Genomic DNA, 42714 nt, shown 5'->3' with positions numbered 1-42714 from the left:
CCGGAATTCCAGGTGGATGGCCGTCTGACCTGTGGTGTTCCTGATCGCTTCCTTATCGAAGGAGACCCCTCCGTCCGGTTTGCTGGTGTTTGCGAAGCATCAGCGAACCGGTCGGAGAGGTCCTGTGACGAAGTCTGACAGAGAGATCATGGAAATCCTTGAGGCGTACGACCTGACCGGGACGGTCTGGTCGGCGGCGAGCTTGGCGGGGCACGACCCGAAGACGGTCAAGCGGTATGTCGAGGCCCGCGACGGCGGGCGCAATCCTTATGAGCGAGAGCCGCGGCCGAAGATGATCGACGCGTTCCTGGAGAAGGTCGAGGAGTGGGTCGAGCAGTCGAAGGCGACGATCCGCGCCGATGTGGTCCACGAGAAGCTCGTGAAGATGGGCTACCGGGGAAGTGCGCGCTCGACGAGGCGGGCGGTGAACGCGGCGAAGACCGCGTGGAAGACGGGCAAGCGCCGGACGTACCGACCCTGGATTCCCGAGCCGGGCCGGTGGCTGCAGTTCGACTGGGGCGAGGGGCCGCGGATCGGCGGCCGGCGGACCTGGCTGTTCTGCGCGTGGCTGTCCTGGTCGCGGTTCCGGGTCGTGATCCCGGTCTGGGACTGCACGTTGGGCACGCTGGTGGCCTGCCTGGACACCGCGTTGCGGCGGATTGGCGGGGCGCCGACGTATGTACTGACGGACAACGCGAAGACGGTCACCGTCGAGCACATCGCCGGGATCCCGGTACGTCATCCACAGATGGTCGCCGCGGGTCGGCATTACGGCTGCCAGGTGGTCAGTTGCGTGCCCTACGACCCCGAGTCGAAGGGCGGCGCGGAGGCCACGGTCCGTATCGCGAAGGCCGACCTGGTGCCCACGGATGCGAACCTGTTGCCCGCCTACGACTCCTTCGCCGAGCTCACCGATGCCTGCCGCACCTGGTGCGAGCAGGTGAACTCCCGTCGTCACCGGGCGACCGGGCAGATACCCGCGAGCCGCCTGGACGTGGAGCGCACCACCCTGCACGTCCTGCCCATCGAGCCGCTCGCGCTCGCGCTGGGCGAGGAGAGGCTGGTCGGCTCGGACCGCACGATCAGCTTCAACTCGGTGCGCTACTCGACCCCGCCGGGCTATACCGGCGCGAGGGTGTGGTGCCGGGTCGTCGGCGAGGAACTCTCCATCACCGCCCGCACCGAATCCGGGGACCTGTCGGAGATCTGGCGCCACCAGCTGTCCACCCCGGGTGTTCCGCAGATCATCGACGCGCACTATCCCGACCACCCGGACGGCCGCAGCGTTCACCAGCCGCGGCTGCGGCCGCGCTCGGAGGCGGAGATCGCGTTCGTGGGCATCGGGCCCGGGGCCGGGCGCTGGCTCAAGGAGGCCGGACCCGCCGGCGCGATCCGCATCCGCGCCAAGATGGCCCGCGCGGTCGAGCTGGCCACTGTCCTGGGCAACGACAAAGTCGACCAGGCCCTCGGTCTGGCGGCCACGGCCGGGCGCTTCGCCGACGACGACCTGCTCTCGATCCTGGGACACATCGCGGACAGCAAGCCCGCCGGCGAGGTCGTGCGCGCGGACGAGGCCCACTCCGTCCAGAACGGAACCATCGGCTGGCAGGCCCTGGGCCGCTGAGCCAACACGCCGCCCACCACAGCATTCTGACTGCACGTCACCCAAGAGAACGGCACCCCCATGAGCTTTCCCAGCCCGCCCGCCATCCCCGAGGAACTCGACAAACTCATGCGCCGCATGCGCCTGCCCTACATGCGCAAAGCGGCCCCGGACGTCCTGGCCACCGCCCGAGCCCAGCGTTGGGACCCCGCCGAGGTCCTGCGGCTGCTGATAGCCGAGGAGGTCACCGGCCGCGACGCGGCCACCCGGCGCCTTCGCCGCCACTCGGCGAACTTCCCCACCGGCAAAACCCTGGGCTCCTGGCGGGCCGAGGACTCCACCATCCCCGAACCCACCCAGAACTCCCTGATCACCCTGGAGTGGATCGGCCGCGCCGAGAATTTGGTGATCGCCGGCCCGTCGGGGACGGGCAAGAGCCACTTCACCGAGGGCCTGGCCCAGGCCGCGATCGAGAAGGACCTGCGGGTGTCCTGGTTCACCCTGGAGACGCTGAGCGCCGCGATCGGGAAGTCGAAGGTCGACGGGTCCACCGCCCGGACCGTCGCCCGGATCTGCCGCGCGGACCTCATCGTCATCGACGACATCGGCCTGCTGCCGGTCGGCGAGGACGCCGCCGAGGCGTTCTACCGGATCATCGACGCTGCCTACGAACGCCGGTCCATCGCGGTGACCAGCAACATTCACCCCTCAGGCTTCGACACGATCATGCCCAAGACTCTCGCCGGCGCCAGCACCGACCGCCTCATGCACCACGCTCACCTCGTGACCACCACTGGCGACTCACACCGCCTCGCCGAGGCCCTCGCCGGGAAGGGAGTGGTCCCCTTGAACTGACCCCCACCCCAGGAACACCACTGGCCACCCACCTGGGCATCTGATGGCCACCAGCCTGGACACCCAACGGCCACCCACCTGGGCATCTCAATGGCCGTTGACACCCATGGACGCTGATGTACAAGCCGAGCGTGTTCGTTGTCTTGTGCCGTACCTTTTCAACGAAGCTGCCGAGGTAGTGGACCTCAACCGGCTCCTTCAGCCACTTCGCCTCCACGATGTAGACGTCGGAGTCGTAGGTGATGGACCCGTCGATCTGCTCGTACGGCAGGCTGTAGGACAGCCGTGGATCCAGATCGAACAGGCGGAAGAGCTGGTTGAGGAACGGCTCGAACTCCCGCCCGGCCTTCTGGCGATTGGGCTCTGCCTCCAGACGCAGAAACTCGTCCTTCAACTCGGCTAGGCGCTGAGCAAAGCTACGGCGGAGCTCGGTAGCTGCGCGGTGGGTAGCCAAGTCGTTCGTGAAGCGGGCCTCACCCGCGATGAGCCCCCGGTGCCGGTCGACGCAGCTCTTCAGTGCTGCTACTGCCTCCCTGGCTTCCGCGATCAGCGTGTCGGCATCCTCATGTCGCTTCAGCTTAGGGAAGCTCGTCATCTCCGCGACCTCGACCATTAGGTTGATCGCCAACTGGCCGTACAGTCGCTCGTCGGCGTGCAGCCGGTCTACGAACTCCTCGGCGGTCTGCCACTTGTAGCCAGAGAAGTCGAGTCCAGAGAGTAGTGCCGGATGCCCCTTTGACCATCGGCGGATGAAGCTCTCAAGATCATTCTTGTACCAGAAGATGTGTTTGAGGGCGGACTCGAGCGCACCGTATGCGGCCGGACTGATCGGCTTCGTGGACGTTGGCTCGCCTGCCATGTTCCCCCACCTTCTCGCCGCGGGCCGGCTGAGGGCCCGTCACGTCGGCCCGATTATGTTACTTGCCACACAGGTCATCGGTGGGCCTGAGGGACAAACCGCCTCGTGCCTGAAGGTGGATCTACAAGGGCGGGGGAATGTTCGCTCAGGGATTCGCTGGATCCCGGTCCGGGTGTGCGTCTCGGAGCGGCGGAGCGACCCGGTCTCGGCTGGACCAGGTCCGACGACTGACCCAGACGTTGCGTCCGAGGATCGACCGGCAGTGGTTGGTGGCGAGTGGGGCGATCGACCCTATGGCAGCGTCGCTCCGGCGGTCATCGTGGCAACTGCAACCAAAACTGCAACCACGGAACGACGAAGGCCCCGACCGCAGTGCGGTCGGGGCCTTCGTTTGCCCTGGCGGGCAGGTGCGGAGGATACGAGATTCGAACTCGTGAGGGGTTGCCCCCAACACGCTTTCCAAGCGTGCGCCCTAGGCCTCTAGGCGAATCCTCCGTGGGAGAGCTTAGCCCATGTTCAGGGGTGCTCGCGAACCGCTATGTCGCAGGTGGGGGTGGCGGGTGGCCTGCGGATCGGAAGAGGGGGCGGGGTGGGGGTGTGATCGGGGGCGGGGTTCGGAGGTGGGGCCGGGATCCGCTACTCTGGTGCCAGCCCCTCGTGTGGCGTTATCTCTCTGAATCCCCCCAGGGCCGGAAGGCAGCAAGGGTAGGAGGGCTCTGGCGGGTGCACGAGGGGTCCTTGCGTTTTCTGGGGCGGCGGGGGGCCGGATCCGGGCAGGGCGACGCGTTTGTCGGTCTGTCCCGATATCGTCGGTGGCGTGTCCCTAGCCCTGTACCGCCGCTATCGCCCCGAGACTTTCGCCGAGGTCATCGGGCAGGAGCACGTGACCGCTCCGCTCCAGCAGGCCCTGCGCAACAACAGGGTCAACCATGCGTACCTGTTCAGTGGCCCGCGTGGCTGCGGGAAGACGACGAGCGCGCGGATCCTGGCCCGTTGTCTCAACTGTGAGCAGGGGCCGACGCCGACGCCGTGCGGGGAGTGCCAGTCCTGCCGGGACCTGGCGACCGGCGGGCCGGGGTCGATCGACGTGATCGAGATCGACGCCGCTTCGCACGGTGGTGTGGACGACGCGCGAGAGCTGCGCGAGCGGGCGTTCTTCGCGCCGGTGCACAGCCGGTACAAGATCTTCATTCTGGACGAGGCGCACATGGTGACCTCGGCCGGCTTCAACGCGCTGCTCAAGGTGGTGGAGGAGCCGCCGGAGCATCTCAAGTTCATCTTCGCGACCACCGAGCCGGAGAAGGTGATCGGGACGATCCGGTCCCGGACCCACCACTACCCGTTCCGGCTGGTGCCGCCGGGGACGCTGCGGGACTACCTCGCCGAGGTGTGCGGGCGCGAGGGGATCCAGGTCGAGGACTCGGTCTTCCCGCTGGTGGTCCGGGCCGGCGCCGGGTCGGTGCGTGACTCGATGTCGGTGATGGACCAGCTGCTGGCCGGTGCCGCCGAGGGCGGTGTGACGTACCAGATGGCCACCGCGCTGCTCGGGTACACGGACTCGGCGCTGCTGGACGAGGTGGTGGACGCGTTCGCGGTGCGCGACGGGGCGACGGTCTTCCAGGTGGTCGACCGGGTGGTCGAGGGCGGGCACGATCCGCGGCGGTTCGTGACGGACCTGCTGGAGCGGCTGCGCGACCTGGTGATCCTGGGGACCGTGCCGGAGGCCGGGGAGAAGGGCCTGATCGACGCGCCGGCCGACCGGATCGCCATCATGCAGGCGCAGGCCGACCGGTTCGGGCCGGGTGAGCTCAGCCGGGCCGCCGACATCGCGAACACCGGGCTGACCGAGATGCGCGGGAACGCGGCGCCGCGCCTCCAGCTGGAGCTGATCTGCGCCCGGGTGATGCTGCCCGGCGCTTATTCGGACGAGCTGTCGCTGATGGCGCGGATGGAGAAGCTGGAGCGCCAGGCGGCGGCCGGCGGAATGGTGGCAGGGGCAGGAGGGGCAGGAGGGGCAGGAGGGGCGCTGGGAGGAGCGGTAGGCGGCTCGGCGGCCGGGCAGGTGTCGGGCGCTCAGCTGACGGCTCAGCAGGTGCAGCAGGTCCAGGTGCAGCAGGTCCAGCAGGCGATGCCGCCGGTTCAGGAGCAGGCTCCGGCGGCTCCCGCCCCGGTGGCTCCGGCTCCCGCGCCCGGTGCGCCTGCGCCTGGGGCCTGGCCGATCGCCCGGAGCTTCTCGCCTCAGGGGGAGGCGCCCGCGCCGGTGCCCGCAGCGCAGCCCGTTCAGCCTGCCCAGCCCGTTCAGCCGGCGGCTGCCGCACCGGTTGCCGCGCCCGTGCAGCAGCCCGCCGCCCGACCGGCGGCCGGGCAGCCGTCGGCGGCGGCGCAGCAGGGGGCGGCGCAGGTCCGCCAGCTGTGGCCGCAGATTCTGGAGGCGGTGAAGAACCGCCGCCGCTTCACCTGGATCCTGCTCAGCCAGAACGGGCAGGTCGCCGGGTTCGACGGCAGCACCCTGCAGGTCTCGTTCATCAACGCCGGCGCCCGCGACAGCTTCGTCAGCAGCAACAGCGACGACGTGCTGCGCCAGGCGCTCACTGACGCGCTGAACGTGGACTGGCGGGTCGAGTGCATCGTCGATCCGTCCGGCGGCACGCAGCCGCCGCAGGCGGGCGGGGGCGGCGGAGGTGGCTGGAGCAACGGGCCGCAGGCCCCGCGCCCGGCAGCGGGGCCTGCGGCACCGGCGGCAACGGCCACGGCGGTCGGCGGGTTCGGTGGCGGCAACGCGGCTCCGCAGGCGCCGGCGGCCCAGGCGGCCCCCATGGCTCAGGCGGTGCCCCCGGTGCAGAGCGCGCCCCCGGCCCAGCCGGCAGCCGCACCGGTGACGACACCGGCGCCCGCGCCCGCACAGACCTCCGCGCCCGCGTCCGCGCCCGCCGGGCAGGCGGGCGCCGGGGCCAGGCCGGCGGCGCCGTCGTCGTCGTCGCAGGACGAGTACCCGGACGATTTCCCGCCCGAGTTCTCGCCCGACGAGGACCCGGGGATCGGCGCACCCGCCGTGCCGGCCTTCTCCGGCGAGGAGCTGATCATGCGCGAGCTCGGCGCGACCGTACTGGAGGAGATCCAGCACGGCCGCTGACGCGACCCACGCCGCCGACCGGGAGCGGGAAGCAGAAGCAGAAGCAGAAGCAGAACAGGCCGGCAGCAGGCAGGCGCGCCCACCGGCCGCCGGAAGACGTAGGCTCGGCTCGACGTAGTCGAAGGTCCCTGACCGACGACGACCGACGACGCAGCGTGATGTGAATCACGCACCATGACGTGCCGACGTACTCAGGCAGGAGTGAACCGTGTTCCCTGGTGGTGGCCAGCCCAACATGCAGCAGCTGCTCAAGCAGGCGCAGAAGATGCAGCAGGACCTCGCCCAGGCTCAGGAGGAGCTGGCTGCCGCCCGGGTGACCGGTACGGCGGGCGGCGGCCTGGTCGAGGCGACGGTGACCGGCAGTGGCGAACTCACCGCGCTGACCATCTCCCCGGCGGCCGTGGACCCGGAGGACACCGAGACGCTGGCCGACCTGGTGCTGGCAGCCGTCCGCGACGCCAACGCCGCCGCGCAGAAGCTCCAGGCCGAGCGGATGGGCCCGCTGACGCAGGGCCTCGGCGGCATGGGCGGCGGCGGCATCCCGGGCCTGCCGTTCTGAGAACGTCCTTCTGAGAACGTCCTGAGGAAGTCCCCAGGACATCCTGGGATATGTCGAAGATCTGACATATGAGCCAGATTGGGCGCCGGACGGTGTGTCCGGCGCCCGAATCGTTGGATGATGGCACCGGCGGTACCTCCGGAAAGAAGGCAGAGCGTTGTACGAGGGCGTAGTCCAGGACCTGATCGACGAGCTGGGCAGGCTGCCCGGCGTCGGGCCCAAGAGCGCGCAGCGGATCGCCTTCCACATCCTGCAGTCCGACCCGGTGGACGTCCGCCGGCTGGCGCACGCGCTGCTGGAGGTCAAGGAGAAGGTCCGCTTCTGCGCCGTCTGCGGCAACGTGGCCGAGTCGGAGCGGTGCCGGGTCTGCCTGGACCCGCGGCGCGACCTGACGGTGATCTGCGTGGTCGAGGAGCCCAAGGACGTGGTGGCGATCGAGCGGACCCGCGAGTTCCGCGGCCGCTACCACGTGCTCGGCGGCGCGATCAGCCCGATCGAGGGGGTCGGCCCGGACGACCTGCGGATCCGCGAGCTGCTGGGGCGGCTGGCCGACGGCACTGTCGGCGAGCTGATCCTTGCCACAGACCCCAATCTGGAGGGGGAGGCGACCGCGACCTACCTGGCCCGGCTCTGCAAGCCGATGGGCCTGAAGGTGACTCGACTGGCGAGCGGACTGCCCGTCGGCGGGGACTTGGAGTACGCCGACGAGGTCACCCTCGGCCGGGCCTTCGAAGGGAGACGACTGCTCGATGTCTGACCACCACACCTCAGAACCTGACGATTTCGCGGTGCAGATCGCGGACTCGGTGAAGAGCTTCGTGCTCGCGGTGACCGAGATCGCCAAGGGGGACGAGCCGGGCAGCGCCGTCTCACTGCTCCTGCTGGAGGTCTCCCAGCTCCTGCTGGCCGGCGGCCGGCTCGGTGCGATCGAGGACGTGCTGCCGGAGGACCGGTTCGAGCCGGACACCGGGCCGGAGCCGGACGGCGTGGATCTGCGCGAGCGGCTCGCCGAGCTGCTCGCGCCGATCGACGTCTACCACGAGGTCTTCGACCCGTACGGTCCGCCGGCGATGCCGAACGCGTTCCGGATCTCGGACGACCTGGCCGGTGTCGTGAGCGAACTGCGGCACGGACTGACCCACTACGACGAGGGCCGGATCAGCGAGGCGCTCTGGTGGTTCCAGTTCTCCTACCTCTCGTCCTGGGGATCGACCTGCACGGCGGTACTGCGCGCGCTGCAGTCGCTGATCGCGCACGTGCGCCTGGACAGCCCGCTCGGCGCGGTGCCGGACACCGACACCGACGACGACGGGCTGACGGACGAGCAGTTGGAGCAGCAGGCCGGCGACCTGATGGCCGCCGAGCTCGGGATCTGAACCGAATCACCGCCCGCGGCGAACAGCCGCCGCAGCAGCTCACCGAGCCGCTGCGGCGGCTGTTCGCCGTTCCGCGCGAAAAATCTCCAAAAAATCTTCCCCGGCAAATCCGCAGTTCACCCACCCGCCCCCGCGAAATTCTTTCGACCCCCACCCAGGCCCCCCGAAGAGTCGCCGGTCGAGCCCCTTCCAAGCTGCTCACCCAATGAAACGCGAGTCTCATCATATGGATTATGGCTGTCGTCAGGCCCCCGCTCGGTAGACTGGCCGGCGATCGCAGTACCCCGTCAAAAAACATCTGGGGGACCGGACCGCGCCACCCCGCGCCGGCCCACAACCCCCGAGAACGACTTAGTCGAGGAGCGCACGTGGGCCTTGTCGTGCAGAAGTACGGCGGCTCATCCGTTGCGGATGCCGAGGGCATCAAGCGCGTGGCCCGTCGAATCGTTGACACCAAGAAGGCCGGCCATGAGGTCGTCGTCGTGGTGTCCGCGATGGGCGACACGACGGACGAGCTGATCGAACTCGCCGAGCAGGTATCCCCGATTCCGGCCGGCCGCGAGTTCGACATGCTGCTGACCGCTGGAGAGCGGATCTCCATGGCCCTGCTGGCGATGGCGATCAAATCGCTGGGCCACGAGGCCCAGTCCTTCACCGGCAGCCAGGCCGGTGTGATCACCGACCAGGTCCACAACAAGGCCCGGATCATCGATGTCACGCCGGGCCGGATCCGCTCCGCGCTCGACCAGGGCAACATCGCGATCGTGGCCGGCTTCCAGGGCGTCTCGCAGGTGTCCAAGGACATCACCACGCTCGGTCGCGGCGGCTCCGACACCACCGCGGTGGCGCTGGCGGCCGCGCTGAAGGCCGAGGTCTGCGAGATCTACACCGACGTGGACGGCGTCTTCACCGCCGACCCGCGGGTGGTGAAGAAGGCCCGCAAGATCGACTGGATCGCCTACGAGGACATGCTGGAGCTCGCGTCCTCCGGTTCCAAGGTGCTGCTGGACCGCTGTGTGGAGTATGCGCGGCGCTACAACATCCCGATCCACGTACGATCGTCCTTCTCCGGACTGCCGGGGACCATCGTCAGCAACAGCAACCCGACCAAGCCCGAAGGGGGCGAGATGGAGCAGGCCATCATCTCCGGAGTCGCCCACGACACGTCCGAGGCCAAGGTCACGGTCGTCGGCGTCCCCGACAAGCCCGGCGAGGCGGCCCGGATCTTCCGCGCGATCGCCGACGCCGAGGTCAACATCGACATGGTGGTGCAGAACGTCTCCGCCGCCTCCACCGGTCTGACCGACATCTCCTTCACGCTGCCGAAGACCGAGGGCCAGAAGGCCATCGACGCGCTCGGCCGGGTGAAAGAGGGCATCGGCTACGAGTCGCTGCGCTACGACGACGCCATCGGCAAGATCTCCCTGGTCGGCGCGGGCATGCGGTCCAACCCGGGCGTCACCGCGACGTTCTTCGAGGCGCTCTCCGAGGCCGGCGTCAACATCGAGCTGATCTCCACCTCGGAGATCCGGATCTCGGTCGTGACCCGCGCCGAGGACGTCCCGGAGGCGGTGCGCGCCGTGCACACCGCGTTCGGCCTCGACAGCGACACCGACGAGGCGGTCGTCTACGGCGGGACCGGACGATGAGCGCGGCCGAGCAGACCCGCCGGCCGAACCTCGCGGTGGTCGGTGCCACCGGTGCGGTCGGCGCGGTGCTGCTCGGCATCCTCTCCTCGCGCCAGGACGTCTGGGGCGAGATCCGGCTGATCGCCTCCGCACGCTCGGCCGGCCGCCGGCTGAGCGTGCGCGGGCGCGAGGTGCCGGTCGTCGCGCTGAGCGAGGAGGCCTTCGACGGGATCGACGTCGCGATGTTCGACGTCCCGGACGAGGTCGCCGCGCAGTGGGCGCCGATCGCGGCGGCCAAGGGCACGGTCGTGATCGACAACTCGGGCGCGTTCCGGATGGACGAGGACGTGCCGCTGGTCGTCCCCGAGGTCAACGCGGCGGCGGTGCGGATCCGCCCGCGCGGGATCGTCGCCAATCCGAACTGCACGGTGCTGTCGATGATCGTCGCGCTCGGCGCGCTGCACTCGGAGTTCGGGCTCCAGGAGCTCGTGGTCGCCTCCTACCAGGCGGCGTCCGGCGCCGGGCGGGCCGGAATCGACGCGCTGCGCGAGCAGACGGCGAAGGTGGCCGGCACGGCCGTCGGCGAGCAGCCCGGCGACCTGCGCGCGCTGATCGGCGACACCGGCCCGTTCCCGGTGCCGCTGGTGCTGAACGCGGTGCCGTGGGCCGGATCGCTCGGGGAGGACGGCTGGTCCTCCGAGGAGCTCAAGGTCCGCGACGAGAGCCGCAAGATCCTCGGGCTGGCGCACCTCAAGGTCTCCGCGACCTGCGTGCGGATCCCGGTGGTCACCACGCACTCGCTGGCCGTGCACGCGGTCTTCGAGCGCGAGGTCACCCAGGAGCGGGCGCAGCTGATACTGGCCGAGGCGCCCGGCGTGGTGCTCTACGACGATCCGGCGGCGGGCGAGTTCCCGACGCCGAACGACGTGGTCGGCACCGACCCCACCTGGGTCGGCCGGGTGCGCCGCTCGATCGACGACCCGACCGCGCTCGATCTCTTCCTCTGCGGCGACAACCTGCGCAAGGGGGCCGCCCTGAACACCGCTCAGATCGGCGAGCTGGTCGCGGCGGAACTGACGAGCTGACGAGCTGACGAGCCGGCTCTCCCGAAGCCCCTGTTGCTGACAAATTGTCAGCAATAGGGGCTTCGGTCTGTCCCGATCCCGCCGGGGGCCATGCACCCATTCCGGTGGAGCCGATTCCGGTCCGTGCGGAAGAATGTCCGCCAGGCGGGGCAACCCTGAGGGGGGATCGAGTGTCCAACGGGCGTGACAGACCTGGTAGTGGTGGGGGCGGTGTACCGGCCGCAGAGTCCGGCCCGGCAGGGGTGGGAGCAGCAGGGCCGGGCAGGCAGGGCGCCGGTTGTGCTGCCGGAACCGGCTGAGCCGGAGATGACCACGGCCGCCACCGACACGGCGGGTGCCAGTGTCGACCTGCTCACCGAGACCTACCAGGCGCACTACCGCTCCCTGCTGCGGCTTGCGGCGCTGCTGCTGGACGACCAGTCCTCCTGTGAGGACGTGGTCCAGGAGGCGTTCATCCGGGTGCACTCGGCCCGCCGCCGGGTCCGCGAGCCGGAGAAGATCCTGGCGTACCTGCGGCAGACCGTGGTCAACCTCTCCCGAAGCACGCTGCGCCGGCGGATCCTGGGGCTGCGACTGCTGCCGAAGCCGATGCCTGACATGGCCAGTGCAGAAGAGGGCGCCTACGATGCTCTCGAGCGCGATCAGCTGAAGACGGCTTTAAAGGCGTTGCAGCGGCGACAGCGGGAGGTTCTGGTGCTGCGCTACTACGCCGACATGACGGAGGCTCAGGTCGCCGAGGTGCTGGGCGTCTCGGTGGGTGCGGTGAAGGCGTACGGCTCGCGCGGGCTGGCGGCGCTGCGTGCGCTGATGGGGAACGGTCTTGACTGAGGGTCAGTGCGGCCGCACGGCGAGGGAGGCCGTCGCGGCCGCGCGGTGGCGGGGGCGCTGGTGGGGGCAGTCGCGCCGTTCGGGCCCCTGGAAGCAGACGAGGGCGCGCGTTGGGGCGCAAGCGCGGGCACAGGCACGGGCGCAAGCAGGGTCGCAGGTTCGGGTGCAGGCAGGGTCGGGGGGAACGGGGATGTCGGGGGAGCAGCGCGGCGTGCGGCGTGGCGGCTGGCTGGCCAAGGGGGTGAGAACGGCCTCCGGGGCTGCCGGGGCTGCCGGGGCTGCCGGACCGGTCGAACCGGAGCCCAGCTGGGGTGACGAGCAGGCACTGCGCGCGCTGCTGCACCGCGCGGTGGACGGCGTGCAGCCGGCGCCGGACGCGCTGCGCCGGATCCGCCGCGCGGTGCCGGCCCGGCGGGCCCGCTACCGGCAGGCCTGGACCGGTGCGGTGCTGATCGCAGTGGTCAGCGCGGCCGCCGTGCCGACCCTGAACGGCCTCGGCGGCCTCCAGCTCTCGGACGGTTCGGCGCCCGGCTCCGGCGGCACCCGGACGCCCACCGAGGCGGCCGCGCCGTCCGGGACGCCGTCCCACCACGGCACCGCACCGGTCCTCCCGCTGCCGTGGCCCACCGGCACCGCCACCTGGACCGCGAGCGCCGGGCCGAGCGGCGCCGCGCCGAGCAGCACCGGCTCCGCCGCAGCCGGCCCGCCCGCCGCCTCGGCCGGCGCGGCCTCCGCTGTGGCGAGCACGCTCGGCAGCGTCCCGCCGGCCGGCCCCACGGACCTCGGCGCGCCTGCCGCCGCGAGCAGCGCGCCGGACTGCCTGCGCGGCGACCTGGCCCGTGGCGGCGCCACGGTCGGCTCGCCGGACGGCAGCGGCCGCCGCTACGGGGCGTTCACGGTGGCCAACATCTCCGGGCACCCGTGCGTGCTGGCCGATCCGGGGACGGTCACCGGCACGCTGGGCGGGACGGCCGGGCAGGTCCGGGTGGTCCCGTACGCGGTCGGCGACCCCGTCGGTGGGCTGCCCGACCCGGCCACGCTGAGCTCCCACCTGCTGCTCGGACCGAACGCGAGCTACCGGCTCCCGTTCGCCTGGGTGCCGGACGCGGTCTGCTCGACGAACGCGGGGAGCGCGGGCACCGGCAGCACCGGAACCACAGGGAGCACCGGAACCACGGCGAGCACGGGGAACGCGGCGGCTGCGGGCAGCGCCGGTGCGAGCGGCAGCGGCGGGCCGGCCGGCCGAACGCTGAGCCCCGCGAACACCGTGAGCCCGGCCGGAAGCGGCGCGGCCACCCCGGCGGACGAGCCGAGCACGAAAGCCGACGGCTCGGGCCGGCTGGTCCCCGGTGGCCCGATGCTCGCCAACGGCTCGGCGGCCACGCCCGGCGCGGGCAGCGACGACTCCAACGGGAGCCAGAGCCCGAGCCCGAGCGCGGGGCCGAGCAGCGGTTCGACCGGCTCGACCGGGACGACGGGTTCGACCGGCTCGACCGGTACCCGGAGCGGCGGGCAGGCCGGCGCCGGAGACGGCACCGGCACGCCGAGCGGTAGCAGCAGCGGCGGCAGCGGTAGCAGCAGCACGCCGCCCGCCTCGCCGAGTGCCTCCGCGACCCCGTCCGCCCCGGCCCCGCCGGGTGCGCTGACCGTCGCCCACCGGCCGCTCGGCATCGAGCCGGACGCGGCAACCGCGGTGATCCCGGGCGTCTGCGGCGGCGGCATCCTCTACCGCTCCAACCCGCAGGCCGCGCAGTAACCGGGTGACTCAGCCCCCTTCGCCGGTGCTCCGCGCCCCGGTGGAGCCGGGCGTCACCCCCGGTGCGGGGGCTGAGGGGAGGCTGGTTACCGTGGCAGTGTGTACCGATTCCTCCTCACCCCGCGCTGGCTCGGCGGGACCGTGCTCGCGGTGGCCGCCATCCTGCTGTGCTTCTGGCTGGGCTCCTGGCAGCTGGGGCGCTTCGAGGACCGGGTGGGCGGACAGCACAACGCGGCCGCGCACCCGAAGCAGTCCGCGCCGGCCACCGTCGGTACGGCCGACGCGCTGGACACCGTGCTGCCGGGCCCGGCAGCCGTCGTCACCACGGGCACCGTGGGCCACCCGGTGACCGCCACCGGCAGCTACGACGTCGCGCACCAGCTGCTGGTGCCGAACCGGCAGCTGGACGGCAAGCAGGGCTACTACGTGCTCACCCCGCTGCGCACCGCGAGCGGCCGGGCCGTCGCCGTGGTCCGCGGCTGGATCGCCGGCAATCCCGCGAGCAGCCAGGCCGGCGCGCAGGTACCCGCGCCGCCGGCCGGCCAGGTCGCGGTGGCGGGCCGGTTGCAGGCGCCGGAGAGCGCCGACACCTCCGGCGCGGTGGCCGGCGGCCTGCCGGCCGGGCAGCTCGGCATGATCAGCCCGGCCACCCTGGTCAACCTGCTGCCGTACCCCACGTATGACGGCTGGGTGGCCGCCGATGACGTCTCCGCCGGGCTGACGGCCGTGCCGACCGCGCAGCCGTCCGGCGGCGACGGTCTGACCGCCCGCGCGTTCCAGAACCTCGGCTACACGCTGGAGTGGTTCGTCTTCGCGGGCTTCGTCGGTTTCATGTGGTTCCGGCTGGCCCGCCGCGAGGCCGAGGCCGCGCAGGACCGGGCCCTCGGCCTGGACCCGGTCCTGGAGTAGCACTGCCCGAGGCGGCACCGCCCGGCACGACACGAGGTCACCCGGGCGGTGCCGGCGCTCTCACATCTTCAGGTGCCGCCGGACGAAGTCGATCTCCAGCCGCAGCTGCTTGATTCGCTCCTCCACCACCAGCGAGCCGTGCCCCGCGTCGTACCGGTACACCTCGTGCGGCGTGCCGAGCTCCGCGAGCCGTGCCACGTAGTTCTCGATCTGCCGGATCGGGCAGCGCGGGTCGTTCAGCCCGGCGCTGAGGTAGACCGGCACCTTCACCTGCTCGACGTAGGTCAGCGGCGAGGAGGCCCGCCAGCGCTCCGGCACCTCCTCCGGTGTGCCGCCGAAGAGCGTGCGGTCCAGCGACTTGAGCGCCTCCATCTCGTCGCCGTACGCGGTCAGGTAGTCGGCGACCGGCACGGCGGCCACGCCGAGTGACCAGGCGTCCGGCTGGGTGCCGAGGCCGAGCAGCGTCAGGTAGCCACCCCAGGAGCCGCCGGCCAGCACCAGCCGCTCGGGGTCGGCCAGCCCGGAGTCGACCGCCCAGCCGCGCACCGCGCCGATGTCCTCCAGCTCGATCAGGCCGATCCGCTCGGTCAGCGCGTCCGTCCAGGCCTGGCCGTAGCCGGTGGAGCCGCGGTAGTTGACCCGCACCACCGCGAAGCCGTGGTCCAGCCAGGCCGCCGGGCCCGCCGCGAACGAGTCGCTGTCGTGGTGGGTCGGCCCGCCGTGCAGCTCGAAGACGGTCGGGAACGGGCCCTGCCCGGCGGGGCGCTGCACCAGCGCGTGCACCCGCCCGCCCGGTCCGTCCACCCAGACGTCCTCGACCGGCACCGAGCCCGGCGGCACCGCGCCCGGTGCCCGCAGCACCACGCCGCCGGCCGTGGAGCGCACGGCCGAGGGCTCGGCGGCGGACGACCAGAGGAACTCCACCGTGCCGTCCGGCCGGGCCGTCGCACCGGCGACGGTGCCGCGCGGCGTGTCCAGCCGGGTCAGCCGGCCGGTGGCCAGCTCGTAGCAGTACAGCTCGCTACGGGCCTCGAACTCGTGCTCGACCAGCAGGGCCTCGGCGCCCGGACGCCACTGTGCGGAGACGTCGCCGGGCAGCGAGCGGCCGTCCTCGGTGCGCAGCACCAGCTCGGTCTCCCGACCGGTCAGCGGGTCCCAGAGCATCGGCTCCCAGCGGTTGCGGCGCTGGTGGGCGACCAGCAGCCGGCTGTCCCCGGGGACCGGGGCGAAGCCCAGGCAGGCCAGCCCGCGCGGCTGTTCCCGGCCGGTCACCTCGTCCAGCTCGGCGACCGTGGAGCCGTCGCTGGTGCGGACCACCCGGATCGCGGTGTGCATCGCGTCGCCGTGCTCGGTGTGGTCGATCGCCAGCAGCGCGCAGTCGTGCGACAGGTCGCCGACGCCGCCGTACTCCTCGTGCCGGTAGAGCTCGACCGGCGCGGTGGCGCCGGGACGCAGCACGTGCAGTGTGGTGCCGTCCTCGTCGGTGGAGCGGCCGACCACCACGGTGCCGTCCCGGCCGAGCGCCAGGCCTGCTTCGTAGGACGGCTCCAGGCCGGGCACGGCCGGCTCGTCCGGACCGCCGGCGAACGGCTGCCGGCGCCAGACGCCGAACTCGTCGCCGTCGGTGTCGTCGAACCACCAGACCCAGGCGCCGTCGGGGGAGAGCGCCGCGTCGGTGGTGCCGTTCTGGCGGTCGGTGACCTGCCGGTGCGTGTCAGCGGACCGGTCCCAGGCGTAGATCTCGTACTTCCCGGTCGTGTTGGAGATGTACAGCGACCGGTCGGGGGCGTCGTCCGCCCAGTCAGGAAGGGACACCCGCGCCGCCCGGAACCGCTGCTCCCAGGCGGGCACGTCGTTCTTCTCGCTACTCATCCAAGTCACTCTGGCACGGATACCCCCTGGTCCGGCAATGGGGTCTCACCAGGGAGACCTCATCGCCGGACGGCGCTGCGCCGGCACGGCCGGTGCGGGGGTCGGGGCGTCCGCTCAGAGCCCGCTCAGAGCCCGCTCGGCACCCGGTCGAGGAAGCCGTGGACGGCGGCGATCCGGCCCTCCGCGTCCGCCACCAGGACGTCGAAGCCGACCACCAGCGCCGCCGCGCCGGCCGGGCCGAGGTCCCAGGTGAAGCGGGCCAGGTTGTGGTGGGCGTCGATGCCGCCCGCGCCGAGCGTGAAGGCCAGGCCGGGGAACTGGCCCTGGACGGCGGCCACGGTCGCGTCGAAGGCGTCCCGGCCGACGACCTCGACCAGCGGGTCGGTGTACGGCGCGTCCTCGGCCCAGACCTGGTCGATCAGCTTGCGGCGCGCGTCGGCGTCGGTCTCGTTCCAGATCGCCAGGTACTGCTCGACCAGGTTCTGAATGTTCGTCATGTTCTTTCTCCCTCTGGTGATTTGCTCTTTCGTTCCGGTCCTTGCAGGTCACAAAGCTAGGCGCCGCCCGGCCGGGGCGAATCGGTCACGCATAGGTAGGGTCAACCCATGCTGTACGGGAGGGCACAGGAGCAGAGGATCATCGACGCGCTGCTGGACGGAGCGCTGCCGGACGACGCGCCGGGGGAAGGCGCACAGGGGGAGGGCGCACGGGGGAAAGAAGCGCGGGGCAAAGAAGCGCGGGGCCAAGACGAGCGGGGCAAAGACGCACAGGGGCGCGGGGGGAGTGCCGGCCGCGCTCGCCGCGACGGCCGCAGCGGTGTGCTGGTGCTGCGCGGCGAGCCGGGGATCGGGAAGAGCTCGCTGCTGGAGTACGCCGCCGAACGGGCCGGCGCGAGCGCCCGGGTGCTGCGGGCGACCGGCGTCGAGACGGAGGCCGATCTGCCGTTCGCCGGGCTCAACCTGCTGCTGGCGCCGGCCCTGGACCGGCTGTCCGCCCTGCCCGGGCCGCAACGGCTCGCGCTGGAGGGGGCGTTCGGCCTCGCGCAGGTGAGCAGGGCGGACGGCGGACGCCCGGATCGCTTGCTGACCGGCCTGGCCACGCTCGGGCTGCTGGCCGAACTCGCCACCGAGCGGCCGCTGCTCTGCCTGGTGGACGACGCGCAGTGGCTCGACCGCTCCTCGGCCGACGCGCTGCTGCTCGCCGCCCGGCGGCTGGACCGTGAGGGCGTCGTGCTGCTGTTCGCCGCCCGCGACGGCGAGGGCTCGTTCGCCGCCTCCGGCCTGCCCGAGCTGCCGTTGAGCGGGCTGGAGCCGTCCGCCGCGGCCGAGTTGCTCGCCGCCCGGGCGGACGGCCCGGTCGATGCCGGGCAGCGCTACCGGCTGCTCGCCGAGGCGCAGGGGAACCCGCTCGCGCTGACCGAGCTGAGCTCCGAGCTGACAGCCGAGCCGGCCGGAGCCGTCGGCGAGGTGGCGCTGTCGAACCGGTTGCTGCTGGCCTTCCGTGGTCAGGTGGGCCGACTGCCCGACGCCGCTCAGACGCTGCTGCTGGTGGCCGCCGCCGAGGAGAGCGGCGACCCGGCGACGGTGCTCCGTGCGGCCGAGCAACTCGGCGCAGGATCAGAGCAGTTGGCGCCGACCGAGGCGTCCGGCCTGCTGCGGCGCACGCCGGACGGCCGCTGCGTGCTGCGCCACCCGCTGCTGCGCGCCGCGCTGCTGCAACAGGCGCTCCCCGAGCGGCTGGCGGCGGTTCACCAGGCGCTCGGCCGGGTGCTCAACGCGCAGGGCGAGGCGGATCGCGGCAGTTGGCATCTCGCGCTGGCGGCCAGTGGCCCGGATGCCGAGCTCGCCACGGCGCTGGAGCGTGCCGCGCAGCGCGCCGGGGCACGCGGCGGCCACGCGGGCGCGGCCGCGGCGTACGAGCGCGCTGCCCGGCTGAGCCCCGATGCCGAGGCCGCCACCCGCCGGCTGACGCTGGCCGCCGAAGCGGCGCTGGACGCGGCCGAGGCGGACCGGGCCCAGGCACTCGCGCTGCGGGCCGCCGAGCGGGCCGGGGAGTTGTCCGGTGAGCGTCTCCCGGCCTCCGGCCCGCGGGACCCCCAGCTGCGCGCCGTGCTGGACTGGGTGCGCGCCACCGCGAAGTTCTGGCAGGGCGACTACCCGCAGGCGCACGATCTGCTGCTGTCGGCCGCCGGTGGCGCGATCGACCCGCCGTCCGTCGCCCGGCTGCTGCTCCAGGCCTTTCACACCGCCTGGTACCTGGGCGAACAGCAGGTCGGCGAGGTGCTGGACCGGCTGGCGGAGCTCGCATTGCCGCCCGCGGACCCGACCGCCCCGCTGGTCGCGCAGCTGCTCGCCTCGGCCGGACCGGCCTTCGGCCGCCCGTGGACGGGCGAGCCGCAGCCGCTGCTGGAGAGCGCCGAGCAGGCCCGCCGGGCGGGCGCGGACAGCCCGCGCGACCTGGTCCAGCTCTGCGGCGCCGGGCTGGTTCCGGGCCGGGACGCCGAGACGCACCGGCTCGCCGGTTCGCTGATCGCCGAGGCCCGGTCGGTCGGTGCGGTGGGCCCGCTGCCGACGCTGCTCTTCTTCCTCGCCGAGACCGAGCTGTTCCACGGCCGGCACCGGGACGCCGAGCTCTCCACCGCCGAGGGCCTGGCGCTGGCCAGGGACAGTGGACAGCCCCAGTGGGTCAGCCAACTGAGTGCGCTCGACGCCTACTTGGCAGCGCTCAGGGGGGATTCCGCGATGGTCGAGCTGCGGGCCGAGCAGGCGCTGGCCGACTGCGCCTCGGCCTGGGGATCCGCGGCCGCCGGCACCTCGTGGACCCAGTGGGCGCTGGCGATGCACGATCTCGGGCAGGGGCGGGCGGCTGAGGTGGTGGACCGGCTGGAGGCGCACACCGCCGGGCGCTACCGGCACCACGTCTCCTCGATCCGGACGGTGCCCGACCTGGTGGAGGCGGCAGTCCGGATCGGCCGCCCCGACCGCGCCGAGGCAGCGGTCGAGCGGTTCGGCACCTGGTCCGTCCGGATCGGTTCGCCGGACTGGGTCCGCGCGCTGCTGCTGCGCTGCCAGGCGTTGCTCGGGCCGGCCGAGTTGGCCGAGTCCGGCTATCTGGCCGCGATCGCCCTGCAGGAGGGCATCGACCGGCCGTTCGAACTGGCCCGCACCACCCTGCTGTTCGGCGAGTGGCTGCGCCGCGGCAAGCGCAAGAACGAGGCCCGGGCCCGGCTGCGCGGCGCGTTGGAGATCTTCGAGCGCCTCGGCGCCGTCCCGTGGGCCGACCGGGCCCGCACCGAGCTCGCCGCGGCGGGCGCGGCCGCGCCCAGCGCCGCCCCGGCCGGCCCGCTGGCCGGGCTGACCCCGCAGGAGGAGCAGATCGCCCGGCTCGCGGCCCGTGGGCTGTCCAACCGCGAGATAGCCGCGCAGCTCTTCCTCAGCCCCCGCACGGTCGGCCACCACCTCTACAAGGCCTATCCGAAGCTGGGCATCGCCGCCCGCGGCGAACTCGCCCAGCTGATCGGCTGATCCGGCCCGGTCGGCTGACCACGCATCAGCCGACCGGACCGTCGCCCGCCTGACGCGGCACTGCTCAGTCGCGCGGCCGGGCGACCTCCACGTTCTCCAGGATCCCCAGCGCGTCCGGCACCAGCACCGCGGCCGAGTAGTACGCGCTCACCAGGTAGGAGATCACGGCCTTCTCGTTGATGCCCATGAACCGCACGTTCAGGCCGGGCTGGTACTCGTCGGGGATCCCGGTCTGGTGCAGGCCGACCACGCCCTCGTTGTCCTCGCCGGTGCGCATCGCGATGATCGAGCTGGTGTGGCCGTCCAGCACCGGGATCTTGCCGCAGGAGAAGATCGGCACCCCGCGCCAGTTCAGCGCCCGGTGGCCGCCGGGCAGTTCGGTGCTGTCGAGGTAGACGCCGCGCGCGCTGCACTCCCGGCCGAAGGCGGCGATCGCCTTCGGGTGGGCGAAGATCAGGTCGGTGTCGCGCCGCATGCTGAGCAGCTCGTCCAGGTCGTCCGGGGTGGGCGGGCCGGAGTGGGTCTGGATCCGCTGGTCGTAGTCGGCGTTGTGCAGCAGCCCGAAGTCGCGGTTGTTGACCAGCTCGTGCTCCTGGCGCTCGCGCAGCGCCTCGATGGTCAGCCGCAGCTGCTGCTCGATCTGGTTCATCGGCTGGTTGTAGAGGTCGGCGACCCGGCTGTGCACCTGGAGCACGGTCTGCGCGACGCTCAACTCGTACTCACGCGGCGCGAGTTCGTAGTCCACGAAGGTGCCCGGCAGCTCGAACTCGCCCTCGTGCCCGGCGGCCAGCTCGATCTCGGCCTCGCCGTGCGGGTTCTGCGACTGCTGCGAGTCGGAGATGAACTGCATGATCTGCGCGCGCAGTGCCTCCGAGCGGTCGGCCAGCTCCTGGAACGCGGGCCAGGGCAGCGCGAGCAGCGTGCCGGCGGTGGCGGCCTTCACGGCGTACGGCCAGGCGGCCTCGGCCTCGGTGAGCGCCTCGTCGCCGAGGTGGTCGCCGTCGGCCAGTACGCCGACCACGGCGCTCTCGCCGTACTTGCCGGTGCCGATCTTGTTGACCTTGCCGTGCGCGACCAGCAGCACCTGGTCCATCGGCTGCCCGGCCTCGGCCAGCACCTCGCCGGCGCTGAAGTCGCGCTGGGTGAAGCGCTCGGCCAGCTGCTCCAGCAGCGCATCCTCCGCCAGCCCGCGCAGCAGCGGCACCTCGCGCAGCGTCGGTGCCAGCACCCGGACGTCGGAGCCGGTGCGGACGAAGCCGACCCGGCCGCGGCCGACGGCGTAACTCAGTCGGCGGTTGACCCGGTACGTGCCACCGGAGACCTGCACCCAGGGCAGCAGCCGCTGCACCCAGCGCGAGCTGATCCCCTGCATCTGCGGTGCCGACTTGGTGGTCGTGGCCAGGTTCCGCGCCGCCGCGGTGCTCAGGCTGAGCTGTCCCTGCCGGTCCGTCTGCTCGGGGGTCGCTTCGATGGTCATCGTGCTGCCTTTCGCATTGCCGATCAGCCGTCAGAGCGCGTTCCGCAGGCAACAGCCGGATCACACTCCGTACTCCGTCACCGATCAAAGCCGACGGCGGATCGACGTTCAATGGCGCGCGGTCGTACCCGCAGGCGTGCCGTTCCCCGCACGCCCCAGGAGTGCACGCGTTTCATCTGAACGAGTAAGTGCCCTGTGGTTTAAGTTGACTGACACAGCGTCATTCACTGCAGTGTCATTCACCGCAAAGTCAGTCACCCTCGACGTTGAGTCTCGGCAGCACCCGGTCCAGCCAGCGCGGCACCCACCAGGCGCGCGCGCCGAGCAGCGTGAGCACCGCCGGGACCAGCAGCAGTCGCACCACTGTCGCGTCCACCAGCACGCTGACGGCCAGGCCCAGGCCGAGCATCTTGATCACGATGTTGTCGTTGAGGATGAACGCGGCGAAGACGCTCACCATGATCAACGCGGCGCACCCGATCACCCGCGCGGTGATCTCCAGCCCGTGCGCGACGCTGCCGCGGCTGTCCCCGGTGCGCAGCCACGTCTCGTGCACCCGGGAGAGCAGGAAGACCTCGTAGTCCATGCTCAGTCCGAAGACGATCGCGAACATCATCATCGGCACGTAGCTCTCGATCGGCACCTTGCCCGACACGCCGAGCGCCGGCCCGCCCCAGCCCCACTGGAAGACGGCCACCACCACGCCGTACGAGGCGCTGATCGACAGCAGGTTGAGCACCGCCGCCTTCACGGCCACCAGCAGGCCGCGGAAGACCACCAGGATGATCAGGAAGGCCAGGCCGACCACCACCGCGATGATCAGCGGCAGCCGCTTGCCGACCAGCTCCAGGAAGTCCAGCTGCGCGGCGGTGGTCCCGGTCAGGTAGCTCTTCGCAGCGGTGCCGGCGGTCCCGGCGGGCAGCGTGGTCTCCCGCAGGTGGTTGAAGAGGTTCGTGGTGACGGCGTCCTGCGGCCGGCCGGTGGAGATCGCGGTGGCGATCAGCACCTGGCCGTCCTGGGTGGGCTGCAACGGGCTGATGCTGGCCGCACCGGGGACGCCGGTGAGCGCGTGCTGCAGGTTGGTGGCGAGCGTGGCACGGTCGGCCGACGGCACGGCGCTCTGGTCCACCACGATGGTCAGCGGGCCGTTGGCGCCCGGGCCGAAGCCCTCGGTGATCAGGTCGAAGGCGCGCCGGTCGGTGAAGCTCGTCGGGTCGGCGCCGTCGTCGATGTGGCCGAGCCGGATCGAGAAGAGCGGGATCGCCAGCACCGCGATCACTGCCAGGCCGCCCGCCAGGAACCACCACGGGCGGCGCTCGACCCGCTGCGCGTAGCGGTGCCAGAAGCCCGTCGGCGACCCGTCGGCCGCCACCTGCGCGGTGCCCTCGGCCACCGGCGTGCGCAGGTGCCACCGGTCGATCCGGCGGCCGATCAGGCCGAGCAGCGCCGGGACCAGCGTGATCGCACCGATTACCGCCGTCGCCACGGTCACCGTCGCGGCGACCCCGAGCTTGCCGATGAAGCTCACCCGCGACACGGTCAGCCCGAGCAGAGCGATCGCCACCGTGCAGCCCGAGACGATCACCGCCCGCCCGCTGGTGGCGACCGAGCGCCCGGCCGCCGTGGCCGGGTCCACCCCGTCCATCAGCAGCTGGCGGTGCCGGGTGATCAGGAAGAGCGCGTAGTCGATGCCGACGCCGAGCCCGATCATGGTCGCCAGCGTCGGCGACACGGTGGCGAACGTGAAGGCGATCGCCAGCAGGCTCAGGCAGCTCAGTCCGACGATCACCCCGATCAGCGCGGTGACCAGCGGAAGTCCCGCGGCGACCACGCTGCCGAAACCGACCAGCAGCACCACCACGGCGACCGCGAAGCCGATCGCCTCGCTGGTGAGGTCCTTGGCGTGCGGCCGCGCCAGCTCGCCGAGCGGCCCGCCGTACTCCACCTCGACGCCCGCGGCCCGCAGCGGCGCGACCGCGGCGTCCACGCCGTTCAGATAGTCGGTGCCGTACGTCGTCGGGTTGTTCTCGAACTTGATCGTCAGGTACCCGATCGTGCCGTCCGCCGAGATCGCGCCGGTCGGCGGCGCCCCGGGCGGGGGTAGCGGGTTCTGCACCGACAGCACGTGCGGCAACTGCTGCAACGCGCTGGTGGCCTGCCCCACCTGCCCGGAGACCCCGCTCAGCGGCCCCGCCGGATCCTTCAGCACGATCTGCGCGCCGGTGCCCCCCGAGCTCGGCGCATGCGCCGCGAGCACCTCCTGCCCGGTGTGCGACTGGACGCCGGGCAGTGAGAAGTCGTCCGAGTACGTGCCGCCGAAGGCGTTCTGCAGCCCGTGCAGCGCACCGAGCGCGAGCAGCCAGCCGACCAGCACCACCACCCACCGTCGTGCGCACCAACTGCCGAGCCGCTCCAGGCCACCGGGGGTCGGCATGTGCCCTCCTGTTGTGCTGACAAGCTGACAATGGGTCTGATCGACGCTAGGTCGTCCCGCCCCACTGCCACCCGCACGACATACGGCCAAACAGGTAGGAGCCACCCTGCCGGGCACATCGTGTGACGGCGGCACCCCCAAATTCCGTTGATGCGCCGTCGCCGGCTGAGGGCGAGTCAGCCGGTGCTCATCGCGGCACCGACACCAGGCCCGTCTCGTAGGCGATGATGACGAGCTGGACCCGGTCGCGGGCGTCCAGTTTGGCGAGCAGCCGCGTCACGTGGGTCTTGACGGTCGCCACGCTGATGAACAGGTCGGTGGCGATCTCGGTGTTGGACAGGCCCCGCCCGACCAGGGTGAGGATCTCGCGTTCCCGTCCGGTGATGCCCTCGACCGGCCTCGGCGGCGGGGTGGGTTCGGGCCGGCCGGCGAACTCCCGGATCAGGCGGCGGGTGACGCCGGGCGCGATCAGCGCGTCACCGGCGGCCACCACGCGGACGGCCGCGAGGATCTCCTCCAGCGCCATGTCCTTGACGAGGAACCCGCTGGCGCCGGAGCGCAGCGCGGCGTAGACGTGGTCGTCGTCGTCGAAGGTGGTCAGCACCAGGACGCGTGCGCTGCTGCAGCCGGCGGTGATCAGCCGGGTGGCCTCGATGCCGTCCATGCCGGGCATCCGGATGTCCATCAGGACGACGTCGGGGAGCAGCTCCTCGGTCAGCCGCACGGCCTGCGTGCCGGTTTCGGCCTCGCCGACCACCTCGATGTCGGGGCTGGCGAGGGCGGCCATCCGCAGCGCGGCGCGAATCAGCTGCTGGTCGTCGGCGAGGACGATGCGCACCGTCATCGGAGTGCTGCCGCTGTCGGGAGGCGGGTCGGCAGCGGGAGGCGGGCCGTGACGCAGAACCCGCCCTCGGGGCGCGGCGCGGCGGAGAACTGCCCGTGCAGCAGGGCCGCCCGCTCGCGCATCCCGACCAGGCCGTAGCCGCCGCCCGTGGTGGTCCCCTGGCCGGGGCCGTGGCCAGGACCAGCGCCGAGGCCGGGCCCTGGGCCACTGTCGATGACCTCGATGGCCAGCTCCTCCGCCCGGCAGTCGATGAACACCTGGCAGGAGCCGGCACCTGCGTGCCGGACCACGTTACTGACCGACTCCTGGATGATGCGGAAGGCCGACAGGTCGATCTCCGGCGGCAGCGGACGCCGCTCGCCCCGCCACCGCACATCGACCCGGACGCCGGCGGCCGTCGTCGTCGCGGCCAACCGCTCGACGTCCGCCAGACCCGGCGTCGGTGCCAGTGGCGTCGGCGTCGGGTCCGCCGACCGGCCGGGCTCGGTCTGGCGGAGCGCCCCGAGCACCCGGCGCAGTCCGGACAGTGTCTCCCGCCCGGTGCTCTCTATGGCGCCCAGCGCGTCCCGGGCCGCCGCCGGTTCGACGTCGATGACCATGCGTGCGGCGCCCGCCTGGAGGGCCATGACGCCGACGCTGTGCGCGACCATGTCGTGGAGCTCGCGCGAGATCCGGAGCCGTTCACTGGTGACCGCCTGGGCCGCGGCCCGGGTGCCCAGGTCAGCGGCGTAGTCACGGGCCTGACGCGTCGAATGGCCGATCAGCCAGGCGACGACGACCGTGAGGGCGGCGGCCGGCGCCGACGAGGCGCCGAGGGAGGCGCCGAGGGAGTGGCCGAGGGTGTGGCCGGGGGTGTGACCGGACAGCAGCCGTGCGCTCAGGTAGCCGACCGGCGTACCGAGCGCCATGACGGCGGCGGCGATCGAGGTCCGGCGCGGCTGCCCGGCCGCGATGACGCACAGGGCGACATCGACGGCCGCGAACAGTGGCGGCGGTATCTGCGCCATGCCCAGCGCCATCGAGGCGGTGACCGAACCCGCGAGCAGCAGGCCGAAGGCCGGCAGCCACCTGCGGCGCACCAGACCGCAGCCGGCCAGGGTCATGGCGGTGGCCGCCGCCATGACCGCCCAGTCCACGTCCGAGCCGCTCGCACCGGGCCTGGGCACGGCGATCGGCCGCGCCGCACCGGGCAGCCTGGTGTACCTGACGTACAGGTACACCACGACCGAGCACCAGGTCAGGGCCGTCCAGGCGCCGGCCGGCACGCGCTTCAGCAGGGGAAGGCTCGGCGTGGCGTACATGGGCCGATCGTAGCCACGTGCTCGCCGACGCCGCGTCAGACCACGGTCGTACGGCCGCCCCGGTGCTTACCGGTGCTGGTCTGACGACGCGCGGGGGCGGGTCGCGGCACCGTTGGCCGGGTGATCGAACTCAACGAACTGACGAAGCGGTACGGCAGGACCGTTGCCGTGAACGGCCTGACGTTCACCGTGCGCCCCGGGCACGTCACCGGGTTCCTCGGCCCGAACGGGGCCGGCAAGAGCACCACGCTGCGGATGATCCTCGGGCTGAACGACCCGACCAGCGGAACCGTCACCGTCGGCGGACGCCGGTTCCGGGACCTTCCGCGTGGGCTGCGCCACGTCGGCGCGCTGCTCGACGCGGGCGACGTGCACGGCGGGCGCAGCGCGGTGGCGCACCTGTCCGCCCTGGCCCGCAGCAACGGTGTTCCGCGCGGCCGGGTGGGCGAGGTCCTGCGGGAGGTGGGGCTGGCCGAGGTGGCCCAGCGCCGCATCGGCGGGTTCTCGCTCGGCATGAAGCAGCGGCTCGGCATCGCGACCGCGCTGCTCGGTGATCCGCCGGTGCTGATCTTCGACGAGCCGCTCAACGGCCTTGACCCGGAGGGCGTCCGGTGGGTGCGCGGCCTCTTCCGGCGGCTGGCCGCCGAAGGGCGCACCGTCTTCGTCTCCAGCCATCTGATGAGCGAGATGGAGCACACCGCCGACCGCCTCGTGGTCATCGGGCGCGGCGAGCTGATCGCCGACGAGACCCTGGCCGAATTCGCGGCCCGCAGCACCTGCCTGAGCGTCAGCGTCCGCACGCCCGAGGCCGCTGCGCTGGCGGCGCTGCTGACCGGCGCGGGCGCGACGGCGCGGCCGGACGGCCACGAGACGCTCACCGTGACCGGGCTCGACGCGGCCCGCATCGGCGAGATCGCCTTCCGGCACCGCATCCCGCTCAGCGAGTTGGCCACCCGCAGCGCCTCCCTCGAGGAGGCGTTCATGGCACTCACCACCGAACGCGCCGACTACCTCAGCGCCGACCACCTCAGCCCCGACCACCTCAGCCCCGACCACCTCAGTGGAGACCACCGATGACCGCCCCCGCCCTCACACCTTCGCCTTCACCCCGTGCCCGCTTCAGCGACCTCCTCGCCGCCGAGTGGATCAAGCTCTGGTCGCTGCGCTCGATCCGCTGGACGATCGGGCTCAGCGCGCTGGCCGTCATCCTCTTCAACCTGAACGGCGCCGTCGCCGACTACGACAACTGGCCGGGCTACTCCCCGAAGCTGCGTGCCGCCTATCCGGCGGACGGATACCTGGACGCCTTCCATCCCACCGCCGCCATGGTCCTGATGCTGCTCTCCGGCAGCATCGGAGCCGTCACGGTGGTCAGCGAGTACTCCAGCGGACTGGCGCGCACGACGTTCGCGGCCGTCCCCGACCGTGGCGCGGTGCTGGCAGCCAAGACCGCCGTCGTCGCGGCCGCCACCTTCGCCTACGGCCTGGTCATCGCCGTGTCCTCGTTCGCCGCGGCCCAGGCCGTCCTGTCCGGCCGGCACGTCCATCTGTCGATCGGCCATCCCGGCGCGCTGCGCGGCCTCGTGGCATCCCCGCTGCTCGCACCGGTCTGCGCGCTCATCGGCATGGGACTCGGCAGCCTGATCCGGCACACCGCGACCACCATGATCACAGTCGCTGCGCTGCTCCTCCTGCTGCCGACGTTCTTCAACGAGCGGAACCGCTGGACCGCCGCCGTCGAGCACGCGATGCCCTACAACGCGTGGCAGCGCCTCTTCCGCCTCGACGAACTCGGCTTCCCCCCGGGCATCCACTACCCGGCGACGGTCGCCGGGGCGTGGACCGTCCTCGCGGCCTGGCCACTCGTCACGGTGACCCTCGCCGCGGTCGTCCTGCGCCGCCGCGACCTGTGAACGGCACCGGCAGGGCCCGGTGTGTCGTCAGCGGTCCGTGAGGGTCTGCGCTTCGTCGGTGTAGAGCTGGGCGGGATCGAACCCCATACCGGTGAAGTGGCCGGCGAGTTCGAGGGAGAGCACGCCGTGCAGGCGGGTCCAGAAGGCGAGGGCGCGGCGGAGCGCTGACGGTGGCGCCGGGTGCTCGCCGGCCCAGGCACGGTGCTCGGCGAGGTGCTCGGCGACGTGGGTCTCGAGCGGGGTCGCCTGCTCGACAGGCGACTGCTCGGCGGTGCAGGCGTCGAGGAGGTGGGCCATGATCTCGGAGGCGATGCGCGTGGTGTCCTCGGGCGCCTGGTATCCGGGCACGGGGGTGCCGTAGACGAGGAAGTACCGCTGCGGGTCCTCCAGAGCCCACCGGCGCAGGGCGTCGGCCAGCCCGGCGAGGTCGGCACCGCCCTCGGCGCGGGCCTGGAAGCTGTCGGCCAGGCTGCGGTAGGCGTCCTTCACGAGCTCGGTGATCAGCTCGTCGCGGTTGGCGAAGTACCGGTAGAGGGCCGGTCCGCTCATGCCCATCTGCTTGGCGATGGCGTTGAGGGACAGGGCGGAGGCACCGGCGGTGGCGATCTGCTGCCGGGCGTGCTGCTTGATCTCCTCCCGCACCTGGGTGCGGTACCGCTCTCTCGGGGTCCTCGTGTCCGGCTCCGTCACGGCCTGTCTCCTGCTCTCGGGGCTGAAGCAACCATCTGGTTAGAGGCTATCACTGGCGTTCTTGACTCTCACTCTCATGCCGTTATAACGTCTAACCAACGCGAGAGCATCTACCGAGAGGAGAAGGTCATGGTCAGCGAGCGTCGCACCGAGGTCGTGCTGCCGGGCATCGTGGCCCCGGAGGGCCTGCAGATCCGCGAGACGGCCGTACCGGACGCCGGTCCGGGTCAGATCGTGGTCGCCATGGAGGCGACCGGCGTCTCGTTCGCCGAGCAGCAGATGCGCCGCGGGCGGTACTACGACCAGCCTGCGTACCCGTTCGTGCCCGGCTACGACCTGGTGGGCCGGGTGCTGGCCACCGGCGAGGGCGTCGATCCGGGCCTGACCGGCCGGCGGGTGGCCGCGCTGGTGAAGGTCGGTGGGTGGGCCAGCCACGTGGCGCTCGACGCCGCCGACGCCGTGCCGGTGCCGGATGGCCTCACGGCGGCCGAGGCCGAGACCGTCGTGGTCAACGGCATCACCGCCTGGCAGATGCTCCACCGCAGGGCCCGGGTCCGTGCGGGGCAGACCGTCCTGGTGCACGGCGCCAGCGGTGGCGTGGGCTCCGTCCTGGTCCAACTCGCCCGCGCGGCCGGTGCGCAGGTGATCGGCACGGCCTCCGCCCGCCACCACGACGCCCTGCGCGAGCTGGGCGTCATCCCGCTCGACTACCGCGCCGACGACGTGCCCGCCAGGGTCCGCGAGCTGGCACCCGGTGGAGTGGACGCCGTCTTCGACCACCTCGGCGGCCGGAGCGTCATCGACTCCTGGCACCTGCTCGCCCCCGGCGGCGCCCTCATCGCCTACGGCAGCGCCTCCACCCGCGACGACACCGGCTCCAAGCAGTGGCCCGTCCTGAAGATCCTCGCCCGCACCATGCTGTGGAACACCCTGCCCAACGGGCGCAGCGCCCACTTCTACAACATCTGGGCCGGCCGGGCACTGAGCAAGGCCCGCTTCCGGGCCCGGCTCCGGGCCGACCTCACCGAGGTCTTCGCCGCCCTGAGCCGCGGCGACGTCACCGCCCGCATCGCCGCCGCCCTGCCGCTCGCCCGAGCCGCCGAGGCCCTGCGCCTGGCCGAGTCCGGCACCGTCACCGGCAAGGTCGTCCTGACTCCCTGACTCCCTGACTCCCCGCAGATCCCCTCAACGCACCACCACCCGAAGGAACGTCACCATGAAGTCCAGCTCGCCCCATGCCACGACCGCGCCGATCGTCACCGACTGGGCCGCCGCCTGGAACGGCACCGACCCCCAGGCACTCGGCGCCCTGTTCGCCGCCGACGGCACCTACATCGACCAAGCCGTGGGCGTCACCTTCCACGGCCACCAGCAGATCGCCGACTGGAAGGCCCGCGCCGACAGCCTCATCGACAACGTCCACGTCACCGTGCGCGCCGTCCACCGCGACCGCGACCGCATCACCGTCGAGGCCGTCTACGCAGGCCACCTCAAGGGCGCACCCCAGCCCTTCGCCGTGCCGATGGCCACCCTCCTCGACCTCGACCACCGCGGACGGATCACCTGCGACCAGGACTACTACAGCCTCACCGCCGTCCTCACCCAGTCCGGCCTCCCCACCGACTGGACCCCGCCCACCCCTGACCGGCCCACCCCCTGACCGGAAGCCGAGCTGACAGGCCGGTAGCGGTTGCCTCGGCTGTCGTGCCTGCCGGCAGAAACGCCAGAGGGCCAGTCAGATTTCTCTGACTGGCCCTCTGGACTGGGTCGGGGTGGCGGGATTTGAACCCACGGCCTCTTCGTCCCGAATCACGGGCGGGGCGGTCGATGAGGTCATTTGCGCAGTTCATCGGTGGTTCCAGGTGTATCGAGGGCCACTGCTGGACGCCCCGGTTGCGGTACTTCGCTGCTGTACCGGCGAATGGCTGACGTGGCTTGAAGCCCAGGTTCCGCCATGTCGCAAGTGCGGAGAGTAACAGAAGGGGTAGCTTGTGGTTACCCGCTGTCGTGATCGTCGGGCCGCTCCGCGCCGCTTGCGGCCACGGGCGAGCCGCAAGGGCCGAAAGGGTTGCCCATGCACGTCGTCTTCAGCCGCACTCGTCTCAGCAGGGCCATCCTGGCTGCCTGCGGAGTGTCGGTGCTGCTCACCTCGCACGCGATGCTCGGTTCGAGTGCCGCTGTCGCCGGATCGCGTTCAGCCGACCATGCCCCCCACGGTGGGGGCGCGGTCATCACCGTGACGACCGCCAAGGTCGGTGCGCCCGGCAACCCCGCGGTGGGCGTCGTCCCGTTCACGGATGCCGTCTACCGCACGTGCGCCGACGCCCCGCCCGCATCGAGCGACTGTCTGATGGTCGGCGCCGTCCGCGATCCTTACGAGATCGGGCAGTTGGAGGTCACGGTCGGCGAGTGGGTGGCCTTCCTGAACACGGTTGACCCTGCGGGCCGTGACCCCCACGGCCTCTACGACAGGACCGAGAGCTCGTCGGCGTGGCCGAAGTACGGCTCGGTCAACTTCTCCGCCGACGCCGGCGACGGCTGCCACTACTCCGTGGCGTATCCGGAATGGGCGGACAAGCCGTACGGCTTCGCGAACTTCCTGAAGGCCGCACGCTTCGTCAACTCGCTCTACAACGGCCGACTGATCTCCAAGCAGGACAGCAGCGGCAACGGCTTCAACTACGTCACGTACCAGGTCGAACTGTCGCCACAGACCGAGCGCGGGATGTACGACCTCGCCCGGCCGGACGCGACCCGAGCTCATGACGCCGGCTTCGTCGTACCGAGCCAGGACGAGTGGATCAAGGCGGCCTACTACGACCCGAACGGCGGCGGCACCTACTCCTACTGGAAGTACCCGACCAATCCGGGAGTCTTCGGCGATGGCGACGCGACCGCCCCCGCCCCCACGGTCCTCAACCCCACCACCGGCGATGTCGTCAACGCGGCGACCCAGCCCCTCGCCTCGTACCACGCCACCGGCCAGCCGGCGCCGAACTGGTGCCCGGGCGAGGTGCAGCCCGATGTCTGCGCCACCGTCAACCCGTTCGGGCTCGATCCTGTCAGCTATGCCAGCCTTTACCAGGGCAGCCTCAGTACGGTCGGCCAGGCGAGGACCACCTCACCGTGGGGCACCCTCGACCAGGGCGGCAACGCCGTCGAGTGGACCGACACGATCACGCCGCCCCCGACCGGAGGCGACTCCGCACGGATCTGGCGCCGCGCGCACGGCGGGGTGTCCAACGCCGGCGCGTTTCAGATGTGGCCCTCCGCGGTCGGACTCCAGCCTCAGGACAACGTGTTCTTCAACCTCACCTATCCGTGGTTCGGCATCCGACTCGGAGTGATCGGCGACCTGGAGCCCAAGAGCGGCGATCGCTGAACCACGGTCAACTGCGCCGTCGTATGCGGGCTCGACAGATGGACGAACTGTTCGGCCCGGCACTGAGGGACAGTCACTCGGCAGTCACGCACAACGAATCAGGGCCCTACCGGATCTCTCCGATAGGGCCCTGACTCGTACTACTGGGTCGGGGTGGCGGGATTTGAACCCACGGCCTCTTCGTCCCGAACGAAGCGCGCTACCAAGCTGCGCCACACCCCGGTCTTTCTCTTGTCGCTTTGGGCTTCCTTGCGGTCTCCCTGGCGACGAGTAGAACTCTATCCCATGCAGGTCGGGAGACGAAATCCGGTTACCGGGGGCGTGGCACCAGGGTCATCAGGGTGGCCTCGGGAGGGCAGGCGAAGCGGACGGGGGTGTAGCGGTTGGTGCCGCAGCCGGCGGAGACGTGGAGGTAGGACTGGCGGCCGCCGGCGCGGTGGGTGGAGAGGCCCTTGACCCGCTTGGCGTCCAGGTCGCAGTTGGTGACCAGGGCGCCGTAGAAGGGGACGCAGAGCTGGCCGCCGTGGGTGTGGCCGGCCAGGACCAGGGGGTAGCCGTCGGCGGTGAAGGCGTCGAGGCTGCGTAGGTAGGGGGCGTGGACGACGGCGATCGAGAGGTCGGCGTCGGCGGAGGGGCCGCCGGAGACCTGGGTGTAGCGGTCGCGGCGGATGTGCGGGTCGTCCAGGCCGGTGAACTCGAGGTCGAGTCCGCCGAGGGCGAGGCGGCCGCGGGCGTTGGTGAGGTCGAGCCAGCCGGCCGCGTCGAAGCCGTCGCGCAGCTTCTCCCACGGGTTGTGGACCGCGCCGGTGATGCCGGCCCGGCCGGTGCCGTCGGCGTTGTTGAGGCCGTGGTTGCCGCTGCTCAGTGCCTTCAGGTAGCGGGTCGGGCTCTTGCGGGCCGGGCCGTAATAGTCGTTGGAGCCGAAGACGTAGGCGCCGGGGAACTCCATCAGCGGGCCGAGCGCGTCCAGCGTGGCGGGCACGCCGAGCGGGTCGGAGAGGTTGTCGCCGGTGTTGACCACCAGGTCGGGGCGCAGCCCGGCGAGGCTCTGCAGCCAGCGCTGCTTCTTCCGCTGCCCGGTGACCATGTGGATGTCCGAGACCTGGAGCACCCGCATGGGTCGGGCGCCGTGCGGCAGCACGGGGACCTCGACCCGGCGCAGGCGGAACGAGCGGACCTCGTACCCCGCGGAGTAGGCGAGGCCGGCGGCGCCGGTGGCGGCGATGGCGAGCGGGACGGAGTACAGCTTTCGCATCGGTCCATGGTCGCAGACCTGCCCCGCCCGGGTGAACCGGGTCTGCGATGCCGCTGACACCTCGTCGGGTACAGAGTCAGGTACAGAGATGGGGGTGGAGGTAGGGAGAGGGATGGGAAGAGGGGATGAGGAGGGGGTGGGGAGGGAGCAATCCGGTTGCCGTTATCGGCTGCGGGCGCATATGAATACGACATGACTACGCTCAAGGAGCGGCTGCGGGAAGACCTGACGGCCGCGATCAAGGCCCGGGACGAACTGCGCTCCTCCACGCTCCGACTGACCCTCTCCGCCGTCACCAGCGCAGAGGTGGCCGGCAAGGAGAAGCGCGAGCTCTCCGACGACGAGGTGCTGCAGGTGCTGCAGCGCGAGACGAAGAAGCGCCGGGAGGCCGCGACGGCCTTCGCCGATGCCGGCCGGACGGAGTCGGCGGAGCGGGAGCAGGCGGAGGGCGCGGTGCTCGCGGAGTACCTGCCGAAGCAGCTGACCGACGAGGAGCTGACGGCCATCGTCGCGGCCGCGGTCGAGCAGAGCGGGGCGAGCGGGCCGCAGGGCATGGGCGCCGTGATGAAGATCGTCAAGCCGCAGACCGAGGGTGTGGCCGACGGCGGCCGGGTGGCCGCCGTGGTCAAGGCCGCGCTGACCGGGAAGTAAGAGCCGGGAAGCGGGAAGTAAGAGCCGGGAAGTAAGAGCTGGGAACGGCGAGGGCCCCACGACCTGATGGACAGGTCGTGGGGCCCTCGCCTTGTTCAGCTCAGCTCAGCTCGGCTCAGTGGTGGCCGGGCTTCCTGGGGGCCGGCGGCTGTCCGCCGCCACCGCCCGCGCCGCCGATCGAGCCGGGCGGCAGCGTGAAGCCGCCGCCAATGGTCCCGCCGGGCGGCAGGATCGGGGCCGGCGCCGGGGTGACCGGGGTGAGCAGGCCCGCGTTGGTGGCCGTCTGGCCGGGCTGCGTGGCCGGTGCGCTCGGGTTGTTCGGGTCGCCGGGCGACGGCGACGAGCTCGGCGCCGGCAGCGGGGCGGGCAGCGGGACGAGCGTGAACTGGCTCTGCGGCGTGCTGCTGAGCGCCTGGCCCATCGCCTGCTTCCAGATCGGGCCGGGGCCGGTGGCGCCGTAGACGCCGTCCGGGTAGAAGGAGTGGCCGCCGATCACGATGTTCTGGTCCATCTTGACGCCGCCGCTCGGGCCGCCGAGCCAGACCACGCCGACCAGGTCGGGGGTGTAGCCGTCGAACCAGGCGGCCCGGCGCTCGTCGGTGGTACCGGTCTTACCGGCGATCGGACGGCCGTCCGGCAGGCCCAGGTCGGCGCCGGTGCCACCGGTCTCGGTCACGCCGGCGAGCAGCGTGTTGACCGAGTCGGCGGTGCTCTGCAGTATCACCTGGTTGCAGTTGCCCTGCGGAACGGCGAGCTTCTTGCCGTCCATGCCGGTGATGCCGGTGATCACGATCGGGTCGCAGTGGATGCCGCGCGAGGCGAAGGTGGCGTAGACGCCGGCCATGTCGAGCGGGCTCATCTCCTCGCCACCGAGCGCGATGGCCGGGACCTCGTCGAGCGGCTGGCCGCTCGCCTTGGTCTTGATGCCGAGCTTGTTGGCCATCTGCTTGATCGGGCAGAGGCCGATGTCCTGCGCCATCTGGATGAAGTAGGTGTTGATGGACATCGCCATCGCCGTGGTCATCTGGTACGGACCGGACTCGCTGGGGCTGTCGTTGCCGACGGTGGAGTGGGCCGTGTTCTTCCAGGTGCCGGCGCAGGTGGACATGTCCGGGTACGCGATCTTGGGCGGTGCCGGGTAGACCTGGCCGATGTCCTTGCCGCCCTCGATCGCCGCGGCCGCCACGATCGCCTTGAACGTCGAGCCGGGCTGGAAGCCGTTGCCACCGCCCATCGAGGCGTCGACGTTCAGGTTGACGACCGTCTGGTGCTGGGAGTCGTCCAGGCCGTACGGGCGGGTCTGGGCCATCGCCAGGATCTGCCCGGTGCCGGGCTGTTCCATGGTCATGGCGGCCGAGACCGAGTCGGTCACCTTGACCTTCTGGGTGACCGCCGCGTTCGCCGCAGCCTGCTTGTCCGGGTCGATGGTGGTGTGGATCTGCAGGCCGCCCTGGGTCCAGAGCTTGTTGCGCTCGGCGCTGGACGCACCGAAGGTCGGGTCGTCCTCGACCACCCGGCGGACGTAGTCGCAGAAGAAGCCCATGCCGTTCTGGGCCGTGATGCAGCCGTTCTGCGGCTCCTGGTAGTTCAGGCCGAGCGGGCTGGCCAGCGCGTCCTTCGCCTGCTGCGGCGTGATGTGCTTGAACTCCAGCATCTTGTTGATGACGGTGTCCCGGCGGTTCTGCGCGGCCTTCGGGTGCAGTATCGGGTCGTACGCGGTCGGGTTCTGCACCAGACCGGCCAGCATCGCGGCCTGCGCGACGGTGAGGTCCTTGTTGCTCTTGCCGAAGTAGCGCTGCGAGGCGGCCTCGACGCCGTACGCCTGGTGGCCGAAGAACGTGATGTTCAGGTAGTTGGTGAGGATCTGCGACTTGGGCAGCTCCTCCTCCAGCTTGATCGCGTACTTCAGTTCCTTGATCTTGCGGCCCAGGCTCTTCTGGGTGGCCGCCTGGAAGGCCGCCTGGTCGTCGCCGGCCTCCTCGATGAAGACGTTCTTCACGTACTGCTGGGTCAGTGTCGAGGCACCCTGCGAGGCGTCGCCGGAGGAGGCGTTCTTGCCGATCGCGCGGGCGATGCCCTTGGGGTCGATCGCGCCGTGCTGGTAGAAGCGGGCGTCCTCGATGTCGACCTGGGCCTCGCGGGTGAGCGGAGACATCTGATCCTGGGTCAGCACCGTACGGTCCCGGGCGTAGATCTTGGCGATCTGGTTGCCCTTGTCGTCGTAGATGAACGACGCCTGGGAGAGCGGCGGTGCCTTGAAGTCATCCGGGATGCTGTCGAAGCTCTCGACGCCGTTCTTGGCGCCAAGGCCGATCGCGCCGACTGCCGGCAGCGCTAGGCCCGCCAGCAGGAAGCCGGAGAGGATGCTGACGCCCAGGAACTTCACCCCGTGTCCGGCCAACTCCAGGGGAGAGGTGCGCCGTCGGCGGGTGCGCTGGGCTGCTGAGGAGCGCTTCGGTGCCATAGGGCGAACTCTACGTTGCCAATTCTGGCCCATGAGGGCAGGTGTTCGCCTACGCTTGTCACAAGCTTGCGACAGCTTCGCTCTGTGCATCGTCGAGACTCTTGTGAGTGTTGAGAGTTGTCCGAATTGACGGTGTATGAGGCGGCTGGCGTCGTAGTGCGGCCCGACCTGCGCGCTGGTTCACCGCGGGCGTCGTGGCAGAGCGTGACGAAAAGGGGCGATCGGGGTGCCCGCAAGGCCCTCGACCTGCGATCACTCCAACGAGTGATCTGACCGGCACCCATAGTCCGATTGGGTCATTCGAGATTGGACCCCAAGGGGCTGTTGCGCTCCGCGATTCTTCCGTAACGTCCTCAACTGGCAACGGTGAATATGCCGTTGCCGCCGTGGGGGAGCCTCGATTATTCGGGAGAGGACGGCGCCGGGATGGGCTGGGTAGATGACTGGAGCGCGCAGGCCGCCTGCCGCACGAGCGATCCGGACGAACTGTTCGTCCAGGGGGCGGCGCAGAACCGGGCAAAGGCCGTGTGCAGCGGGTGTCCCGTGCGCACCGAGTGCCTGGCGGACGCGCTGGACAACAGGGTGGAGTTCGGGGTCTGGGGTGGGATGACCGAGCGCGAGCGCCGTGCGCTGCTGCGCCGCCGGCCGACGGTGATGTCGTGGCGCCGGCTGCTGGAGACCGCTCGTACCGAGTACGAGGAGTCGCTGGCCGACGGAGTGATCCTGGTGGACTACGCGCAGGCGGGCTGACCATCGCGTCGGATGGCGGGGGCGACCGCCGCGATGGTGCGCCGCCCGACTGCTGAAAGCTGACGCAGTGTCACCGAGCGGGGGATCGGTGCCACTCGGTCGATGTCGTTCAGCCGGTGCTGTTCAGCCGATGCCGTTCAATCAATGCCGTTCAGCCGGCGTCGCCGGCCAGTTGGCGGCCGATCGTACGAAGACCATCCAGGTCGTGCACATCTCCGGCCAGCGCCGGGACCTCCACCATTGACACATCGGGATAGACCGAGACAAACCTGTCCCGGGTGCGCTGCTCACGGGCCATCACCTCGACCCGCTCGGCGTGAAGCCGGAGCAGCCCGGCGGCCAGTGACTCGGCGGCTGCCTGCCGCGGCGCACGCTCCGCGCCGTTCTCCTCCAGCGCCTGCGCCGCCGCCTGGGCCCGCTCCGCGCTGAGCTGGGGCGCGCCGGTCGTGTGCACCCGGTTGAGCACCAGTCCGGCCAGCGGCATCTGGTCCGCGGCCAGTCGGTCCACGAAGTACGCGGCCTCGCGCAGCGCGTCCCGCTCCGGGGCGGCGACCACCAGGAACGCGGTGCCCTCGGCCTTGAGCAGCTGGTACGTCCGGTCGGCCCGCTCCCGGAAGCCGCCGAACATCGAGTCCATCGCGGCGACGAAGGTCTGCAGGTCGGTCAGCAGCTGGGCGCCGAAGATCTTGCCGAGCGTGCCGGTGAGCAGGCCCATGCCGACGTTGAGGAACTTCATCGCGCTGCGCCCGCCGACCTTGGCCGGCGTCATCAGGACCCGGATGATCCGGCCGTCCAGGAACGAGCCGAGTCGGCCCGGTGCGTCGAGGAAGTCCAGCGCGGAGCGGGACGGCGGAGTGTCCACCACGATCAGGTCCCACTCGCCGGCGGCTCGCAGCTGGCCGAGCTTCTCCATCGCCATGTACTCCTGGGTGCCCGCGAAACCGGCCGAGAGCGACTGGTAGAACGGGTTCTCCAGGATCGCCCGGGCCCGCTCGGGCTCCGCGTGGGCCAGCACGACCTCGTCGAAGGTCCGCTTCATGTCGAGCATCATGGCGTGCAGTTCGCCGGGGCCGTCGGGGCCGGCCGCGCCCTTGACCGGGCGCGGGGTGTTGTCCAGCTCGGTCAGGCCCATCGACTGGGCCAGCCGGCGGGCCGGGTCGATGGTCAGGACGACGGTGCGCCGGCCGCGCTCGGCGGCCCGCAGACCGATCGCCGCGGCGGTGGTGGTCTTGCCGACCCCGCCGGAGCCGCAGCAGACGATGATCCGGGTGCCCGGGTCGTCGATCAGCCGGTCCACGTCGAGCACTCGCGCGGTGCCAGTGCCAGTGCCGGTGCCGTTCCCGGCGCCGCTGACCTTGCGGCTGCCGCCGGTGTTGCCGCTGCCGGTACTCATGCCGCCCCCTGCGTCTTCAGCTCTCCGGCCAGCCGGTACAGCCCGCCCAGGTCCACGCCCCCGCTGAGCAGCGGCAGCTCGTACGTCGGGAGCTTCAGCGCGGCCAGTTCGGCCCGCTGCTCACGCTCCAGCGCGACCCGCTCGGCGTGCTCGCGGGCCTGCGCGAGCAGCGGGTCCAGCAGCGGGTCCACCGCCGCCCGCCGGGTCGCCGCGGTCCGCGAGCGCCCGCCCAGCCCGGCCTCCACCAGGGCCTGCGCGACCTCCTCGCGGTGGTCGCCGTCGGCCGCCGCGACCGCGGCCGCGTCCAGCACCGGCGGACGCACCATGTTGACCAGCACGCCGCCGGCCGGCAGCGCGGCCGCGCGCAGCTCGGCGAAGCCGTCCATCGTCTCCTGGACCGGCATCTCCTCCAGCAGTGTGACGAGGTGGACCGCCGTCTCCGGCGACTTCAGCACCCCCATCACCGCCTGTGCCTGGCTGTGTATCGGGCCGAACCTGGCCAGCCCGGCCACCTCGGAGTTGACGTTCAGGAACCTGGTGAGGCGCCCGGTCGGCGGCGCGTCCATCACCACCGCGTCGTACGCGCGGCGCCCGTCCGGGCCCTTGCGCCGGGCCGCCTCGCAGGCCTTGCCGGTGAGCAGCACATCGCGCACGCCCGGCGCGACGGTGGTGGCGAAGTCGACGAAGCCGACCTTCTGCAGCGCCTTCCCGGCCCGGCCGAGCTTGTAGAACATGTCCAGGTACTCGAGCAGCGCCTGCTCGGGGTCGATGGCGAGCGCGAAGACCTCGCCGACCTCGCTGCCCGGCCGGCCGAGCTTGGCGGGCGAGACGGTGGCCACCTTGCGCTCCTCGTACGGCAACGCGGCGAGCCCGAAGAGCTCGGCGATGCCCTGCCGCCCCTCGACCTCGATCAGCAGGGTGCGGCGCCCCTCGGCGGCCAGTGCCAGCGCGAGGGCGGCCGCCAGGGTGGTCTTGCCGGTGCCGCCCTTGCCGCTCACCACGTGCAGCCGGACGCCTTCCCAGTCCGTACCGGTGTCGGCGTCCGCGTCCGCGTCGGCGCCGGCCTCCGCGCCTGTGTCGGCATCCGCGTCGGCGCCGGTATCCGCGTCGGTACCTGCGGGCGGCTGCTGCCTGCTTGCCACGCTCCGTCTCCCTCCGCTCAAGGGTCCCTCCTCGCGAGCGTAACCAGCGGCCGCTCCCGATGCCCGGAGCATCCGGCTGCCGGTGGGCATTCTTGCCCGCTTTGTGTCCCACCTCACATCGGCCGCCGCCGCCCGCCGACCGTCTAGAGTCACCCCCATGACCAAGTGGGAATACGTAACGGTGCCGCTGCTCGTGCACGCGACCAAGCAGATCCTGGACACCTGGGGCGAGGACGGCTGGGAGCTGGTCCAGGTCGTGCCCGGGCCGAACAACCCCGAGCAGCTGGTGGCCTACCTGAAGCGGGAGAAGGGCTGATGGGCAAGGTCGAGAGCAGGCTGGCCGAGCTGGGCCTGACCGTTCCGGAGGTGGCCGCCCCGGTCGCCGCGTACGTTCCGGCGATCCGCTCCGGCGAGTTCGTCTTCACCTCCGGCCAGCTGCCGATGGTGGCCGGCAAGCTCCAGCACACCGGCAAGGTGGGCGCCGAGGTCACCGCCGAGGAGGCCAAGGAGCTCGCGCAGATCTGTGCGCTGAACGCGCTGGCCGCCGTGAAGTCGGTGATCGGTGACCTGGACCGGATCGAGCAGGTCGTGAAGGTGGTCGGCTTCGTCGCCTCCGCCCCCGACTTCACCGGCCAGCCCGGTGTGATCAACGGTGCCAGCGAGCTGCTCGGCAAGGCGCTCGGCGAGGCCGGCGTGCACGCCCGCAGCGCGGTCGGCGTCGCGGTGCTGCCGCTGGACGCGCCGGTCGAGGTCGAGATCCAGGTCCGCGTCCGCGACTGACGCGCCTGCGGTCACTGACCGGCCTGCGGCTGAGCTGCGGTCGGATCAGGACAGGTCAGGACAGGGGTCAGGACAGGTCGGCCCCGGTCGGGGCTTCTCAGCGCCATGCCCGGGTGCATAGCATCCGGGCATGGCCGCGAACCCGCTTCGATCAACAGCGCACCCGATGCCGCCCGGCTGGCCGGCCCGGATCCGGGCGCTGGCGGCCGGCGAGCTGACGCCGCCGGTGCCCAGGGCCTCGGCCACCGTGGTGCTGCTGCGCGACACGCCCGAGGGTCCGCAGGCCTACCTGCTGCGCCGGCGCACCTCGATGGCCTTTGCCGCCGGCATGTACGCCTATCCGGGTGGCGGAGTGGACCCGCGCGACGCCGAGCTCGCACCCGGCTGGGCCGGGCCGAGCCCGGAGCAGTGGGCCGCCCGGCTCGGGGTGGACCGCGCGACGGCGCAGGCAGTGGTCTGCGCGGCGGTCCGCGAGACCTTCGAGGAGGCCGGCGTGCTGCTGGCCGGTCCCGACGCCGACACGGTCGCGCCCGAGCGCGACTGGACCGCCGAGCGGGCCGCGCTGGAGGCGCACGAGCTCTCGTTCGCCGAGTTCTGCCGCGAGCACCGGCTGGTGCTGCGCACCGATCTGCTCGGCGGCTGGGCCCGCTGGATCACCCCCGCCTTCGAGGAGCGGCGCTACGACACCTGGTTCTTCGTCGCCGCGATGCCGCCCGGCCAGCAGGCCGCGCGCGAGGTCGGCGAGGCGGACCGAGTGGCCTGGCTGACCCCCGCCGAGGCCGTCCAGGGGCACGCCGACGGCCGGTACGGGATGCTGCCGCCGACCGTCTCGGTGCTCCGCGAGCTGCTGCCGGTCCGGACGGCGGGCGAGGCGCTCGTGGCGTCCGAGCGGCGCACGTTGACTCCCGTGCTCGGCGAGGCCGAAGTGACGGGTGATCGAATGACCGTCCGATGGTCCGGGTATGAAGAGCTGACCATCGATGGCCGCTTTCCCGAGGAAGGACCCCCTGCCGATGACCCACAATGACGTGGCTCGCCGTGTCGTGCGCGATCTCCCCGCCCGCAGTCTGGAGGCGCGCCGCTCGCCGGCCCGCTCGCTCTGCTGCGACGACCAGGCGGCCTGGGCCGACCGCGCCCCGCGGGCCCTGGTCCGCAGCCTCGATCCCCGCGCGCTGAACCGTTTCGCCGAGGGCGGCCGGATCTAGCGCCGGACCTCACGCCGCAAGGGATATCCGTGACTGGCCTGCTGCCCGGTAACCCCGCCGACACGGTCGGCGGGGCCGCCACCCCGCGCGCGCTCTGCGTGCTCGCCCCGAACCCGTCCCCGATGACGCTGGACGGCACCAACACCTGGCTGCTCTCCGAGCCGGGCTCCGAGCTCGCGGTGGTCGTCGACCCCGGGCCGCTGGACGAGGGCCATCTGCGCGCGGTGATCGCCGCCGCCGATCAGCAGGGCAAGCGGATCGCGCTGACCCTGCTCACCCACGGCCACCACGACCACGCCGAGGGCGCGGCCCGGTTCGCCGAGCTGACCCGCACTCAGGTGCGGGCGCTGGATCCGGCGCTGCGGCTCGGCGAGGAGGGGCTGCACGGCGGCCAGGTGATCGAGGTCGGCGGGCTGGAGGTGCGGGTGGTGGCCACGCCGGGGCACACGGCGGACTCGCTCACCTTCCACCTGCCGGGCGACGGCGCGATCCTGACCGGTGACACGGTGCTCGGCCGCGGCACCACGATGGTGGCCCACCCCGACGGGGTCCTTGGCGACTACCTCGACTCGCTGCGCCGGCTGCGCCGGCTGGCCACCGAGCACGGTGTGAACACCGTGCTGCCCGGGCACGGCCCGGTGCTGGCGGACGCCTTGGGCAGCGTGGACTACTACCTGGCGCACCGGGCCGCCCGGCTGGCCCAGGTGGAGACGGCGGTGGAGGCCGGCTACCGGAGCGCCGAACAGGTGGTGGCCCGGGTCTACGCGGACGTCGACCGGGCGCTCTGGCCGGCCGCCGAGCTCTCGGTTCGGGCGCAGCTGCAGTACCTGGAGGACCACGGACTCATCTGAGGCACCCGGTCTGAGGCACACGGAAGGCCACGGACGCGTCCGACGACGAGTCCGTGGCCTTCCGTATGCCTCAGATGGGAGCAGGTGGCTCAGCGCGAGCGGCGGGAGAGCCGCTCGACGTCCATCAGGACGACCGCGCGGGCCTCCAGCTTCAGCCAGCCACGGCCGGCGAAGTCGGCCAGCGCCTTGTTGACG

Annotated in this window: 37 protein-coding genes, 2 tRNA genes and 1 other RNA gene (1 of these 40 only partly in view); 25 read left to right on the top strand and 15 right to left on the bottom strand. The window is 71.7% G+C overall.

Features of this window, described 5'->3' with window-relative positions; translation table 11 throughout:
- Positions 1-148: 148 nt before the first annotated feature.
- Both istA and istB read left to right on the top strand, forming a co-directional pair.
- Positions 149-1624 (top strand): IS21 family transposase, encoded by a 1476-nt coding sequence (gene istA, locus AC060L_RS18730; RefSeq protein WP_483799923.1) that lies wholly within the window; start codon positions 149-151, stop codon positions 1622-1624.
- A 60-nt stretch (positions 1625-1684) separates the two neighbouring features.
- On the top strand, positions 1685-2458 hold the full coding sequence (gene istB / locus AC060L_RS18725; protein ID WP_483799922.1) for an IS21-like element helper ATPase IstB: 774 nt from the start codon (positions 1685-1687) through the stop codon (positions 2456-2458).
- On the opposite strand, the gene AC060L_RS18720 is transcribed toward istB, so the two are convergent.
- Entirely contained in the window at positions 2367-3317 is a 951-nt protein-coding gene (locus AC060L_RS18720; protein ID WP_483799921.1) for a restriction endonuclease, read from the bottom strand. The genes istB and AC060L_RS18720 overlap by 92 nt on opposite strands.
- A gap of 410 nt (positions 3318-3727) precedes the next feature.
- Positions 3728-3812: transfer RNA gene (locus AC060L_RS18715), tRNA-Ser, on the bottom strand.
- Between the two features lie 154 nt (positions 3813-3966).
- Here AC060L_RS18715 and ffs point away from each other — a divergent pair.
- From ffs to AC060L_RS18665, 10 genes are all read left to right on the top strand, one after another.
- An RNA gene (gene ffs, locus AC060L_RS18710) (signal recognition particle sRNA small type) lies at positions 3967-4057 on the top strand.
- A 77-nt stretch (positions 4058-4134) separates the two neighbouring features.
- Positions 4135-6450 (top strand): DNA polymerase III subunit gamma and tau, encoded by a 2316-nt coding sequence (locus AC060L_RS18705; protein WP_483799920.1) that lies wholly within the window; start codon positions 4135-4137, stop codon positions 6448-6450.
- A gap of 208 nt (positions 6451-6658) precedes the next feature.
- Positions 6659-7009 (top strand): YbaB/EbfC family nucleoid-associated protein, encoded by a 351-nt coding sequence (locus tag AC060L_RS18700; protein WP_483799919.1) that lies wholly within the window; start codon positions 6659-6661, stop codon positions 7007-7009.
- 157 nt (positions 7010-7166) lie between these two features.
- Complete coding sequence (gene recR, locus AC060L_RS18695; RefSeq protein WP_483799918.1) at positions 7167-7766, top strand: recombination mediator RecR; 600 nt, start codon at positions 7167-7169, stop codon at positions 7764-7766.
- Positions 7759-8385, top strand: a complete 627-nt coding sequence (locus tag AC060L_RS18690; protein ID WP_483799917.1) for a DUF5063 domain-containing protein — start codon at positions 7759-7761, stop codon at positions 8383-8385. Before recR ends, AC060L_RS18690 begins: the two co-directional genes overlap by 8 nt.
- 368 nt (positions 8386-8753) lie before the next feature.
- Positions 8754-10034, top strand: coding sequence for an aspartate kinase (locus AC060L_RS18685; protein WP_483799916.1), 1281 nt, complete (start codon positions 8754-8756; stop codon positions 10032-10034).
- Positions 10031-11098: an aspartate-semialdehyde dehydrogenase gene (locus AC060L_RS18680; RefSeq protein WP_483799915.1), complete on the top strand. Its 1068-nt coding sequence runs from the start codon at positions 10031-10033 to the stop codon at positions 11096-11098. Before AC060L_RS18685 ends, AC060L_RS18680 begins: the two co-directional genes overlap by 4 nt.
- A gap of 306 nt (positions 11099-11404) precedes the next feature.
- Positions 11405-11926, top strand: coding sequence for a SigE family RNA polymerase sigma factor (locus AC060L_RS18675; RefSeq protein WP_483799914.1), 522 nt, complete (start codon positions 11405-11407; stop codon positions 11924-11926).
- Between the two features lie 190 nt (positions 11927-12116).
- Positions 12117-13682, top strand: coding sequence for a hypothetical protein (locus AC060L_RS18670; protein WP_483799913.1), 1566 nt, complete (start codon positions 12117-12119; stop codon positions 13680-13682).
- A 99-nt stretch (positions 13683-13781) separates the two neighbouring features.
- Positions 13782-14591 (top strand): SURF1 family protein, encoded by an 810-nt coding sequence (locus tag AC060L_RS18665; RefSeq protein ID WP_483799912.1) that lies wholly within the window; start codon positions 13782-13784, stop codon positions 14589-14591.
- 60 nt (positions 14592-14651) lie between these two features.
- Here the strand turns inward: AC060L_RS18665 and AC060L_RS18660 are convergent, their stop codons facing one another.
- Entirely contained in the window at positions 14652-16463 is a 1812-nt protein-coding gene (locus AC060L_RS18660; RefSeq protein WP_483799911.1) for a S9 family peptidase, read from the bottom strand.
- Positions 16464-16588: 125 nt separating this feature from the next.
- Positions 16589-16960 carry a nuclear transport factor 2 family protein gene (locus AC060L_RS18655; protein ID WP_483799910.1) on the bottom strand — a complete coding sequence of 124 codons (372 nt, stop codon included), beginning with the start codon at positions 16958-16960 and terminating at the stop codon, positions 16589-16591.
- A gap of 108 nt (positions 16961-17068) precedes the next feature.
- Between AC060L_RS18655 and AC060L_RS18650 the strand changes: the two genes are divergently transcribed.
- Complete coding sequence (locus AC060L_RS18650; RefSeq protein ID WP_483799909.1) at positions 17069-19987, top strand: AAA family ATPase; 2919 nt, start codon at positions 17069-17071, stop codon at positions 19985-19987.
- A gap of 64 nt (positions 19988-20051) precedes the next feature.
- Here the strand turns inward: AC060L_RS18650 and AC060L_RS18645 are convergent, their stop codons facing one another.
- The 4 genes from AC060L_RS18645 to AC060L_RS18630 all read right to left on the bottom strand — a co-directional run bounded on the left by AC060L_RS18645 (position 20052) and on the right by AC060L_RS18630 (position 26043).
- Positions 20052-21464: a family 2B encapsulin nanocompartment shell protein gene (locus tag AC060L_RS18645; RefSeq protein ID WP_483799908.1), complete on the bottom strand. Its 1413-nt coding sequence runs from the start codon at positions 21462-21464 to the stop codon at positions 20052-20054.
- A 250-nt stretch (positions 21465-21714) separates the two neighbouring features.
- Positions 21715-23898 carry an MMPL family transporter gene (locus AC060L_RS18640; protein ID WP_483799907.1) on the bottom strand — a complete coding sequence of 728 codons (2184 nt, stop codon included), beginning with the start codon at positions 23896-23898 and terminating at the stop codon, positions 21715-21717.
- 187 nt (positions 23899-24085) lie between these two features.
- Complete coding sequence (locus AC060L_RS18635; RefSeq protein ID WP_483799906.1) at positions 24086-24742, bottom strand: response regulator; 657 nt, start codon at positions 24740-24742, stop codon at positions 24086-24088.
- Positions 24739-26043 (bottom strand): sensor histidine kinase, encoded by a 1305-nt coding sequence (locus tag AC060L_RS18630; RefSeq protein WP_483799905.1) that lies wholly within the window; start codon positions 26041-26043, stop codon positions 24739-24741. The genes AC060L_RS18635 and AC060L_RS18630 overlap by 4 nt, the downstream gene beginning before the upstream one ends.
- 120 nt (positions 26044-26163) lie before the next feature.
- On the opposite strand from AC060L_RS18630, the gene AC060L_RS18625 reads away from it, so the two are divergent.
- On the top strand, positions 26164-27120 hold the full coding sequence (locus tag AC060L_RS18625) for an ABC transporter ATP-binding protein (protein ID WP_483799904.1): 957 nt from the start codon (positions 26164-26166) through the stop codon (positions 27118-27120).
- Positions 27117-27956 (top strand): ABC transporter permease, encoded by an 840-nt coding sequence (locus AC060L_RS18620; protein ID WP_483799903.1) that lies wholly within the window; start codon positions 27117-27119, stop codon positions 27954-27956. Before AC060L_RS18625 ends, AC060L_RS18620 begins: the two co-directional genes overlap by 4 nt.
- A gap of 27 nt (positions 27957-27983) precedes the next feature.
- Here the strand turns inward: AC060L_RS18620 and AC060L_RS18615 are convergent, their stop codons facing one another.
- Positions 27984-28646 (bottom strand): TetR/AcrR family transcriptional regulator, encoded by a 663-nt coding sequence (locus tag AC060L_RS18615; protein WP_483799902.1) that lies wholly within the window; start codon positions 28644-28646, stop codon positions 27984-27986.
- A 129-nt stretch (positions 28647-28775) separates the two neighbouring features.
- Between AC060L_RS18615 and AC060L_RS18610 the strand changes: the two genes are divergently transcribed.
- From AC060L_RS18610 to AC060L_RS18600, 3 genes are all read left to right on the top strand, one after another.
- The gene (locus AC060L_RS18610; protein WP_483799901.1) at positions 28776-29807 is read left to right on the top strand and encodes a medium chain dehydrogenase/reductase family protein; all 1032 of its coding nucleotides are present in this window, start codon (positions 28776-28778) and stop codon (positions 29805-29807) included.
- A gap of 55 nt (positions 29808-29862) precedes the next feature.
- A complete protein-coding gene (locus tag AC060L_RS18605) occupies positions 29863-30306 on the top strand; it encodes a nuclear transport factor 2 family protein (protein WP_483799900.1) in 444 nt (147 codons plus the stop codon).
- Between the two features lie 576 nt (positions 30307-30882).
- The gene (locus tag AC060L_RS18600; RefSeq protein ID WP_483799899.1) at positions 30883-32028 is read left to right on the top strand and encodes a hypothetical protein; all 1146 of its coding nucleotides are present in this window, start codon (positions 30883-30885) and stop codon (positions 32026-32028) included.
- Between the two features lie 148 nt (positions 32029-32176).
- Here AC060L_RS18600 and AC060L_RS18595 read toward each other — a convergent pair.
- Together AC060L_RS18595 and AC060L_RS18590 are read right to left on the bottom strand one after the other, a co-directional pair.
- Positions 32177-32250: transfer RNA gene (locus AC060L_RS18595), tRNA-Pro, on the bottom strand.
- 88 nt (positions 32251-32338) lie between these two features.
- Positions 32339-33283 carry a metallophosphoesterase gene (locus tag AC060L_RS18590; protein WP_483799898.1) on the bottom strand — a complete coding sequence of 315 codons (945 nt, stop codon included), beginning with the start codon at positions 33281-33283 and terminating at the stop codon, positions 32339-32341.
- Between the two features lie 192 nt (positions 33284-33475).
- Here AC060L_RS18590 and AC060L_RS18585 point away from each other — a divergent pair, with 192 nt between their 5' ends.
- Entirely contained in the window at positions 33476-33934 is a 459-nt protein-coding gene (locus AC060L_RS18585; protein WP_483799897.1) for a GatB/YqeY domain-containing protein, read from the top strand.
- A 115-nt stretch (positions 33935-34049) separates the two neighbouring features.
- Here AC060L_RS18585 and AC060L_RS18580 read toward each other — a convergent pair whose 3' ends face one another.
- Positions 34050-36398: a transglycosylase domain-containing protein gene (locus AC060L_RS18580; RefSeq protein ID WP_483799896.1), complete on the bottom strand. Its 2349-nt coding sequence runs from the start codon at positions 36396-36398 to the stop codon at positions 34050-34052.
- A gap of 426 nt (positions 36399-36824) precedes the next feature.
- Between AC060L_RS18580 and AC060L_RS18575 the strand changes: the two genes are divergently transcribed.
- Positions 36825-37148, top strand: a complete 324-nt coding sequence (locus AC060L_RS18575) for a WhiB family transcriptional regulator (protein ID WP_483799895.1) — start codon at positions 36825-36827, stop codon at positions 37146-37148.
- Positions 37149-37299: 151 nt separating this feature from the next.
- Here AC060L_RS18575 and bagB read toward each other — a convergent pair whose 3' ends face one another.
- Together bagB and bagA are read right to left on the bottom strand one after the other, a co-directional pair.
- Positions 37300-38541 (bottom strand): ATPase BagB, encoded by a 1242-nt coding sequence (gene bagB, locus AC060L_RS18570; protein WP_483799894.1) that lies wholly within the window; start codon positions 38539-38541, stop codon positions 37300-37302.
- Positions 38538-39548 (bottom strand): ATPase BagA, encoded by a 1011-nt coding sequence (bagA, locus tag AC060L_RS18565; RefSeq protein WP_483799933.1) that lies wholly within the window; start codon positions 39546-39548, stop codon positions 38538-38540. The genes bagB and bagA overlap by 4 nt, the downstream gene beginning before the upstream one ends.
- Before the next feature lie 292 nt (positions 39549-39840).
- Here bagA and sp36 point away from each other — a divergent pair, with 292 nt between their 5' ends.
- The 5 genes from sp36 to AC060L_RS18540 all read left to right on the top strand — a co-directional run bounded on the left by sp36 (position 39841) and on the right by AC060L_RS18540 (position 42519).
- Entirely contained in the window at positions 39841-39999 is a 159-nt protein-coding gene (sp36, locus tag AC060L_RS18560) for a Sp36 family protein (protein ID WP_253802345.1), read from the top strand.
- Positions 39999-40463, top strand: a complete 465-nt coding sequence (locus AC060L_RS18555; RefSeq protein ID WP_483799893.1) for a RidA family protein — start codon at positions 39999-40001, stop codon at positions 40461-40463. The genes sp36 and AC060L_RS18555 overlap by 1 nt, the downstream gene beginning before the upstream one ends.
- 130 nt (positions 40464-40593) lie before the next feature.
- Positions 40594-41490: an NUDIX hydrolase gene (locus AC060L_RS18550; RefSeq protein ID WP_483799892.1), complete on the top strand. Its 897-nt coding sequence runs from the start codon at positions 40594-40596 to the stop codon at positions 41488-41490.
- Complete coding sequence (locus AC060L_RS18545) at positions 41477-41668, top strand: hypothetical protein (protein WP_483799891.1); 192 nt, start codon at positions 41477-41479, stop codon at positions 41666-41668. The genes AC060L_RS18550 and AC060L_RS18545 overlap by 14 nt, the downstream gene beginning before the upstream one ends.
- A 23-nt stretch (positions 41669-41691) precedes the next feature.
- Complete coding sequence (locus AC060L_RS18540) at positions 41692-42519, top strand: MBL fold metallo-hydrolase (RefSeq protein ID WP_483799932.1); 828 nt, start codon at positions 41692-41694, stop codon at positions 42517-42519.
- 89 nt (positions 42520-42608) lie between these two features.
- Here the strand turns inward: AC060L_RS18540 and AC060L_RS18535 are convergent, their stop codons facing one another.
- Positions 42609-42714 carry the final stretch of a Crp/Fnr family transcriptional regulator gene (locus tag AC060L_RS18535; protein WP_030240972.1) on the bottom strand. Its footprint extends 569 nt past the window's final position, so only the last 106 of its 675 coding nucleotides appear in the window; its start codon lies beyond the right edge, outside the window; it ends in the stop codon at positions 42609-42611.

This window comes from Kitasatospora sp. NEAU-69, assembly GCF_057158765.1.
Note: the sequence above shows the minus strand (reverse complement) of the source record. Positions and strands in the feature narration are given on the sequence as shown.

Excerpts from the sequence above, each read along its gene's own strand:
- AC060L_RS18575 (WP_483799895.1), top strand. The coding sequence starts at position 36,825 with ATGGGCTGGGTAGATGACTGGAGCGCGCAGGCCGCCTGCCGCACGAGC.
- AC060L_RS18645 (WP_483799908.1), bottom strand. The coding sequence starts at position 21,464 with ATGACCATCGAAGCGACCCCCGAGCAGACGGACCGGCAGGGACAGCTC.
- AC060L_RS18660 (WP_483799911.1), bottom strand. The coding sequence starts at position 16,463 with ATGAGTAGCGAGAAGAACGACGTGCCCGCCTGGGAGCAGCGGTTCCGG.
- AC060L_RS18630 (WP_483799905.1), bottom strand. The coding sequence starts at position 26,043 with ATGTACGCCACGCCGAGCCTTCCCCTGCTGAAGCGCGTGCCGGCCGGC.
- istA (WP_483799923.1), top strand. The coding sequence starts at position 149 with ATGGAAATCCTTGAGGCGTACGACCTGACCGGGACGGTCTGGTCGGCG.
- AC060L_RS18590 (WP_483799898.1), bottom strand. The coding sequence starts at position 33,283 with ATGCGAAAGCTGTACTCCGTCCCGCTCGCCATCGCCGCCACCGGCGCC.
- sp36 (WP_253802345.1), top strand. The coding sequence starts at position 39,841 with ATGACCAAGTGGGAATACGTAACGGTGCCGCTGCTCGTGCACGCGACC.
- AC060L_RS18655 (WP_483799910.1), bottom strand. The coding sequence starts at position 16,960 with ATGACGAACATTCAGAACCTGGTCGAGCAGTACCTGGCGATCTGGAAC.
- AC060L_RS18650 (WP_483799909.1), top strand. The coding sequence starts at position 17,069 with ATGCTGTACGGGAGGGCACAGGAGCAGAGGATCATCGACGCGCTGCTG.
- AC060L_RS18690 (WP_483799917.1), top strand. The coding sequence starts at position 7,759 with ATGTCTGACCACCACACCTCAGAACCTGACGATTTCGCGGTGCAGATC.
- istB (WP_483799922.1), top strand. The coding sequence starts at position 1,685 with ATGAGCTTTCCCAGCCCGCCCGCCATCCCCGAGGAACTCGACAAACTC.
- AC060L_RS18610 (WP_483799901.1), top strand. The coding sequence starts at position 28,776 with ATGGTCAGCGAGCGTCGCACCGAGGTCGTGCTGCCGGGCATCGTGGCC.
- AC060L_RS18635 (WP_483799906.1), bottom strand. The coding sequence starts at position 24,742 with ATGACGGTGCGCATCGTCCTCGCCGACGACCAGCAGCTGATTCGCGCC.
- AC060L_RS18550 (WP_483799892.1), top strand. The coding sequence starts at position 40,594 with ATGGCCGCGAACCCGCTTCGATCAACAGCGCACCCGATGCCGCCCGGC.
- AC060L_RS18545 (WP_483799891.1), top strand. The coding sequence starts at position 41,477 with ATGACCCACAATGACGTGGCTCGCCGTGTCGTGCGCGATCTCCCCGCC.
- AC060L_RS18640 (WP_483799907.1), bottom strand. The coding sequence starts at position 23,898 with ATGCCGACCCCCGGTGGCCTGGAGCGGCTCGGCAGTTGGTGCGCACGA.
- AC060L_RS18580 (WP_483799896.1), bottom strand. The coding sequence starts at position 36,398 with ATGGCACCGAAGCGCTCCTCAGCAGCCCAGCGCACCCGCCGACGGCGC.
- AC060L_RS18670 (WP_483799913.1), top strand. The coding sequence starts at position 12,117 with ATGTCGGGGGAGCAGCGCGGCGTGCGGCGTGGCGGCTGGCTGGCCAAG.
- AC060L_RS18585 (WP_483799897.1), top strand. The coding sequence starts at position 33,476 with ATGACTACGCTCAAGGAGCGGCTGCGGGAAGACCTGACGGCCGCGATC.
- AC060L_RS18605 (WP_483799900.1), top strand. The coding sequence starts at position 29,863 with ATGAAGTCCAGCTCGCCCCATGCCACGACCGCGCCGATCGTCACCGAC.
- AC060L_RS18720 (WP_483799921.1), bottom strand. The coding sequence starts at position 3,317 with ATGGCAGGCGAGCCAACGTCCACGAAGCCGATCAGTCCGGCCGCATAC.
- bagB (WP_483799894.1), bottom strand. The coding sequence starts at position 38,541 with ATGAGTACCGGCAGCGGCAACACCGGCGGCAGCCGCAAGGTCAGCGGC.
- AC060L_RS18680 (WP_483799915.1), top strand. The coding sequence starts at position 10,031 with ATGAGCGCGGCCGAGCAGACCCGCCGGCCGAACCTCGCGGTGGTCGGT.
- AC060L_RS18675 (WP_483799914.1), top strand. The coding sequence starts at position 11,405 with ATGACCACGGCCGCCACCGACACGGCGGGTGCCAGTGTCGACCTGCTC.
- AC060L_RS18620 (WP_483799903.1), top strand. The coding sequence starts at position 27,117 with ATGACCGCCCCCGCCCTCACACCTTCGCCTTCACCCCGTGCCCGCTTC.
- AC060L_RS18555 (WP_483799893.1), top strand. The coding sequence starts at position 39,999 with ATGGGCAAGGTCGAGAGCAGGCTGGCCGAGCTGGGCCTGACCGTTCCG.